Below are 55561 nucleotides of genomic sequence, written 5' to 3' on the forward strand. Positions count from 1 at the left end.
CGACTTCACCGTCCCTGCCGTACTGGGCAATGGCGAAATCGTTGACAGCTTCACCCTGTCCTCGGCCATCAAAGGCAAATACGGCCTGGTGTTCTTCTACCCGCTGGACTTCACCTTCGTCTGCCCGTCCGAGCTGATCGCCCTGGACCACCGCATGGACGATTTCAAGGCGCGCAACGTTGAAGTCGTGGCCGTCTCCATCGACTCGCACTTCACCCACAACGCCTGGCGCAACACCGCCATCAATGATGGCGGCATCGGCAAAGTCAAATACACCATGGCTGCCGACATGAAGCACGACATCGCCAAGGCCTACGACGTTGAGTCCGAAGGCGGCGTGGCGTTCCGTGGCGCGTTCCTGATCGACGACAAGGGCGTTGTCCGCTCGCAGATCATCAACGACCTGCCGTTGGGTCGTAACATGGAAGAGCTGATTCGTCTGGTCGACGCCCTGCAATTCCACGAAGAGCACGGCGAAGTCTGCCCGGCCAACTGGAAAAAAGGCGACAAGGGCATGGACGCTTCGCCAGCAGGCGTTGCCAAGTACCTGACCGAAAATGCTGCCCAGCTGTAATTAAGCGTCATCCATAAAAAAACCGGTCGTCATGACCGGTTTTTTTATGCACGGGGATTTTTCCGTCGACTGAAATCAGTCGTTGTAGTCTTCCCAGCCGCCCATTTGCTTCCAGCGGTTGACGATGCCGCAGAACAGCTCGGCGGTCTTCTCGGTGTCGTAGCGGGCCGAGTGGGCCTCGCGTCCGTCAAAGTCGATATCGGCCGCCTGGCAGGCCTTGGCCAATACGGTCTGACCGTAGGCGAGGCCGGCGAGAGTGGCGGTGTCGAAGCTGGAGAACGGGTGAAACGGGTTGCGTTTCATGTCCAGCCGCGCCACGGCGGCGTTGAGGAAGCCCAGGTCGAAGCTGCTGTTGTGACCGACCAGGATCGCGCGTTTGCAACCGTTGGCCTTCAGGGCCTTGCGCACACCACGGAAAATGTCGGTCAGCGCGGCTTCTTCGCTGACGGCCATGCGCAGTGGGTGATCGAGCTTGATCCCGGTGAACTCCAGGGCTGCGGCTTCGATATTGGCGCCTTCGAACGGCTCGACGCGGAAGAAGTAGGTGTGCTCCGGGAACACAAAGCCTTTTTCGTCCATGCCGATGGTGGTCGCGGCGATTTCCAGCAGGGCGTCGGTGGCGGCGTTGAAACCTCCGGTCTCGACATCGACGACAACCGGCAGGTAGCCACGAAAGCGTGCGGCCATCGGGTGCCGGGAACCGGTACCGCCGCCATTGCCTTCTTGTTCGTCGTCGAAATGCTCTTCACTCACAGCGTTTTCTCCAGCAGGCGCCAGCGCAGTTTTTCACCGGCGCGCAGCGGAATGACTGACAGCTCGCCGAATGGCAGGCTGGTCGGGGCGGTCCATTCTTCACGGACCAGGGTGATCTGTTCGGTGTTCGCCGGCAGGCCGTAGAAACGCGGGCCATGCAGGCTGGCGAAACCTTCGAGCTTGTCCAGCGCGTTGCGCTGTTCGAAGGCTTCGGCATACAACTCGATCGCGGCATAGGCGGTGTAGCAGCCGGCGCAACCGCAGGCGGCTTCCTTGGCGTGCTGGGCGTGGGGCGCCGAGTCGGTGCCGAGGAAAAACTTCGGATTGCCGCTGGTCGCCGCCGTCAGCAGGGCTTCCTGGTGCGTGCCGCGCTTGAGGATCGGCAGGCAGTAGAAGTGCGGGCGGATCCCGCCCACCAGCATGTGGTTGCGGTTATACAGCAGGTGATGGGCGGTGATGGTCGCGCCGACGTTGGCCGAGGCCTCGCTGACAAACTGCACCGCATCCGTCGTGGTGATGTGTTCGAACACCACCTTCAGGCTCGGGAAACGCTCGACGACACGGCGCATATGCTCGTCGATGAAAAGTTTCTCGCGGTCGAACACATCGACCTCGCCACGGGTGACTTCACCATGGATCAGCAATGGCATGCCGACTTCGGCCATGGTTTCCAGGGCCGGGAAAATCTTGTCGATGCTGGTGACGCCGGAGTCCGAGTTGGTGGTCGCGCCGGCCGGGTAGAGCTTGGCGGCGTGGACAAAACCGCTGGCCTTGGCGGCGCGGATTTCCTCGGGCTGGGTCCGGTCGGTGAGGTAGAGCACCATCAACGGTTCGAAGCGGCTGCCGGCCGGACGCGCAGCGAGAATGCGCTGGCGATAGGCGTCGGCTTCCTCGGCGTTGCGCACCGGTGGCACCAGGTTGGGCATGATGATGGCGCGGCCGAAGGTGCGCGCAACATCCGCGACAGTGTGAGGTAACGCAGCACCATCGCGAAGATGAATATGCCAGTCGTCGGGACGCAGCAGGGTCAGGCGGTCGGACATTGGGGATTCCAGGCGGGTCGAACTGAAGGGAATGCTACCGGAAAAGACAGCCTCAGGCACTCGCTATCAAGTTTTGCCACGGCCAACCGATACCACAGGGGTAGGGCGTGGAATCGGCATGCCTGTCTTGACGATGTAGACATTCAGTGGAGCCTCCCGTGCGCCAGCGTTATTTAGCCTTGCTCAGTATGTTCGCCAGCCTGCCCGCCATGGCCATGACTTTCCAGACCCGTCTGGAGAGCATCGAGTGGAAGGTGGAAGGGGACAAGTTCGAGTGTCGGCTGAGCCAGCCGATCACCGACTTCGGGGCCGGTGAGTTCGTGCGCCGGGCCGGCGAGCAGGTGACCTTTCGCCTGAAAGCCTACAACCACGTGCTCGGTGGCGGTTCAGCGACCTTGCTGGCGGCGGCGGCGCCGTGGCAGCCGGGGCGTGGTGATATCAACCTGGGCTCGGTGCAGATCGGCAGTGGCGATGTGCTGTTCAACAGCTCCCAGGGCCAGGCCGGACGCCTGGTCAGTGGCCTGATGGAAGGCCGCAGCCCGCTGGTCCGGCATTATTCACGCGACGGCGGTATTTCCGAAATACGCCTGCTGCCGGTGAAGTTCAGCAAGGCCTACAGCGACTACCAGGCGTGCACCGCGAAACTGCTGCCGAAGAATTTCGAGCAAGTGAAACAGGCGCAGATCGGCTTTCCCGGCACCGGTGTCGACCTCGATGCCCAGGCCAAGGCCGAGTTGCAGGTGATGCTCGAGTTCATGAAGGCCGATCCGACCGTCAACCATATCGAACTCGATGGGCATTCCGACAATGCCGGCAATCGCCTGGCCAACCGCGACCTGTCGCGGCGCCGGGCGCTGGCGGTGATGGATTTCTTCAAGGCCAACGGCATCCCCGAATCGGCCATCGTCATGCGTTTCCACGGTGAGCGTTATCCGCTGGTGCCGAACAACAGTGCGGCCAACCGGGCGAAGAATCGCCGGGTCAATATCCATCTGGAGCGTGTCCCGGTCGCCGAGGCGTCCGCGCCGGCTCCCGCGGCTCCTGCTCCCGCGCCCACGGCCAGCGCGGGGAATGCCGCGAAGACCTCCTGAAGCGGCTGTTTTCGTCGCCGCGTCGACATTATCTGTCGCTTTGCCGTCCTAAGCTGTCGCGCCTCTGTAAATTCACCGGTTTGAGCGGTAGAATCGACGGCTTTCCGTACAACCCGGTGGAGTGATGGCATGGCGGACGTAAACAAGGTCGTTCTGGCGTATTCCGGCGGCCTGGACACTTCGGTGATCCTCAAGTGGCTGCAGGATACTTATAACTGTGAAGTGGTGACCTTCACCGCGGACCTGGGTCAGGGTGAAGAGGTCGAGCCAGCACGTGCCAAGGCGCAAGCCATGGGCGTGAAAGAGATCTATATCGACGACCTGCGCGAAGAATTCGTGCGCGATTTCGTGTTCCCGATGTTCCGCGCCAATACCGTCTACGAAGGCGAGTACCTGCTGGGCACTTCCATCGCCCGTCCGCTGATCGCCAAGCGCCTGATCGAAATCGCCAACGAAACCGGTGCCGACGCCATTTCCCACGGCGCTACCGGCAAAGGTAACGACCAGGTGCGTTTCGAGCTGGGTGCCTATGCCCTCAAGCCAGGCGTGAAAGTGATTGCGCCATGGCGTGAATGGGACCTGCTGTCCCGTGAAAAACTGATGGATTACGCTGAAAAGCACAACATCCCGATCGAACGTCACGGCAAGAAAAAATCCCCGTATTCGATGGATGCCAACCTGCTGCACATCTCCTATGAAGGCGGCGTGCTGGAAGACACCTGGACCGAGCACGAAGAAGACATGTGGCGTTGGACCGTCTCCCCGGAGAACGCGCCTGACAAGGCTCAGTATCTGGAGCTGACCTACCGCAACGGCGATATCGTCGCACTGGACGGCGTCGAAATGACCCCAGCCACCGTGCTGGCGACCCTGAACCGTATCGGCGGCGAACACGGCATCGGCCGTCTGGACATCGTCGAGAACCGCTATGTGGGCATGAAGTCCCGCGGTTGCTACGAAACCCCAGGCGGCACCATCATGCTGCGTGCGCACCGGGCCATCGAGTCGATCACCCTGGACCGCGAAGTCGCTCACCTGAAAGACGAGCTGATGCCCAAGTACGCCAGCCTGATCTACACCGGCTACTGGTGGAGCCCTGAGCGTCTGATGCTGCAACAGATGATCGATGCGTCCCAGGCCCACGTGAATGGCGTGGTTCGCCTGAAACTGTACAAGGGCAACGTGATCGTCACCGGGCGCAAGTCCGACGAGTCGTTGTTCGATGCCAACATCGCCACCTTCGAAGAAGACGGCGGCGCCTACAACCAGGCCGACGCGGCCGGCTTCATCAAGCTCAATGCACTGCGCATGCGCATTGCGGCGAACAAGGGTCGCAAGTTGTTCTGATCGGTTGTTTGTCTGAAAAGCCCTGGCCTGTTGGCCGGGGCTTTTTTTTGGCGCCGGGACGGCATTATTCATCCTGGTGGTCGGTGCGGTGATTGAGTTCGAAGCGGTAGTTTTTTCCCAGTTCGCAGACCTGGCGCACGGTCAAGTCGAGTTTTTGCGCAATCTCGATGGCGGTGTAACCGAGCGCGCAATAGTGCATGGCATGTCCGGCAATGGCATCTTGCGCGAACTCCGCGCTGGTCGAGTGCGCCGTCCGGTATTTCCGAGTGATGTGCAGCGAACGGCTTTGAACGATCTTCAGGCCGTTTTCCCGCGCCATGCGTTTTATCTCGTTCTTGTTCATCTTGAGCGAGTACTGCAGGGCGCAGATGCCCGCCCCCTTGGTGATCAGCTCGCGCAGCAGTTCGGTTTTGCGTGTTCGTTCCTGCTCCTCTTCTTCCGCCGCCATGGCTTGGTCGCCAGTGTCCGGCGGAACCTGGTCGCAGACGCCGCCTTGCACGCGATCAATGGTGCCGCCGCGTTTGAGAAAGTCGTCAATGGCCAGATCGAGGTCAAGATCCAGAGGTTTGTGCGGGATCAGATGCTTTTTGAAAGTGTGGTCGTTCATTATATATGACCTGCTCGTCCGAGTCGTAGGATAGACCTTTGCTAATGTCATTCGGTGTTGGGAGATGAATAAACGATTGAGTGGTGTTCGAAGGTCTTGAAGTGAGTCAGCAAGTATCGAGTTTGCAGCCTGGAAAGAAAGGATCAAGTCGGAGGGTTTAACTGTAGGGCGGTGATTGTAGAGTTGAAGGTAAGCGTTCTTGGCGGGGCGTAGTCCGTTTCCTGTTCTTTTTATCGGTCGCGGCTTGGCATTTTAAAGTGAGCGGTGCCGCAGCTGTTAATGTTGCCGTTCAGGGTTTATCGAAAGGGCACAACTCAGCACCGACTGTGTATTCACTGGCGGAGGGTGCGTGCAAGTTGTCAAACGTTTCCGCTGACCTGGCATTAGCATAAACAGCTTTTTGATAATACCGTCCTTACTTATGTGTATGCCGTCGGTTTTATGGCCAATTTCTTCGGCGTTTTTCGCGGCAACCAGTGGGCGCCTTGGCGCCCGTCCGCGAGCGCCGCCAGGCCCTGTGTCATGGCGTCCGGGCGCGGGTGGCGGCCCGCGGGCGGGCCCATTATTTCTTGTTGCAGAAATCCATTAGACAGGCCATTACCTGGCGTTCTAATGTTTGAACCTGGCAAAGCGAAGCAAGGTGATGTCGTTGTGCCGGATGCCAAGATGAAATTCCCTGGGAGTGGGATGTTTATCATGGACGGTATGGCTCCCGGACGGTTGGCGATCCGCCAGGGAGTTGCACTTTTTATGATGGTGCTTTTTTTGTAGGGCGAATCTCTGTTGTTTGTAGGGAATGTCTTTGGCTGGTACTGCCCGGTGGAGGCGCTATGCCCAGGAGGGTATGACTAGGCTATTGTGCTGACTCTGAAAATTCGAACAGCGAAAATTGGACTTGCCCATGAATAAAGTGCTGATCGTGGATGATCATCCCGTCATTCGTCTTGCTGTACGTATGCTGATGGAACGTCATGGCTACGAAGTCATTGCGGAGACGGATAACGGTGTAGATGCTTTACAGTTGGCGCGGGAACATGCGCCGGACATTGTTATACTCGATATCGGGATTCCCAAGCTGGACGGGCTGGAAGTCATTGCCCGTTTAACGTCTATGGGACTTTCTTTCAAAGTTCTGGTGCTGACCTCGCAGGCCCCCGGGCATTTTTCCATGCGTTGCATGCAGGCTGGTGCCGCGGGTTACGTGTGCAAGCAGCAGGACCTGACTGAAATGCTCAGTGCCATCAAGGCGGTGCTTTCCGGCTACAGCTATTTCCCCAACCAGGCGTTGCACACGGTGCGCTCCAGCCTGGGGAATGCCAGTGAGGCCGATATGGTCAATCGGCTCTCCGGCCGCGAAATGATGGTGTTGCAGCAATTGGCGAGGGGCAAGAGCAACAAGGAAATTGCCGATGGCATGTTTTTGAGCAACAAGACCGTCAGTACCTACAAAACGCGGTTATTGCTCAAGCTCAACGCCCGCTCGCTGGTTGACCTGATCGAGTTGGCGCAGCGCAACGGCCTGGTCTGAAACAACCTTTAGCGACAGCTACCTGGCAACGGACGGAAGGGGGAAGGAAGCGGGGACGACGAGGAAACCCCCTGGTATTCAGCCGGCAGGAGAGGGCCGGCGGTATGGCATCGACGATGCTCTGCATAACAACGACACCTCTACAAACCAAAAAGCCTCCGCAAAGGAGGCTTTTGAGTGGGCGTGTATTAATTACAAATCAAAATCATAGTCTGCCAGTTGCTTTTGCAGGCGACGCTCTTCCAGCAGGTTATCGATGGTGCGGCGCTTGCTGAGGTTGGTTTTTGCGACCTCAACCACGGGCTCGCTGTCCTCTGTTTCGGCAGCGATGAAGTCGTCTTCTACGTCCAATTGCTCTTTGTCGGTGCTCATAAACATAACTCCGGGCTAAGACTGCCGTTGGCGCCCCTTATATCGATAATTTCCGGCCCGGTAAAAAAGATTTTTTCAATCGCTTTATCAATAAAACCAATAGTGGCTCAATCGTCCGAGGTCTTGTCCTTGTATTCGCACAAGTCTTCGATCCGACAACTGCCACAACGCGGTTTGCGCGCCTGACAGACGTAACGTCCGTGCAGGATCAACCAGTGGTGGGCGTCGAGCAGGTAAGGCTTGGGCACGAATTTCATCAACTGCTTCTCGACCGCGACCACATCCTTGCCCGGCGCCAGGCCGGTGCGGTTGCTGACCCGGAAAATATGCGTGTCGACGGCCATGGTCAGTTGTCGGAACGCGGTGTTGAGCACCACGTTGGCGGTCTTGCGACCGACGCCGGGCAGGGCCTCCAGGGCTTCGCGGGTTTGCGGTACCTCGCCGCCGTGGTTTTCCACCAGCAAGCGACAAGTCTCGATCACGTTCTTGGCCTTGCTGTTGAACAGGCCGATGGTCTTGATATACGCCGACAGCCCTTCGACCCCGAGGGCGTGAATGGCTTGTGGGGTGTTGGCCACGGGGTAGAGCTTGGCAGTCGCCTTGTTCACGCTGACGTCGGTGGCCTGGGCGGAGAGAATCACCGCGATCAACAGCTCAAAGGGCGTCGAGTAGGCCAGTTCGGTCTTGGGGTCCGGATTGTCTTCGTGGAATCTGCGAAAGATCTCCAGGCGTTTGGCGGCATTCATGGCAGGGTGGATTCCTTTGAAAATGAGGTCGAGCCCAGTCTGGCTAAGCGCTGCTGGCTCCAGGCCTGTCTGGCGGCCAACAGCAGGCCCAGAAGGATAAAGGCGCCCGGCGTCAGGCTGGCCAGGTGCAGTCCGTCTTGCGCGGCCCACAAGCGCGGCAGCTCGCTAGCGCTCGGGTTTAGCCAGCGCAGGTGATCGAGCAACGTGCCGTTACCCAGCAGTTCTCGCAGCGTCCCCATGAGCAACAGGCCCACCCCGAGGCTGGCGAGCAGGGCGGTGCTGGTCCCCAGGTGACGGCGCTCGAACGCTCCCAGGTGCTCCAATAGCAGGCATTGCAGGCTGATCAGGGCCGGGTAGATACCCAGGGCCTGGTGCAACTCCCAGGCCCAGGCCTGAAGACCGAGGGAAAGGCAACTGACCAGGGTGGCGGCGAGCAGGATGCCGCTCAGCCCGGCCAGCCTCGGGTGAATCCAGGGTTTGAGAGTCCGACTCAGCAGGCCATAGGCGCTGATCGCGATCAGGCTCAGCACCCCGATCGAGAGTGCCTTGAGCAACGAATCGCTGGCACCGAGGAGTGGCGTCAGGAGCATGGTTTTCTGGAGCGTCGCGGACCTATTCATGTGCGGCTGTTCCCATGAGTGGCGCCAGATGTTCATCGAAGTAGCGCAGGGCATCATGAATGGCGTTGACGGCGGCGCGGGAGGTGATCGTCGCGCCGGCTATCTGGTCGAACTGCCCGCCATCCTTTTTCAGGCGCCAGTCGCTATCGGCGGTATCCGCCCGGGACTTACCCAGCCAGTGTTGCAGCCAGAGATTACCCTGGTCGGCGATTTTTGCTCCCAGCCCGGGTGTTTCCGCGTGCGACAGGGTCTTGACCCCGAGCAGCCTGCCGTTCACGCCAATCCCGATCATCAGATCCAGCGGCCCGCCATAGCCCTGGGTCCGACTTTGCAGGACAACCGCGCTCGGTTGGCCGTCCTTGAACATCAAGCTGCCGCTGATCAGCAGGCTGTGAGCTTGCTGCACCGCCTCCAGTTGTAGCGGGCGGCTCTGGTATTGCCCTGGCGGCAGGACATCGAGCAGCTTGCGGTTCTCGATCACCTCCTGTTGTTCCTGGATCAGCGGTCGCGCCTGTTGCTGCGCCAGCCAGGTCAGGCCGATTCCCAGTCCGGCCAGGGTCAGCAGGATAAGTGCCGAGGCGGTTCTGTTCATGCTGGCGGTTCCTCCTGCGTGGCGGCGCCCAGGCGTTCCAGGGACGGTACCGCGAGGTTCATCAGCAGCACGGCAAAGGCCACGCCATCGGGGTAGCTGCCCCAGGTGCGGATCACGTAGGTCAGGGTGCCGACGCCGATGCCGAACAGCAGGCGCGCCCTGGGGCTTCTGGCGCCGGAGACCGGCTCGGTGACGATGAAAAAGGCACCGAGCATCGTCGCGCCAGTCAGCAGGTGAAACAGTGGCGAGCCGTGGGAGTCCGAGCCGGAGCCATTCCAGAACAGCAAGCTGAGGATAAACAGGCTGCCGAGCATGCCCGCCGGCGCGTGCCAGCTGAAGACTTTTTGCCTGAGCAGAAAGGCGCCGCCGGCGAGAAAGGCCAGATTGACCCATTCGCTGCCCTTGCCGCCGAAATGCCCGAATGCGGGGTTGCTGGCGAAAAGCTCGTCCATGGTCAGGCTTTTGTTGATCCGTAGTGTGTCCAGCGCGGTGGCCTGGACCCAGGCGTCCGGTTGCCCGTCGAGATGCAGGCCGAACACGGTTTGCAGGCCGCCGAGCAGGTTCAGGCCATGGTTGATCGACCAATGGGTCATGGCGCCAGGGAAGCTGACCAGGACCAGGGCATAACCGAGCATGGCCGGGTTGAACGGATTTTTACCCAGGCCGCCATACAGATGCTTGCCCAGCAGCAAGGCGCTGGTCGAGGCGCTGACGGTCAGCCACCAGGGGCAATAGGGCGGCAGGGCGACGGCCAGCAGGGTGGCGCTGACCAGGGCGCTGCCGTCCATCAACGCGGAGCCTATCGGGCGGCGGCGTAAACCGAGGGCCAGCGCTTCGGCCGCCAGCGCGCTGCAGGCGGCCAGCAGCAGGTTGATCAGGATGGCCCAACCATTGAGCCAGAGTAGCACCGCGATCCCTGGCAGCGTGGCGAGCAACACCCATTGCATGGCCCGGCGGGTGCGCTCGTCCGGCGTTTCAAGGCGCCGCATGGGACGCATCCAAGTGGCGCAGGGCCTGTTCCGCTGCTTCGAATTGCTGTTGCAGCAGCACCAGTTGTGCGGCCTGTTCGGCAATCGGCGGATGGCCGAAGGCTTTCAGCGATTTGTTCAATTGCGCCCGGCTCATGGCCAGATTGATCTTGGCTTTTTTCAGCGCCGCGTCGGCGGCCTCGGCTTTCTGCGCCTTGATCCGCGCAATGGCGTCCTGCACCGGGTTGGTCGCGACGGCTTCGGGTTGTGCCGCGCGCTGCGTACGGGCCAGGCGTTCCGCCTGCTTGCGCTGTTCTTCGGCGTGCAGCCGGGCGTTGCGGTTTTCGAAGCGCCGGCGCGCGCGATTGCGTTTCTCCGTGCGCGCGCGGAGTTCCGCGACGCTGTTGGCCAAGCCGCCGACCACCGGCACGATCTGGGTCAAGGGCAGTGGATGCATCTCGATGCAATCCACCGGGCAGGGCGCGACACACAGGTCGCAGCCGGTGCACTCGTCGACGATCACGCTGTGCATCCACTTGGCCGCGCCGACAATGGCATCCACCGGGCAGGCCTGGATGCATTTGGTGCAGCCGATGCACTCGGCCTCGCGGATAAACGCGACCTGGGCCGGGGCGCTGCCGCGTTCGGGGTCCAGCAGCAGGACGGGCACGTGCAGCAGTTCGGCCAGGGCGGCAATGGTTTCACCACCGCCCGGCGGGCACTTGTTGATCGCCTCGCCCTGGGCGATGCCTTCGGCGTAAGGCTTGCAGCCCGGGTGCCCGCATTTACCGCATTGGGTCTGCGGCAGCAGGGCATCGATACGTTGAATCAGGCTCATGGTTTGACCAATGCAGTGAAACCGAGGAAGGCCACGCCTATCAAACCGGCGCCAATCAGATCGATCGGCAGACCGCGAAAGGGCAGCGGAACCTCCTCGTGGAAAGTACGCTGGCGCAGGTCGCTGAACAGGCTCAGGACCAGCCAGAAACCCAGTCCGGCCCCCAGGCTGGTGACGAGCGCCCGGATCAGTCCCAGGTCATCGGCGGCGTTGAGCAGGCTCAGGCCGAGGATGCCGGCATTGCCCAGCAGCCAGGGCGCAAGCCCGGCAAAGGGCAGGCGTGGCAGGCAGCGCGCAAGCAGTGTCAGGAGTGGGCCAATCAGCAACACGCTGGTGGGCAGGAAGACGAACAGCTTGAAGGCCTCCAGGCCCAGTGGCAGCAGCAGGTAGTGGTAGAGGCTGTGGCTGATCAGCGTGCTGAGCAGCAGCAGTGCGCTGGTGGCAATGCCCAGGGCGTGGAGGGTCAGGCGTTTTCCGGAGACGGCCGGTTTGGCTTGCAGCAGCGGATCGACGCCCAGCGGCCAGTGCAACACGAGGTTGTTGAGCAGGGCTGCACTGACGAGAGGAAATACAAAATCGATCATGGTCATGCCGGATTAGCGAACAACGCTGATTATCCGGCAAGGAGGGACTGCGTACCAGTTTTGCAACGTCGCGGGCCATGATTGCACATGACCCGCGAGTTGGCGTGAGCGGTTACTTGATCCGCTGGCCTGGCTTGGCACCGGTGTCCGGGCTCAGCAGGTAGATGTCCTCGCCGCCAGGGCCGGCCGCCATCACCATGCCCTCGGAGATACCGAAACGCATTTTCCGTGGTTTGAGGTTGGCGATCATCATGGTCAGGCGACCTTCCAGCTCCGCGGGGTTCGGGTAGGCGCTCTTGATTCCGGAGAACACGTTGCGTTGCTCATCGCCGATATCCAGGGTCAGGCGCAGCAGCTTGTCCGCGCCTTCGACGGCTTCGGCCTTGAGAATCAGCGCGACGCGCAGGTCGACGGCGGCAAAGGCATCGAAGTCGATTTCCGCCGACAACGGGTCCTTGGCCAGTTCGCCGTTGCCTTGTGGGGCGGCGCTACCGGTGTCGGTCTGGCTGGCGGTGAGGTCTTCTTTCGAGGCGTCGCTCATGGCTTGCACTTTTACCGGGTCGATACGGGTCATCAATGGTTTGAACGCATTCAACTGATGGTTGGCGAGCAGGCTGGTGTGATCGTTCCAGGTCAGCGGCGCGACATTGAGGAATGCCTCGGCATCGGCGGCCAGCAGTGGCAGCACCGGCTTGAGGAAGATGATCAATTGGCGGAACAGGTTGATGCCCACGGCGCAGACGGCCTGGACTTCATCCTGCTTGCCTTCCTGTTTGGCCAGGGACCAGGGGGCCTTGTCGGCGATCCAGGCATTGGCGCGGTCGGCCAGCCCCATGATTTCACGCATGGCCCGGGCGAAATCCCGTGCCTCGTAGGCTTCGGCGATGCTCGGGGTGGCGGCCAGGAAGGCTTCGGTGAGTTCCGGCGCGGCGTTGCCGGCCACCAGTACACCGGCATTGCCCTTGTGGATAAAACCGGCACAACGGCTGGCGATGTTGACCACCTTGCCGACCAGGTCCGAGTTGACCTTCTGCACGAAGTCTTCCAGGTTCAGGTCGAGGTCGTCGACGCCTTTGCCCAGCTTGGCCGCGTAGTAGTAACGCAGGTATTCCGGGGACAGGTGGTCCAGGTAGGTCCGGGCCTTGATAAAGGTGCCGCGGGACTTGGACATCTTCTGACCGTTGACGGTCAGGTAGCCGTGCACGTTGATCCCGGTTGGCTTGCGGTAGCCGGCACCTTCGAGCATCGCTGGCCAGAACAGGGCGTGGAAGTTGACGATGTCCTTGCCGATGAAGTGGTACAGCTCGGCTGTCGAGTCCTTGCCCCAGAACGCATCGAAGTCCAGTTCCGGACGTCGCGCGCAGAGGTTCTTGAAGCTGGCCATGTAGCCGATGGGCGCATCCAGCCAGACGTAGAAGTACTTGCCCGGCTCATCCGGGATCTCGAAACCGAAATACGGCGCGTCGCGGGAGATGTCCCACTGTTGCAGGCCGGCATCCAGCCATTCGGCGATCTTGTTCGCCACGGCGTCCTGCAGGGTGCCGCTGCGGGTCCAGGTTTGCAGCATGGCCTGGAAGTCCGGCAGCTTGAAGAAGAAGTGCTGGGAATCCTTGAGCACCGGCGTGGCCCCGGAAATCGCCGATTTCGGGTCTTTCAGGTCGGTGGGTGCGTAGGTCGCGCCGCATTTCTCGCAGTTGTCGCCGTACTGGTCTTCGGTGCCGCATTTCGGGCAGGTGCCCTTGATGAAGCGGTCGGCCAGGAACATCTGCTTTTCCGGGTCGAAATACTGGGTGATCGAACGTGTGGCGATATGCCCGGCGTCGCGCAGGCGCAGGTAGATCTGGGTCGACAGCGCGCGGTTTTCTTCGGCGTGGGTCGAGTGGAAGTTGTCGAACTCCACCAGGAAGTCGGCGAAGTCGCTGCTGTGCTCGAGCTGGACGTTGGCGATCAACTGTTCCGGGGTGATGCCTTCCTTCTCGGCGCGCAACATGATGGCCGAGCCGTGGGCGTCGTCAGCGCAGACATAGATGCATTGGTTGCCGCGGTGCTTCTGGAAGCGCACCCACATGTCCGTCTGGACATACTCGACCATGTGGCCAAGGTGAATGGAACCATTGGCATAGGGCAGGGCGCTGGTGACGAGGATCTGGCGTGGCTCGGACATGGGGCTCGGCTACTTGAAGTGAAACGGAGATCGGCCACTATAAAGCCCCGGCGCACATAATTCACCCCTTGTGGCATGTCTCTGCTTCTCAGAACGGTTAGGATAGCTGTCTGTTTTACTCAGTCTTTTTCGGGAGTTGCCCATGAGCGCAGTCAATCGCGCAGCGGTGGAGGCCGTCCTTCGCCAGTACACCGACCCTTATCTGAACCAGGACCCGGTCAGCGCCGGCTGTGTGCGGGCCATCGATATCCAGGGTGATCACGTCACGGTCCGACTGGAGTTGGGTTATGCCGCCGGCCTGTTCAAAAGTGGCTGGGCGCAGATGTTGCAGATGGCCGTCGAAGGCCTGGACGGCGTGGCCGCGGCCAAGGTCGAGATCGACTGCGTGATTGCCGCGCACAAGGCCCAGGCGCAGATTCCGGGCCTGGCCAATGTGAAGAACGTGGTGGCGGTGGCCTCCGGCAAGGGCGGGGTGGGCAAGTCGACCACGGCGGCCAACCTGGCGCTGGCGCTGGCCCGCGAAGGGGCCCGGGTGGGGATTCTCGATGCGGATATCTACGGGCCGAGCCAGGGCATCATGTTCGGTGTCGCTGAAGGCACGCGGCCGAAGATCAAGGAGCAGAAATGGTTCGTGCCCATCGAGTCCCATGGCGTGGAAGTGATGTCCATGGCCTTCCTTACCGATGACAACACGCCGATGGTCTGGCGCGGTCCGATGGTTTCCGGGGCTTTGTTGCAACTGGTGACCCAGACCGACTGGGGCAACCTCGACTACCTGGTGATCGACATGCCGCCGGGCACCGGCGATATCCAGCTGACCCTGGCGCAGAAGGTCCCGGTGGCCGGCGCGGTGATTGTCACCACCCCGCAGGACCTGGCCCTGTTGGATGCCCGCAAGGGCGTGGAGATGTTCCGCAAGGTGAATATCCCGGTGCTGGGTGTCGTGGAAAACATGGCGGTGCATATCTGTTCGAACTGCGGCCATGCCGAGCATCTGTTCGGTGAAGGCGGCGGTGAGAAGCTGGCGAGCCAGTATGGCGTTGAGCTGCTGGCCTCGTTGCCGCTGTCGATGCTGATCCGTGAGCAGGCCGACGGTGGCAAGCCGACGGTGATCGCCGAGCCGGACAGCCAGATCGCCATGGTCTACCAGGAACTGGCACGGCACGTGGGCGCGCGGATCGTGTTGCAGGAAGCGGTCAGCCAGGCAATGCCGAATATCACCATCAGCGACGATTGATGTCGCTACGCCTCAAGCGAGCTGGAACGCTGTACCTGTAGGAGCCGGCTTGCTGGCGATGCGATCTGACAGTCGACATCGTTGTCGCCTGATAAGCCGCTATCGCCAGCAAGCCGGCTCCTGCAAGGTTTGTGTCGTACGGTTGATGGGCGTACGGGCCGATACCTGGCAGGCACCTGCAAAACACCCGGGCACAAAAAAGCCCCGCTTTTGAGGGCGGGGCTTTTTTACTGGATCAGTACAAGTTAGATAACTTGAACTTCTTCAGCTTGCATGCCTTTCTGACCGCGGGTAGCGATGAAAGAAACCTGTTGGCCTTCTTTCAGGCTTTTGAAGCCGTCGGATTGGATTGCTTTGAAGTGTACGAACAGGTCGTCACCGGATTGTGGAGTGATGAAGCCGAAGCCTTTTTCATCGTTGAACCACTTAACGGTACCGGTTTGGCGATTAGACATTTGATGTCTCCTTGGACAAAGTTAACTGCGACTCAGGAAAAGCCCTGGCCGAGACTGAGTGCAAAGAGCAGGAAAAATTCTTGGAGATGGTTGGATCGAAATTCAACATCGTGTAGAGATTCTCAGTGACACAAGCAGCACAGTGGCGCCACCATACCCCACTTTCCGAGACGTGCCAATGGTCTTCACAAAGGTTTCGTCTATTTCGTGACTGGCGGTGGCCGGGAAGGCTGGTAGTCCAGCGCAAATGGCCGATTTGTCAGGTCCGGGGAGCGCGTCATCGCGAGAAACGGCGTCGACGCTTTAACCCGACGGCGCGCCCCGGTAAGATGCCGGACAGAATTTTTCCACCTCGTTATATCAGGACACCCGCCATGAGCATCAAATCGGACAAGTGGATTCGCCGCATGGCGCAAGAGCACGGCATGATCGAACCCTTCGTCGAGCGCCAGGTGCGTGGCGAAGCCGACAACCGGGTGATCTCCTTCGGTGTCTCGAGCTATGGCTACGATGTGCGCTGCGCCGATGAGTTCAAGGTGTTCACCAACATCAATTCGGCGACTGTCGATCCGAAAAACTTCGACGCGGGCAGCTTCGTCGATGTGAAGAGCGACGTCTGCATCATTCCACCGAACTCCTTCGCCCTGGCCCGCACCGTCGAGTATTTCCGTATTCCACGCAACGTGCTGACCATCTGCCTGGGCAAGAGTACTTACGCCCGTTGCGGGATCATCGTCAACGTCACGCCGCTGGAGCCGGAATGGGAAGGCCACGTGACCCTGGAGTTCTCCAACACCACCACGTTGCCGGCGAAGATCTACGCCAATGAAGGCGTGGCGCAGATGTTGTTCCTCGAGTCCGATGAAGAGTGCGAAGTGTCCTATAAGGACCGTGGCGGCAAGTATCAGGGCCAGCGTGGCGTGACCCTGCCGCGTACCTGACAAAGGGCGCGTCGAAACAGGGAATTCCTCGGCGTACGGCTACTCTATTGAGTGCACCCTCCCGGTTTGTGCAAGACGAACCGGGCTTCAACGCTCAGGAGTACCCCATGAAGATCGATCCAAGTATCAGCGCCCAACTGGCGAAACTGGAACCCAATCAAGTGGGTTTGTTGGCTTGGTCGTTGCTGGCGCATCCCCAGAGCCTGTCCAGCGGCATTCCGGGTATCCCGGGGCAGCCTGATCCCGATACGCCGCAACCCAGCGAACCGCCCCACCCGAACGAGCCCAGCGAACCGTACATTCCCGATGAGACGCCATCACCCACGGGCTGATGTCGATTGTGTCGTTACGGATGTCTGTCCTGTAGGCGCAGCCGGTCGACGCTCGATTGCTCGCGATGGTCGTTAACGATGACTCTTCGTGCCTGATACCCCACGGTGCCGGGTACTCCATCGCGAGCAAGCTCGCTCCTACAGGGGGCTAGCGGTTAATCTGGAGAGGCGTGCCTGTCGCAGGCACCCATGGATCCAGATAAGAAAGGACCGCTTATGACGTTTGCCATTCCCGCGTATTTTTCCCGCTGCCTGTTCGCCGGGCTGTTGCTGACCGGCACGGTCACTGCCGCGCCGCAGCCGCCGAGCAGTAGCGCGGCTTCCCCGCAGGAAGCCAGCAACAGCCGACTCGACCACATCGTCCAGCAAGGCGTGCTGCGTGTCGGCACTACCGGTGACTACAAGCCGTTCAGCTACAAGAGTGCGGATGGCTTTATCGGCCTGGATATCGAACTGGCCGAAGGGCTGGCGACATCCCTGGGGGTCAAGCTGGAACTGGTGCCGACCACCTGGCCGACGCTGATGGGCGATCTGCAGGCTGACAAGTTCGACCTGGCGATCAGCGGGATCTCGGTGAACATGGAGCGCCAGAAACTGGCGTTTTTCTCGCAGCCTTACCAGCGTGACGGCAAGACGCCGATCACCCTCTGTTCCCGGCAGCAGGCGTTCCAGACCCTGGCTCAGATCGACCAGCCGAATGTCCGGGCGATCGTCAACCCTGGCGGCACCAATGAGAAGTTCGCCCGCGCCAACCTCAAGCAGGCGCAGATCCTCGTGCATCCGGACAATGTGACGATTTTCCAGCAGATCGTCGACGGCAAGGCCGACCTGATGATGACCGACGCGGTGGAAACCCGGGTCCAGCAGAAGCTGCATCCGCAGCTGTGCGCGGTGCACCCGGAGCAGCCGTTCGACTTCTCCGAGAAGGCCGTGTTGCTGCCCCGTGACATCGTGCTCAAGCAGTATGTCGACCAGTGGCTGCATCAGGATATGGAAAGCGGCCGCTTCGCCAAGCGCCTGGAAACGTGGCTGGCCTATCCATGGCCTGCGGCGCACGGCTGAAGAACCGTGATCTTGAAGCCGGATGAAGCTCGTGTGGGCGCAGATCGCCCTTGTGGGAGCGGAGCTTGCCCGCGAAGCTTTTAGCGATTTCAAGGACGCCTTCGCGGGCAAGCTCCGCTCCCACAAAAGCAGTCCCCGCGAGGCCGGTTTTACTTACTTGAGGTTACCGCTGAGGAACTGACGCAGCCGCTCGCTCTGCGGATTGCCCAACACATCGTCCGGCGCGCCTTGTTCTTCCACCAACCCCTGGTGCAGGAACAGCACCTGGCTGGAGACCTTGCGCGCGAAGCTCATCTCGTGGGTCACCATGATCATGGTCCGGCCTTCTTCGGCCAGCCCCTGGATCACCTTGAGCACTTCACCCACCAGTTCCGGGTCCAGTGCCGAGGTCGGTTCGTCGAACAGCATCACTTCCGGTTCCATCGCCAGCGCCCGGGCAATCGCCACGCGCTGCTGCTGGCCGCCGGACAGAAACGCCGGATACTGACTGGCCACCCGGGCCGGCAGGCCGACTTTTTCCAGGTAACGGTGGGCACGCTCCTCGGCGTCTTTCTTGCTCACCCCCAGTACCCGCCGCGGGGCCATGGTGATGTTTTCCAGCACGCTCATGTGGCTCCACAGGTTGAAGTGTTGGAACACCATGGCCAGGCGGGTGCGCAGACGCTGCAATTCGGCGTCGTCGGCGACGCGCATGCCGTGCTTGTCGCTGACCATGCGGATCGCCTGGCCGTCGAGGCTCATGGCACCGTCATTGGGCGTTTCGAGGAAGTTGATGCAGCGCAGGAAGGTACTCTTGCCCGAGCCGCTGGCGCCGATCAGGCTGATCACATCGCCAGTCTTGGCCTTGAGCGAGACGCCCTTGAGCACCTGGTGTTCGCCATAGCTCTTGTGCAGGCCTTCAATGGTCAGTTTGTACATGGGCACCTCAAGGAGAAAGTAGATAGCCGCTGCGATAGGCTTCGCGGCCGGCGACATGGGCAATCACCATGCCGGCGGTGGCCATGCGGCGCAACGAACGGGCGTAGAGCAGGCCCGCCGCATTGCAATGAATAGGGGTGACGCTGTCGCTGAGCGGGTCGATGATCTCGGCGATCAGTTGCCCGGCTTCCAGGTATTGCCCCGGCACCGCGCAGAACACCAGCAGGCCACCCACCGGCGTGCTCACCGGTTCGACAGCGGCCAGCGGCGTTGCCGGGTACGGCAGCTCCGGCAAGGGCGCGGACTCGCCGACGATGGCGCCGAAGTGCGTCAGGTAGTCGAGGATCGCCTGGCAGTCGAGACGCGCCTGCGGGTGATTCACATCGCCCTGGCCGCGCAGCTCCACGGTCACCGAGAAACTGCCCTGGGGAATCGCGAAACGCTCGCCAAAGCGCTGGCGCAGGTCCCACCAGAGCAGGGTGAAGCATTCGTCGAACGACTGGCCGCCGGAGTCGGTGGCCAACAGGCTGGCTTGCGAACCGATATAGCGGGCCAGCGGTTCAACCTGCGGCCAGGCTTCGGGCGTGGTGTACAGATGGGCCACGGCTTCGAAGTCGCAGTGCAGGTCCAGCACCATGTCCGCGTCGCAAGCCAGTCGTTGCAAGGTCAGGCGCTGGGATTGCAACTGGGTCGCGGGCACCTCCGCCGCCAGGGCGGCCTTGAGGTGAGCGCGGATCAACTGCAGGTTGTGCACCGGATCGTCCGTGAGCTGGTCTTCGATCTGCTGGCCGATCTCGTCGCTGAGGTCGATGAACCAGCGATTGAAGTTCTGCCCGCTTTCCAGCTCGTAGCGACCCAGCGGCACGTCCATCAGCACCTGTTCCAGGCCGATTGGGTTGGCCACTGGCACCAGCACGATTTCGTAGCGCAGGGCGCCGACCTGTTCCAGCTCGGCCAGGCGCTGCTTGAGGTGCCAGGCCACCAGCATGCCGGGCAGTTCGTCGGCGTGCAGGGACGACTGGATGTAGATCTTCCCCGTGGCCTGTTCCGGCCCGAAATGAAAGCTGTGGATCTGCCGGGCGGTACCCGGCAGGGGAGCCAGCAGCTCGTGAGTCAGATGACGCATGCTCTGGAGTCCTAGTGTGCCGGGCCAAGAAAGGCCAGCCAGCGGCGCTCGGCCAGACGGAACAGACCGACCAGGGTGAAGGTGATCGTCAGGTAGATGATCGCGGCGATACCGAACGACTGGAAGGTCATGTAGGTCGCCGAGTTGGCGTCCCGGGCGATTTTCAGGATGTCCGGGATGGTCGCGGTGAACGCCACGGTGGTGGAGTGCAGCATCAGGATCACTTCGTTGCTGTAATAGGGCAACGAGCGGCGCAGGGCCGAGGGCATGATCACATAGGCGTAGAGTTTCCAGCCGCTCAGGCCATAGGCCTTGGCCGCCTCGACTTCACCGTGGTTCATGCTGCGGATTGCCCCGGAGAAGATCTCCGTGGTGTAGGCGCAGGTGTTCAGGGCGAAGGCCAGGATGGTGCAGTTCATCGCATCGCGGAAGAACGAGTTCAGCAACGGTTGTTCGCGCACCGCTTCCAGGCTGTAGATCCCGGTGTAGCAGATCAGCAGTTGGATATACAGCGGCGTGCCGCGAAACAGGTAGGTGTAGAACTCCACCGGCCAGCGGATACGGCGCTTGGGCGAAACCCGGGCGATGGACAGCGGGATCGACACCAGGAAACCGATGAAGATCGAGGCGCTGAGCAGCCACAGGGTCATGGCCAGGCCGGTGATGTGCTGGCCGTCGCTGTAGAGGAACGGCCGCCAGTATTGCTGCAGGAGTTCGATCATCGCACGGCCTCCCGGGCGCCCGCGGCATAGCGGCGTTCCAGCCAGCGCAGGACATAGTTCGAAGCGCTGGTAATGAGCAGGTAGATCAAGGCGGCGAGTACCAGGAAGTAGAACAGTTGATAAGTGCTCTTGCCCGCGTCCTGAGCAGCCTTGACCAGGTCGGCCAGGCCGATGATCGAGACCAGTGCGGTGGCCTTGAGGATCACCATCCAGTTGTTGCCGATCCCCGGCAGGGCGAAGCGCATCATTTGTGGAAAGGTCACGAAGCGGAACCGCTGGGCCCGGGTCAGGCCATAGGCGGTGGCGGCTTCGAGCTGTCCGCGCGGCACGGCGAGAATCGCACCACGGAAGGTTTCGGTGAAATAGGCACCGTAGATAAAGCCCAGGGTGATGACCCCGGCGGCAAACGGGTCAATCTCGATGTAGTCCCAATCCATGGCGTCGGTCAGGGTCGAGAGCCAGGTTTGCAGACTGTAGAAAATCAGCAGCATCAGCACCAGGTCGGGGACCCCGCGAATCAGCGTGGTGTAGAGCTGGGCCGGAATGCGCAACAGGCTGATGCTGGATAATTTGGCGCTGGCGCCGAGCAGGCCCAGTAACACGCTGACCAGCAGCGAGAGGATGGAGAGCTGGACGGTCATCCAGGTGCCTTGCAGCAGGATCGGGCCAAAGCCCTTCAGGCTGAAGGCCGAAAGCCCCAGAATTTGCAGGAGGTTGTCGAACATGAAAAATCAGACCTTTGGCAGTCGAAAAGGCGCCCCTCGGACGAGGGGCGCCAAGGGATCACTTCCCGCTGTACAGGTTCAGATCACCAAAGTGTTTTTTCTGGATTTCAGTGTACTTGCCATCTTTGTGTAACGCTGCGATACCTTTATCCAACAGGGCTTTCAGCTCTTTGTTACCTTGTTTGATACCCACCGCGGTTTTAGCCGGCAGCAGCGGATCGTTGATCGGCTTGCTGACTTCGTAGCCGGCGCCCGCTGGCGACTTCAGGAAGCCCAGCTCGGCTTGCAGCATATCCTGCACCGAGGCGTCGAGGCGGCCGGAGGTCAGGTCAGCGTACACCTGGTCCTGGTTGGCGTAGGCCTTGGTGGTTACACCCGCCTTGTCCAGTACGGCCTTGGCGTAGGCTTCCTGGATGGTGCCTTGCTCGTAGCCCACGGTTTTGCCCTTGAGGGACTCAGGCGTGGAGAAGTTTGCACCCTTTTTGAACACCAGGGACGTCGGGCCGGAGAACAGCTCGCTGGAGAAGTCGATGGCCTTCTGGCGGGCTTCGGTCACGGTCATCGACGAAATCACGCCGTCGAACTTGTTGGCGTTGAGGCCTGGAATCATGCCGTCGAAGTCACTTTCGACCCATTTGCACTTGACCTTCAGCTCGGCACAGATGGCGTTGCCCAGATCAATGTCGAAGCCGACCAGGCTGCCGTCTGCGGCCTTGGATTCGAATGGCGCGTAGGAAGGATCGACGCCGAAGCGCAGTTCCTTGTATTCCTTGGCCATAGCGGAACCGGCGGCCATGCAGAGAGCCAGTGCAGAAAGGGTCAGCAATGCTTTTTTCATTATTTATTCCCTAAAAACCAATATGAGCGCTTGTGGCGCACTGAGTACTGTTACTGGAACGCGTATGACCTGATAAAAGTAGCAATTTCCGAACCAGAGTCACGAACAAGTGTTTTAAAAGGCAGGAATATGGCTACGAGCCAGCTAATGATGCCCGAAATTGGGCATTGAAAAATAAATGCACAATATTGGTGCGCTCGTAGGTGAGAAAAGGGTGCAATTACAGGCTGAAGGGGTAACACAGATGCGGAAACCTGTGGGCGCTGGCTTGTCAGCGATGAGGCGGTGTGGCGAATGGTGCCATCGCCAGCCGGTGTTTCACCATGCCCTATCGTCGCGCCAGGACTCTGTGCAAGCAGGCTTGCCAGCGATGGCGATTTATCTAGCGACAGGGATGCCGACTGTCAGATCGCGATCGCCGGCAAGCCGGCTCCAATGGGGTTATTTGCCGGGCACCAGGGTCAATCGCGTGGTGCCGTAGGCCTTGTCGAAGTTCTGTTGCTGCATCGGGAAGCTGACGTACTGGGCCTTCAACCAGCCATCGACACCGCTGGCATAGCTCGGGCTGGCCGGGTTGCCGGACTGTCCGGGGCTCTGCTGGCCGCTCATCGGTTCGATCTGGCCAAAGTCGATGATCATGCGCACGCCCGGCACCTGGATGACGTCGAAATTCGCGCTGCCCCAGGCGTAGGCCGAGGTGTTCAGAGTAGTGTGGTCGCCGCCAGCCTGGATCGGTCCGCGGATGACCTGGCCGGCGGCGTTTTTCCAGCTATAACGGTGCAGCGTGCCCCATTGCCAGGCTTTGTGATCGCTGCCCAGCAGGCTGTCACCGGCGCTGATCGCCGCGGCCAGGCTGCGGGCCAGGATCGCCGGCTTGTCTTCTTTCTGAGGTGTGCGGCTGTCGTCCCAGAATGGGCTGTCCTCGCGCCCCAGCAAGTGATCGGCCTGGGCCGAGTAGGACAGCTTGCCGTTGGCGACAAAGGCTTGCCACACCGGACCGTTCTCCGGGCCGAGCTTGTCGAGGAAGATCTGCTTCATGCTTTCCTGCAGGAACAGCTCATACAGCGCGGCATCGGCCGACGTCGCGCTGAGCTTGCCGTCGAACGCCAGCAACCGGCTCAGGGCCTCGCGGGCCTTGCTGCGTTCGGCTTCCGGCAGGGCCTCGATGGCCTGCTTGAGCGGCGTGGCCATGCCCGGCGCCTGGAACATTTTCTTCAGCTTGTTGGCGAATGTGGTGCTCTGGTCGTACTGCATGGCGATGGTGCTGCGGCTGTCCTGCTTGCCGGCCGCGGCCAGTTCCGCCAGGCGTTCGCCGCGTTCCGGGTAGTACCAGGCGTTGGACAGCTGCATGCCGTAGCCGCGCGCCGCGCTGCGCTGGTTGGCGGTGCCCAGCCAACCCTGGCCCGGGTCCTGGTCATACGGGTGGAGCATCGCGTCGGCGTAGCCGTCCCAGTCGAAGCGGCTGTCCCAGCCCGGCGATGGCAGCAGGCCTTCGCCTTCGCGGCGGTTGGGGAAGCGTCCGGTGACCTGCCAGCCGATATGGCTGGCATCGGCGAAGACCATGTTCAGGGCGATGGCGCGGATTTCCCGGCTGGCATCCGAGGCCCTCTCGGCGCTCTGGGCGCGGGACAGGTCGAAGAACGCATCCAGGCTCTTGTCGTCCTTGAACGATGAGCTCTGCAGGGCCAGGCCGTAGCCGCCGGTCAAGGGGGTGTTGTCCAGTGCACTGTTAAGCAGCGGGCCATGGCGGGTTTCGAACACCGTCTCGCGGATCGAACGCTGGCCTTTGATGAAGTAGGTTTCGTTGCGCACGATCACTGGCAGCCATTTGCCGTCGGCTTCGTAATAGAGCGCATTGCCCTGGCGCTTGAGTTTTTCCAGGAACAGATCCTGGTTGTCCCCCGGTACGGCGGCCATGCTCCAGGCCACCTTGCCGTTGAAGCCGGACAGCAGCATCGGCAGGCCGGCGATCGAGGTCCCGGCGGCCTGGTACTTCGGCGCGTGGATCTGCACGTAGTTCCAGGCCGCGGGGGCGCTGGTTGGCTGTTGCAGGTCGGCGGCCAGCAAGCTCTTGCCGCTGCGGCTGCGCTGCGGGCCAATGGCCCAGTTGGTCGAGGTGCCGGCGCCGAGGATATTCAGTGCCGCCACTTGCTCGGCGGCCTTGTTCAGCGCACCCAGGCCCGAAACCTGGCTCAGGGCGATGCCCTTGAGTTTCTCGGCTTCGGCCAGGGGCAGCGGTTCGTCCGGGGCGGCCGGGGTCAGCCAGGCGAGTTTGTCGACGCCGACTTTCTGCGCCAGGACCAGGCTGGCAATCTCTTGCTGCAAGTTGGCCGACAGGTTGAAGTTGAGCAGGCAGAAGATCAGCGCCGAATCTTCCGGTTTCCAGTATTCCGGGCTGTAGCCGCTGCTGACCAGGTCCGGCGGCAGCTTGTCGCGGTAGCGGAACAGGTAGGCGTTGACACCACGCGCGTAGACTTCGAAGAAGCGCTTGAGCCGTGGCGACGCGGCGTTGTACAACTCGCCGGCGCTTTTCTTCAGGTTGACGGCGCGCATGAAGCGGTCGCTGTCGAGGGCGTCGGGGCCGTTGATTTCGGCCAGTCGGCCCTGGGCGAGCAGGCGCAGGGTGACCATCTGGGTGATGCGGTCGCTGGCGTGGACGTAACCGAGGGTGAACAGCGCGTCGTGAAAGGTGTTGCTTTCGATCAGCGGCATGCCGAGGCTGTTGCGGCGCACCGAGACGTTCTGTGCCAGGCCCTTGAGCGGCTGGACGCCGGCGGTCGGTGGCAGGCTGTCCTGGGCGTTCCAGGTCTGGCAACCCGTCAGGCCGAGCAGGCCCGCCATGGCGGCGGCAACGCCACATTGCTTGAGAGAGAAGGAAGAGGCTGGCGAGGCCATGGCAAAGCTCCTGCGGGGGTAGCGTCAGTAAAGGCGCTACGTTAGTGAGCAGGAGGAAGGCGCGCAAGACGGCGGGCGGGCTTATTTCGAGTTTTGAGCGATAAATCGGAAGGAAAAAGCAATGAACAGGGATATCCAGGTAAACGCGGCGTTGATCCTGATCGACCAGCAGCAGGGCATCCTCCATCCCAGGCTGGGGCCACGCAACAATCCCGAGGCCGAGGCGCGGATGCTTGAGTTGTTGCAGCACTGGCGTGAGAGTGCGCGGCCGGTGGTGCATGTCCAGCATCTGTCGCATTCACCGGAGTCGGTATTCTGGCCCGGGCAGTCCGGAGTCGAGTTCCAACCGCGCTTTAGGCCGGGGGAGGGCGAACGGCTGGTGCAGAAGCGGGTGCCGGATGCGTTTTGTGCGACCGGTTTGGCAGATTGGCTGCGCCAGGAGGGGATTGAACAGTTGGTGATCGTCGGTGTGGCAACCCATAACTCCGTGGAGGCGACCGCGCGTACAGCCGGTAACCTCGGGTTTGACACCTGGGTGGTGGAAGACGCTTGCTACACCTTCGACAAGACGGATTATTTCGGTGCGCCGCACAGTGCCCAGGAGGTCCATGCCATGTCCCTGGGCAATTTGCATGGCGAGTATGCGACGGTGGTGTCCAGCCGTTTGCTGCTTGGGGTGTGATCCATCAGACCAGATGCAGATGGTTGTCCCACAGCCCCGCCGGCAGTTCCAGCGGTTGGGCTGTCAGTTCCTTCTGGCGGCAATCGTAGAAACGGCAGCGGCCCTGGCCGGAAGTGACGACGAAGCCATCCGCCACCGCGCCGACACCCGCGCAGTCCGGTAATGGCGCATCCAGGCGCACGGCGCCGCTGTCCAGGTCCCAGATAAAGAAACGGTTACCCCGTGGCGCGGTCAACGCCACCAGGCGCAATTCGCTGTGCAGCGCGACGCTGGCGGTGTAATGCGCCATGACCTGCAATTGCGGCTCGGCCACCGGGAAGGCGACAAAGGGTTGACCGGGACGCTTGATCGCCAGCAACTCGGCCGACTCGTGGGACGCGCCCATGAATTGCTGGCCGGCGACGATGGTGCCGTCGCTGGCCACGCCCAGGTGGCGCACGCTGTTCATTGGCTGGGACAGGGTTTCCTTGCTCAGCAGGGTGCCGTCGCGCCGCATCAGTACCAGGCTCGGCTCCATCGCGTCGAGGTTCATTTCCACCCGGCTTTCGGCTTCGGTGCGAATGCCGCCGTTGGCGACGACCAGGGTCTCGCCATCGGGCATCCACGACACCTGGTGCGGGCCGATGCCATGGGTCGAAGTCTCGCCGGCATGGACCCATCGCTCACCTTCGAAACGATACACACCCAACAGGCCACGGCCCGGATCGCTGGTGTCGTTCTCGGTGGCGTACAGCCAGTCGCCGCTCTTGTGGATCACCGCATGGCCATAGAAATGCCGGTGCGGTTGCGAGGCAATGGTCTGCCGCAGGCGGCCGTCACGCAGGTCGACCAGGTAACTTTCGGTGCCCGGACGTCGCGCGACGAACAGCGCCAGGGGCTGGGACGGGTGGTTGATGATGTCGTGGCAACGCTGGCCGACCTGAGTGGCGAAAACCTCGGTGCCGTCCAGCCGATAGCCCACGGCATAGTGTTTGCCGTCAGCGTCGTCACGGGCGGAGAGCAGCAGCGGGCTTTGGCCTTTTTGCCGGAACAGGCTCCAGCCGCCCAGCGTCAAGGCGCTGAGCAGCAGGCTGCCGAGGGTCAGGGCCTGGCGTCGCAACATCATCAGTCCCCGTCGTTGGCGTTGAAGCCCAGTTGGATGCCCAGCGCCTTGGCCAGTTCGCCTTCGTGCAGGCGGTGGATGACATTGAGGCTGTCATAGAGGTCGTTGAGTTGCTGGCGCCCGGCGTCATCGCCGAGCAGGTCGGTCAGCGAACGCTGGGTGCTGTCGAACAGCTTCAGGGACGCCGCGTAGGCGGCGTCGATCTTGTCCACCAAGGGTTTCTGTTGTGCCGGCAGCAGGTTGCGCAGGCCCTTGTTGTCGACACCGACCCAGACGGTCCGGGCGGCGGTCAGGCTGGCGCGCATGCCTTGCAGGGACGACTGGCTGCGCCAGGCATCGGCCTGGAACGGTTGGGGGATGCCCTTGGTCTGGCGGCCCATGGGCGTGCCGAGTTTTTTCTTCAGGGTGTCCAGGGCGGTGACCTGGACCCGCAGCAGATCGGCGATGGCTTCGTGGGCGTCGGCGTAGCGCGGGTTGGGGAACTTGCTCATCTGCGCGAGCATGCCGTCGCTGGTTTCCCAACGCGAGAGGATCTCTTCGGCGAGGACTTTCTGGCGTTTGCCGATGGCGCTCAGCAGTGGGCAATAGCGGGCTTTCCGGGCGCTGTCGGCGAGGTCGATCTTGCTGTCGTAGAGGATGTATTCGTAGGCCGAGAGGCCCTGGACCACGACACTGGACTTGGCCAGGGCGTCGGCATCGATCTGCGGCTGGGCCGTGACCAGTTGCTCGACCTGACGACCCACCAGATTTTTCTTGTCCGGCCAGAACTGCACCTGCCAGGAACGATTGCCTTCGGCCAATGGCCCGATCAATAGCGGCTGCAATTCGGCCCAGGCGTTCTGCGCGTGAAGGAAGTCGGCGCGGGCGGTTTCCAGACTCTCCTGGCCTTCGCAGAAGGCCAGGGCGCTGATCGCCAGCTGGCGGTCGGCGTCGACCCAGCGGCTGTAGGTTGGCAGGATCACCTGCTGGGCGATCGCGGCCGAGGTCACTGCTTGCGGGTCCTGGGGCGAGCAGGCGCCGAGGGCGAGCGCGGCCAGGCTGGTGAACAATAGTTTGGGGCGGAACATGCCCGTCTCCTCTTATAAAGAATTCAGGAAGGCCAGTAACGCAGCGCGTTGTTCGGCATTGAAAGACAGCACCTGCTGCTGCGCCGGCAAGGCCTCGCCGCCATGCCAGAGTACGGCTTCGAGCAGGTTGCGGGCGCGGCCGTCATGCAGCAACTGGGTGTGGCCGCTGACGGTTTGCGTCAGGCCGATGCCCCACAGCGGCGGGGTGCGCCAGTCATTGCCATCGGCCAGGAACTCGCTGCGTTGGTCGGCGAGGCCGGGGCCCATGTCATGCAGCAGCAGGTCGCTGTAGGGCCGGATCAACTGGTTGGCCAGCTCGGGTTCGGCGGCCGTGGCCGAGGTGGTGAACTGCGGGGTATGACAGGCCTGGCAACCGACCTGGTAGAACAGGCTCTTGCCGGCCAGCACTTGCACGGAACCGACGTCGCGCCGCGCTGGCACCGCGAGGTTGCGCGTGTAGAAGGTCACCAGGCGCAGGATGTTGTCGCTGACTTCCGGCTCGCCGTCCGCGCCGCCACCGTGGGGCGCTTGCAGGCAGTCGGTCTGGGTCGGGGTGCAGTCGTCGAAGGGCCGAAGGCTGCTGGTCAGGCCCATGTCGCTGGAAAACGCGTGGACGTTCTGTTGATTGATATTCGGTTGTCCGGCCTTCCAGCCAAAGCGGCCCAGTACGGTCTTGCGCTGGGCATCGTCCCAGACCCGGTTGGGTCGCCCATTCACCCCCAGGCGTTGCTGCAGACGAGCGTTGGCCAGGATTGCCTCCTCGGGAATCGCTTCGAGCAGACCGAGGCCGATCATCGGCGGGGCGATGCGCGCGGAAAACAGCGTCTGCGGGTGCGTCGGGCCATAGCCCAGCTGGGTGATGCGCAGCGTCGGGCGGCGCAGTTCGATTTCCGTGCCGTCCTTGAAGCGCACCGGTACCGCTTCATAGTCGACCCGTACCTTGCCCTCCGGGGCTACGCCGGGGATGGCCATGTCCTGCAACTGCCCGCCATAGACCGGTTCCGGCACCACGCCCTGGCGCTCGATCAGTTTGGCGTACATCGGGCTGTTGGGAATCGACAGGCGCACCAGCATCGACACCGCGTTATCCGCACCCGCTGCCGGCGGATGGCCGCGCCCGTCCTTGATATGGCAGTTCTGACAGGCGTTGGTATTGAACAGCGGGCCGAGGCCGTCGCGGGCGGTGGTGGTCGAAGGGGCGATGACCCAGGGACTGCGGAAGAAACTGTTGCCGACGCTGAAGTCCAGGCGCCGCTCTGGGGAGAGGCTGGCCGAGGGCTGCGAGAAGGCGTTGCGATCCTGTTTGCCCACTGTGGTGCTGCCGCCGGATCGGGCTTCGCCGGGTTCGGGCTGGGTAAAGTGCGGAGCGTCGTCGCAGGCGGTCAGGCCAAGGGCCAGGAGCAGTGTCGACAGGCGAAGGGGCGGCGAGGGCATCGGTGTCCAAGGCGTGAGAAAGACCGGGCGCGAGTTTATCAGTCTCGATACATTTGAATAAGAGGGATTAGCATTTACTTGATTTATGACACTGCGCGGCTTTGTGGGGGCTGGCTTGCCCTCATGTAGGAGCGAGCAAGCTCGCTCCTACATGAGGGGGGACAAGGGCCGATCAGAAATCGTGATCGGCGTTATCCGGGTTCAGGTCGCTGATGCCGAGCTTGGCCGCCGCCTGCTCGATGGAGCCGGTTTGCTTGACCAGCGCCGAGATGGCGTCACGCACGATCTTGTTACCGGATTGGTTGCCGGCCGCGATCAGTTGGTCGTAGTGCTCACCCTTGTTGGCGTGGTCGACCATGATCTGGATCTTCGTTTCGGTGGCTTGCAGGTCGTTCTTCAGCGCTTCGTCGGTCGCCGGATCGACCTTGGCCACCAGGGCGGACAGGCTCGGGCCGCTCAGCTGAGTGCCGTCGACACGGGTGTATTCACCCAGGTAGACGTTGCGAATGCCCTTGGCATCGTAGAAGTGCGAGTTGTGGGTGTTGTCGCTGAAGCAATCCTGCTCGTCTTCCGGCGAGTTGGCTTCCAGTGAAACTTTCATGCGCTCGCCCGCCAGCTCGCCGAGGGACAGGCTGCCCATGCCGAAGAGCATTTTGCGCAGGCCACTTTCCGCCGGCTCGGCTTCCAGGCTGGCGCGATAGTTGTCGGCCACATCCGGCTTCCAGTTACCGACCATTTCCTCCAGGTCGTTGACCAGCAGTTGGGTCACGGCCTTGAGGTAGGCGCGCCGACGGTCATTGTGACCGCCGGTGGCGCCGGCACCTTCCAGATAGTCCGAGGCCGGACGGTTGCCGGCGCCAGGGCCGGTGCCGTTCAGGTCCTGGCCCCAGAGCAGGAATTCGATGGCATGGTAGCCGGTGGCGACATTGGCTTCGGAACCGCCCAGCTCGTTCAGGCTGGCGAGTTTTTCCGGGGTGATCTCGCTGACATCGACCTTGTCTTCGCCGATCTGGATTTGCGGGTTGGCGATGATGTTGGCGCTTGCGGCCGGGTTGCCGAGGGCATGTTCGTAGGAGGCGTCGACGTAGTCGATCAGGCCTTCGTCCAGTGGCCAGGCGTTCACTTGACCTTCCCAGTCGTCGATGATGGTGTTGCCGAAGCGGAACACTTCGCTTTGCAGGTACGGCACGCGCGCGGCGATCCAGGCGGTGCGGGCGGCCTTGAGGGTCTCTTCGTTCGGCTTGGCGAGGAAGGCGTCGACAGCGGCCTGCAGGTTCTTCGCGGTGGATTCGGCATCGCTGAATACAGCGAAGACAATCTCGGTGTAGTGGGCGACCACGGCTTTGGCGGCGGCTTCGTCGACCTTGGCGCTGGCATCGTCGGCGGCTGCCTGGGCCGCGGCAGCTGGGGCCTGGGTGGCCGCTGCGGATTTTTCCTTGTCCTTGTCGCCACAACCGGCGAGGGCGATGGCGATAGCCAACAGACTGGCGGTGGCCAGAGGCATGCGAATCATGGCGAACATCCTGCTTCGAGAGGGTGGATGGGGGCGCAGGGCCCCGCAAAGCCGACACATAATGCGAAGGATTTGCATTCGGTGTAAAGGGCTTAGTGATTGAAATATTTGGTATTAAATCAATAGTCGATCCCGGCGGATTTTGTCGCGGCGAGCGGCTTGGCGCCGGGCCTCACAAGATCGCCGCATTGCTGCGCTGCGCCTGCTTGAGATAGGCGCCCAACTCGCGGGCTGGCAGGGGTTTGCTGTAGTGGTAGCCCTGGCCCTCGTGACAACCCTCGGAAATGATGTAGGCCTCCTGCTCGACGGTTTCCACGCCTTCGGCGATGACCTGCATGCCGAGGCTCTTGCCCAACTGGATGATCGCCCGGACGATGGTCGCATCGTCGTCGTCATCGAGCAGGTCCTGGACGAAGCTCTTGTCGATCTTGATCTTGTCCAGTGGCAGGCTCTTGAGGTAGCTCAGCGAAGAGTAGCCGGTGCCGAAGTCATCGATGGCGATCAGCGCGCCGGAGCGGCGCAGGCTCAACAAGTGCTGGGCGGCGGTGCTGATGTCTTCCATCAGGCCGGTTTCGGTGACTTCCAGCTCCAGGCTGCGCGGCGGCAGGCGGTACATCTGCAGGAGGTTGTTGACCACTCGCGGCAGCTCGGCGTGGTGCAATTGTACGGTGGACAGGTTGACCGCCATGCGCAGGTCACTGAAGCCCTGGTCGTGCCATTCGCGCAACTGGCGGCAGGCTTGGTCCAGTACCCACTCGCCGATGGCGATGATGGTGCCGTTTTGCTCGGCCAGGGGAATGAACAGGTCCGGCGGTACCAGGCCGTGTTCCGGGTGTTGCCAGCGCAGCAGCGCCTCGACGCCCACCACCCGGTGGTCGCGGTAGCTGATCTGCGGTTGGTAGACCAGGTAGAACTGATTGCGGTTGAGGGCTTCGCGCAGGTCTTTTTCCAGTTCGCGACGGCGGCGCATTTCGCTGTCGACGCTGGCGATATAGAACTGGTAGCGGTTGCGCGAGCGGGTCTTGGCCAGGGTCATGGTCTGTTCGGCTTTCTGCAACAGCTTCTCGGTGCTGTCGCCGTCTTCCGGGAACAAGGTGATGCCGATGGTGGCACGCAGGCGGATTTCCTGGTGATCGAGGGCAAACGCCGCTTCCAGATCGTCGAGGATGCTCTGGGCCAACTCCGCGGCTTCATAGGGTTGTTCGATATCGGCCTGGACCAGGGCGAACTGGTCGCCGCCCAGCCGGGCCAGGGCGCCGAGGCGACCGCTGTGGGCGCGCAGGCGGTCGGCCAGGGCCAGCAACAGCTGGTCGCCGACCTGGTAACTGAACTGTTCGTTGATGCCCTTGAAGTCGTCCAGGCCGACACACAGTACCGCCACCCGGCGTTGCAGGCGGCCGGCGTCGACCAGGATCTTGTCCAACTGCTGCTGCAACTGCTGGCGATTGGGCAGACCGGTGAGGAAGTCGTACTGGGCCATGCGCAGCAAGCTGTTTTCCGCTTCGTGGCGCAGGTGGGTATTGCGCTCGATGGACGCCAGCAACTGGTTGGCGGTGTTGACCCAGATGCCCAGCTCGTTCTTCTCATGGCCCTTGAGCTGGGGCAACTGGTGTTCGCTGGGACGATCCGGATTGACGTTGCTCAGGTGCTCGATGATTCGCGACAGCGGTTTGGTCAGCAGCCAGTGATAGACCAGGTAGAGCACCAGGCCGAGGAACAGTGCCCGCAGCACGCCGGAGATGAAGATGATCACCGAGTTGATCAGGAAACCCTGGCCGTAGGTGGCCGTGTCGAGGGTGATGCTCAGGTCGCCGTAATACTCGCTGTAGGGGCCGCGACCGACCAGTTGCGTGCTGAAGGTGCTTTCCTGGCCGAGGATCGGGTCGGTCAGCCAGCGGCTGGCGGTTTTTTGCAGGTCGCGGGATTTTTCCGCGAGCATGGCCTCGTTGGGATGGCCGATGGAGGCCATGCGCACGGCGTCGTCCTGGAACAGGCCCTCGATGACTTGCATGCCCATCTCGCGGTCGAGGCTGTAGACGGCCTGGGTCGAGGGGTCGCGGAACATGTCGAGAATACGCTGGGCATCGCCGGCTACGGCCTGGCGAGTCTTGTAGGCATCAAAGACAATCTGCGCACAACTCAGTACAACGCCGACGATCAGCGCCGACAGCAGTACGACCCGGAGCAACTTCACCGACAAGCTGTTCTTGAATTCCAGCTTCAAAGGGCTATTCCTTGTTCCGTTCGGATGGCATCAAGTTGCCATGAGTATTGGCAATCCGGCCCGGTCAGTCAAAGGGACAATGCAAGCGGCGAGAACCCGTGCTCATGCTTGGCCGATCAGGTTGATCCCGGACCCTTTCAGGCCATGGCTACTGTGTCGGTCGCACGAGCCCTCTACTTGAGGGGTGGCGCTTCATTTTCCAGGATTATTCAGGTTAGTTCCTGTCGGCGCGGCAGGTATAAAAAAACCCGGCGAGGCCGGGTTTTTTTGCGAAGCGGGTTCAATCTCAAGCGGTGAAGGCTTTGCCTTCGAACTGCTCGGCGACGAATTTCCAGTTCACCAGGTTCCAGAACGCCTCGACATACTTCGGACGGACGTTGCGGTAGTCGATGTAGTAGGCGTGTTCCCAGACGTCGCAGGTCAGCAGCGGGGTGTCGCCGCCGGTCAGCGGGTTACCGGCACCGATGGTGCTGGCCAGGGCCAGGGAGCCATCAGCCTTTTTCACCAGCCAGCCCCAACCGGAACCGAAGGTGCCGACGGAAGTCTTGGTGAACTCTTCCTTGAACTTGTCGAAGGAACCGAAGGCGGCGTTGATGGCTTCAGCCAGCTTGCCGGTCGGTTGACCGCCGGCGTTTGGCGCCAGGCAGTTCCAGTAGAAGGTGTGGTTCCAGACCTGAGCGGCGTTGTTGAAGATGCCGCCGGAGGAAGACTTGACGATTTCTTCCAGGGTCTTGCCTTCGAACTCGGTGCCTGGCACCAGGTTGTTCAGGTTCACGACGTAGGTGTTGTGGTGCTTGTCGTGGTGGTACTCCAGGGTTTCCTTGGAGATGTGCGGCTGCAGGGCATCATGTGCATAAGGCAGCGGAGGCAATTCGAAAGCCATGGTGATTCTCCTAATCAGGTCAGTTGCGGTGAGCGCAAGGCCGATCACGGCGGCCATACAGGCGTGCGCCGGGGAGTTTGTACTCTTTGCGGCGCAAGACTCGGATCATAGCACCGGGGGGACGGCTTAACCACGCAACAACTGTGTGGAATAGAGGTTCCAGAGCCTTTTGGAATAAGTCAGTCAGCGCCGATCAACTGGGCGGCGACGCTGAACATCATCACGGCCACCAGCAGGTCGAGCAGGCGCCAGGTGGCTGGGCGCGCCAGCCACGGGGCCAGCCACGCGGCGCCGAGGGCGAGGCTGAAGAACCACAGCAGCGACGCGCTGGCCGCGCCCACCACGTAGGCAGCGGGCTCGGTCTGCTGGGCGCCGAGGGAGCCGATCAGCAGCACGGTGTCGAGGTATACGTGGGGGTTGAGCAGGGTGACTGCCAGGCTGCTGAGCAGCACCACGCGCAGTGAACGCGCGGTCTGCCCTTCGCCTTGTTGCAGGCTCTGGCGGGAAAAGGCCCGGCGTAGCGCCAGGCTGCCGTACCAGAGCAGAAAGGCCGCGCCACCCCAGCGCGCGAACGCCAGCAGTGTCGGGTTATGCGCCAGGACGCTGGCCAGACCGAAGACCCCCGCCGCCATCAGGAGCGCATCGCAGAGCACGCACAAAGCCGCTACCGGCAGGTGGTGTTCGCGGCGCAGGCTCTGGGCCAGGACAAAGGCGTTCTGCGTGCCGATCGCCATGATCAGGCCGGCGGCCACCAGCATGCCATTCAGATAGCTCTGCCACATGACTACGACTCCCCGTGTTCGGCCAGTTGCCGCAACACTTGCATGGCGCGCTCGGCGTCATCGCGGCCGACGAACAGGTGGTCGTGATAATAGCCGGCGATCACGTTGCAACTGATCCCGGCCTGGCCCAGGGCACCGGCGAAAGCTGCGGTGAGGCCGACCGCTTGCAGGGCCGAGTGCACGTCGAGGGTGATCCAGGCCGCCAGGTAGTCGAACGCCAGGTCCAGGGCCTGGGCGTCTTCGCGGCGCAGGATCACGCTCAGGCCTTCGCGTTCGCGAAAGCTGCCGATGGGCTCGCGGCCGTTGAGCTGGCTCGCATCGGTCAGGGAGCAGAAGACGTAGTCGCCCTCGTGGAGTTCGGGGCTCATGCTGCGCAGCAGCACGCTCAGGGAAGTTTCTCCGGCCATGTCGGTGTCCTCGGGTAATCAGTGAATACGGGCATTCTGCGGGGTGATGTTGTATAAGAAAAACCAATAATGCTGATCGCTCATTAGGAAAACTGATGTTCGACTATAAATTGCTCTCCGCCCTGGCGGCCGTGGTCGAGCAGGCCGGCTTCGAACGGGCGGCCCAGGTACTGGGGTTGTCGCAGTCGGCGATTTCCCAGCGCATCAAGTTGCTCGAAGCCCGGGTCGGCCAGCCGGTGCTGGTGCGGACCACGCCACCGAGCCCGACCGAGATTGGTCGGCGCCTGCTCAACCACGTGCAGCAGGTCCGCCTGCTCGAACGCGACCTGCAGAGCCAGGTGCCGGCGCTGGATGAGGAGGGCTTGCCGGAACGCCTGCGCATCGCCCTGAATGCCGATAGCCTGGCAACGTGGTGGGGCGAGGCGGTGGGGGATTTCTGTGCTCGCCAGCACCTGCTGCTGGACCTGGTGGTGGAGGACCAGACCGTGAGCCTCAAGCGCATGCGCGCCGGCGAGGTCGCCGCCTGTGTCTGCGCCAGCGAACGCCCGGTGGCTGGCGCGCGCAGCATGTTGCTGGGGGCGATGCGTTATCGGGCGCTGGCCAGCCCGGCGTTTATCGCCCGACACTTTCCCCACGGGATCGACGCGCAAACGCTGGCCCGGACACCGGCGCTGGTGTTCGGCCCGGACGACTTCCTGCAACACCGTTACCTCGCGGCACTGGGCGTGGAGGGTGGTTTCGAACATCATCTGTGCCCGTCATCGGAAGGTTTCATTCGCCTGACCGAGGCCGGCCTGGGTTGGGGGCTGGTGCCTGAACTGCAGGTGCGCGGGCAGCTTGCTCGGGGTTCTCTGGTGGAATTGATCGCGGATAAAACCATCGATGTGCCGTTGTACTGGCATCATTGGCGCAACGGCGGGCAATTGCTCGGCCAGTTGACCGAACAACTGGCGCATTCGGCGGCGCAGTGGCTGGTGCCTTTGGCGTGATCGGCGGCGTTCAAGTAGCAGGTAGGACGAATCAAGGTATGTGGAGCAAGCGATGAAAATTCTGGTCACCGGCGCAAGCGGCTTTATCGGCGGGCGCTTTGCCCGTTGCGCCCTGGAGCAGGGCCATGAGGTGCGGGTCAATGGGCGCCGGGCCGAGAGCGTCGAACATCTGGTGCGGCGTGGCGCCGAGTTCGTTCAGGGCGACCTGACTGACCCGCGGTTGGTGCGCGAGCTGTGCCGCGATGTCGAGGCCGTGGTGCATTGCGCCGGCGCGGTGGGCCTGTGGGGGCGTTACCAGGATTTCCACCTGGGCAATGTGCTGGTCACCGAAAATGTCGTCGAGGCCTGTCTCAAGCAGCAGGTCCGGCGCCTGGTGCACCTGTCGTCACCATCGATCTATTTCGACGGCCGCTCGCACCTGGGCTTGACCGAGGAGCAGGTGCCCAAGCGTTTCAAGCACCCTTACGCGGCCACCAAGTACCAGGCTGAACAGAAAGTCTTCGGCGCCCAGGAATTCGGGCTTGAAGTGCTGGCGCTACGTCCGCGCTTCGTTACCGGCGCCGGCGACATGAGCCTCTTCCCACGCCTGCTGAGGATGCAGCGCAAGGGGCGCTTATCGATTGTCGGCAATGGCCTGAACAAGGTCGATTTCACCAGCGTGCACAACCTCAACGAAGCCTTGCTGAGCAGCCTGCAGGTTGGCGACTCGGCCCTGGGCAAGGCCTACAATATCAGCAACGGCAGCCCCATTCCGTTGTGGGATGTGGTGAACTACGTGATGCGTCAGATGCAGGTGCCGCCAGTGACCCGCTACCGCTCCTTCGGCCTGGCCTACAGCGTCGCGGCCTTGAACGAAAGTGCCTGTGCCCTCTGGCCGGGACGCCCGGAGCCGACCCTGTCGCGCCTGGGCATGCAGGTGATGAACAAGGATTTCACCCTGGACATCAGCCGCGCACGGCATTATCTCGGTTACGACCCCAAGGTCAGCCTGTGGGCGGCCCTCGACGAGTTTTGTGCCTGGTGGAAAGCCCAGGAGCCGGCGGTCGGTTAAATATTCGGTTACCACGACTGAACCCGGTTCCGGGTTCAGGGTCGATCAGAGCGGCGGGTTGGGCGGTTATACTCGCTGCATTTCGCTCTCACTGCGGTTCAGAAAGGTTCCTTCATGCGTAACGATGCCAACGACGATTTCGATGATGTGCCCAGCCTGCGCGCCGATGCGGACGACCATGAGGAGCATGTGGGCACCGCGCCTGTGCGTGAGCGCGCGCGTAACCAGGTCGCGGCCACGCCACGGCTCAAGGTCAAGGTGCCGAGCACCGGGCCGTTGTGGGCGCTGGTTGGGGCCTTGTTCATTGCCTTCGCCGGCCTGGCCTGGTGGAGTTTCCAGCAGATCAGCCTGATGGAGCAGCAACTGGTGGCGACCCAGGAAAGCTTCGCGCGCATCAGCGAGGAAGCGGCGGGGCGCTTGCAGGCGATTTCCGGCAAGGTGGTCGCCAGCGAGTCAAGCGTCAACAGTGACAGCGAAGCGCTGAAATTGCAGATCCGCCAGCTTGAAGGCAAGTTGCTCGAGCAGGGCCGCCAGCAACAGGGCGTGGCCGGGCAGGCCACTGGCCTGGAGCAGCGGTTGCAGCAGATGAGCGCGCAGACGGCGGAGCAGCAGACGGCCAACACCCAGTTGCAGGCCCAGGTCAAAAGCCTGACGGCGGAGCTGGCCAGCCTGAAAGGCGCCCAGGGTGATGGTGGCAAGCTCGACGCGCAAGTGAAGAGCAATGCCGCCGATATCGCGGCCTTGAAAAAGCAGGGCAACTCCAGCGCCGCGGTCGAGCGTATCGAGCAAGAGCTGGTCGTGCTCAAGAGTGAGCAGGACAACCGTCAGGCCGCGGGTGGGCAGGCGGGTGCCAACACGGCGGAGTTCGATGCCTTCCGTGGGCAGGTCACGCGCAATATCAACACCCTGCAGAGCCAGATCCAGAACCTGCAGGAGCAGATCAGCGCCAAGCCCTGATCGCGCGCAATCAACTGTGTGGAGCCGGCTTGTCGGCGATGGCGTCCATAAGATCGCCAAAAGCTTCGCGGCAGTGCGACGATCCGACAAGCATCGCTCCCACATAGATCTTCGGTGGTATGAGGCGTCTCGGTTCGGCACAGGTTTTGTGGTGTAGGTGCTGACTGCAGCGGCGCGGAATTTTCGCCGCCTGGGCACTCAGCGAGGGTTTCGCGGTCTGATCTGGTGTAGGCGGGCAATTGGCCCACCTACGTCGGTCAGCGTCGCTGTCCGGCGCCCTTTAGCGGTCCAGGAGGCCGCCATGCACCCTCGAACCCTTCTCGCTGCAAGCCTGTCCCTGGCGCTGTCCGCGTGCGTGCCCTACTACGATGGCGAAGCCAGCTACTACCGCTCCGATGTCTACACCGCCCCGGCACCGGCCTATTACTACGGCGGCGGTTCCTACTACCGGCGTGACTACTATGTGCCTGCGCCACGCTATTACGCCCCGGCACCGACCTACCGCCCTTATCCGCACCGGGGTTGGGGCTGGGATCGGCATCAATGGCGCGGTGACGACAACGACGGCGGTCACGGTCGCCGTGGCGGCGATGGCCGTGGTCATGGCGACCGGGAGGATTAGCCAGGAGCGCTCGAGACGCCGTTCAGTAGTCTGACAAGTCCGCCAATGGGTGGCGTCCCTCCCAGGCCTTGTGGAAATGCGCCTCGACCACCGCGTCCGGCACGGCGGCGATATCCGGCCAATGCCAGCGCGGTTCGCCGTCCTTGTCGATCAGCCGGGCCCGCACGCCTTCGCTGAACTCCGGATGACGGCAGCAGTTGAGGCTCAGGGTGTATTCCATCTGGAACACCTGCGCCAGTGACAAGTGCCGGGCCCGGGCGATCTGTTCCCAGACCAGGTGTGCGGTCAGCGGACAGCCTTCCTTGAGTTGCCGGGCCGCCCGGGCCAGGCGTTTGTCGGCGTCTTCGGTCAACAGCGCAATGGCCTTCCAGGCACAGCGTACATCGCTGACGTCCAGCAGCTCATCAATGCGCTCGCGCAGCGGCAGCCATTGCGCTTGCGGTTGTGCTTGCTGATCGCGGGCCTGACGCTCCAGCGCTTTGAGCAGGCTGTTGAGTTGCATCGCCGTTTGCTCCTGCCAATTGAGTCGCAACAGTCCCTCGATCAGTTCTTCCTGTTGCTCATCGCCCAGTAGCCGGTCGGCCAGGCCCAGGTCGATGGCGTCGCGCGCGTTCATCTGCGCGCCGGTCAGACCGAGGAACAGCCCCAACTTGCCCGGTAGCCGCGACAGGAACCAACTGGCGCCGACATCCGGGTACAAACCGATACCGATCTCCGGCATCGCCAGGCGGCTGCTCGGGGTGACGATGCGAATGGCCGCGCCTTGCAGCAGGCCCATGCCGCCGCCGAGAACATAGCCATGGGCCCAGCACAGCACGGGCTTGGGGTAGGTGTGCAGACGGTAGTCGAGGCGGTACTCCGAGGCAAAGAACACGCTGGCCAGCGGTGGTACCGCGCCCGGATGTGCCTGACAGGCCTGGGCCAGGCTACGCACCTCGCCGCCGGCGCAGAAAGCCCTGGTACCGTTGCCGCGCAGCAGCACACAAGCGATGTTCGGATCCCGCGCCCAGGTCTCCAGGCGTTCGTCCAGGTCCTGGATCATCGGCAGTGACAGCGCATTGAGGGTGTGTTCGGCATCCAGCGTGGCGATACCCAGGCGGGCACCGTTGATACCGGTGAGTTCTTCGAAATGCAGGTTCATCGTGACCTCGCTACTCGTTGAATGCACAGTATGATCCTTGTGTGGGAAAGTGCCGGTTCTGTCGCGGATCAATTGACAAGCGTGATGGGCTTTCCTAGTGTCCGCCCCATTGTTATTTCCGGACACGATCATGACCGACGACGACCGCATCAAACTCGAGCCCAGCTGGAAGCAGGCGCTACGTGAAGAGTTCGACAAGCCCTACATGAGCGAGTTGCGAGAATTTCTGCGCCAGGAGCGCTCCGCCGGCAAGGAGATCTACCCGCCGGGCCCGTTGATCTTCAATGCCATGAACAGCACGCCGCTGGATCAGGTGAAAGTGGTGATCATCGGCCAGGACCCCTATCACGGTCCCGGCCAGGCCCATGGCCTGTGCTTTTCGGTGCAGCCGGGCGTCCCGGCGCCGCCGTCGCTGGTCAATATCTACAAAGAGTTGCAGCGCGACCTGAATATCGACATCCCCCAGCACGGCTACCTGCAAAGCTGGGCCGAGCAGGGCGTGTTGCTGCTCAACACCACCATGACCGTGGAGCGCGGCATTGCCGCCTCACACGCCAATCGCGGCTGGCAGTTCTTTACCGATCGGATTATCGAGGTGGTCAGCGAACGCCAGGACAAACTGGTGTTCCTGCTGTGGGGCGCCCATGCCCAGGGCAAGCAGAAGTTGATCGATGCGACCAAGCACCTGGTGTTGAAGTCGGTGCATCCATCGCCGCTGTCGGCCTATCGCGGCTTCATCGGCTGTGGGCATTTCAGCCGGACCAACAAGTTTCTCGAACAGAATGGCCTGACGCCGATTCAGTGGGCGTTGCCGCCGCTCTGACGGCCTTGGCCACCCCCTGTAGGCGCGAGCTTGCTCGCGATGGACGACCAGACACCACGGGGCATCAGACTACCCGCGTTATCGTTGACCACCATCGCGAGCAAGCTCGCTCCTACAGGGAGAAGTGACAGTTCGTCAGTTCTCAAGCATTCTTGGCCGAACGTACCACCGGCACCCGCCAGGCGCTTTTCGGTCATATAGGCCACGGCACTGGCCAGTGTCGCCCCGGCACCCGGCAGCACGCCCATGATGAACCCCAGCAGGCCGCAACGGATGTTCACCACGAACACCGAGGCGGCTTCCTTGCAGTTGAGCATCATCCGCTCGCCGGCCATGCCGCCGAGGCAGACAATGGCGAACTCCTGTGGCGCGCCCCTTTGCAGGGGCACGAACGCTAGGCGCAGGTGATCACTGGATCAGGCCGAATTCCTTGGCCAGCACCTTGTAGTCGGCGACCTGCTGCTTCACGTAGGTGTCGAGCTCGGGGCCGGTCATGGCGAAGGGGAACAGCGCGCGCTGGTCGCGCAGCTTGGCGAACTCTTCCGAGGCCAGGAGTTTGTCGAAGGCGGCTTTCCACCAGGCGTAGTCTTCGTCGCTGACCTTGGGCCCCAGGTAGAAGCCGCGCACCACCGGCCAGACGATGTCGTAGCCTTGCTCCTTGGCGGTGGGGATGTTCTTCATTTCCGGCTTGTCCAGGCGTTGTTCGGCTAACACCGCCAGCAGGCGCATGTCGCCGCTCTGGATGTACGGCATGGAGTCGGCAGTGTCGGTACTGCCGACCTGGGTTTGCCCGCCCAGCAAGGCCGTGATGATTTCGCCACCCCCTTCGAGGGCCACGTAACGCAGGTTGCGCGGGTTGATCCCGGCAATCTTGGCGATCAGCGCGGCCTGCATCCAGTCTTGGCCACCAACGGTGCCGCTGAAACCGATGACCACCTTGCTCGGGTCGGCCTTCAGTGCCTTGACCAGGTCGGCGAGGGTTTTATACGGTGAGTCGCGTTTCACCGCGATGGCGCCGTAGCTGGTACCAACGGTGGCCAGCCAGCGCACGGCGCCTTCATCGAAACGGCCGAACTTGCCTTGCGCCAGGTTCAGCAGCGAACCGCTGGACCAGGCCACCAGGGTGTTGGCATCGGCCGGGTGCTGGGTGATCACGGCGTTGTAGGCCACGGCTCCGACGCCACCGGGCATATAGGTGACGCGCATGGGCGTGCTGAGGATTTGTTCGTTGAGGAGCGCGCTTTGCGCCAGCTTGCAGCTCAGGTCGAACCCACCGCCGGGGGCGGCCGGGGCGATGCATTCGGGGTGTTCGGGTTCGCCGGCGAAGAGCTGTCCGGCAAGCAGTAAACACCCGGCGGCGAGGGCGAAGGTGCGTAATGGCGGCATGGTGGAGTACTCCGTTATTGTTCTTGTGCGGGCGCCACCACGTTGAAGTGCTTTCGGCTTCAGGGGTGGTGGTGGGCAGTGCTCGTAACTTCCCGTTAAGGGATTATAACGGATCAATCTTTCACTATGCTTTCAGTGTGATAGGCCCTGCAAACAGAGGCGGTGATGACTAGCGGTGGTTTGTTTATCCGGTAGACTCCGGCCCCGGAAGGGCGTTTGACGTCACCCTTGTCGAGGTAGGAAAACCATGCGTGTGCTTCTGGTCGAAGACCATCCCCAATTGGCTGAAAGTGTGGCCCAGGCGCTCAAGAGCGCGGGGTTGACCGTGGATGTGCTGCACGATGGGGTGGCCGCTGACCTGGCATTGAGCAGTCAGGAATACGCCGTGGCGATTCTTGACGTGGGCCTGCCGCGCCTGGACGGGTTCGAGGTGCTGGCCCGTTTGCGTGCACGGGGCAAGAACCTGCCGGTACTGATGCTGACCGCGCGCAGTGATGTGAAGGACCGCGTCCATGGGCTGAACCTGGGGGCGGACGATTACCTGGCCAAGCCGTTCGAGCTCAGCGAGCTGGAGGCGCGGGTCAAGGCGTTGTTACGGCGCAGCGTTCTGGGCGGTGAGCGTCAGCAGCGTTGCGGTGCGTTGGTCTACGACCTGGACACCCGGCGTTTTACCCTCGGCGACGAACTGTTGACCCTAACGTCTCGTGAACAGGCGGTGCTCGAAGCGTTGGTTGCCCGACCCGGTCGGGTGATGAGCAAGGAGCAGTTGGCCGCGCAGGTCTTCGGACTGGACGAGGAGGCCAGCACCGATGCCATCGAAATCTACGTGCATCGTCTGCGCAAGAAGCTCGACGGCCAGGCGGTGGCCATCGTCACCTTTCGCGGTCTCGGCTATCTGCTCGAGCATCGCGATGCATAAGGCCGGCAGCCTGCGCTGGCGGCTGCTGCGCGACCTGGCGCTGTTGCTGGTGGTGTTGATGCTCGCCAGCGGTTGGAGTGCCTACAACAATGGTCGCGAGGCCGCGGACACGGCTTATGACCGCACCCTGCTGGCCTCGGCGCGAACCATTGCCGCGGGCCTGTCGCAACACGACGGCAGCCTGAGCGTCAATGTACCGTATGTCGCTCTGGACACTTTTGCCTATGACAGCGCCGGGCGGATCTACTATCAGGTCAACGACATCCACCGGCAGTTGATTTCCGGTTACGAAAACCTCCCTGCACCACCGCCCGGAACGCCGCGCACCGATGACTATCCGGCGCTGGCGCGGTTCTACAATGGCCAATATCGGGGGCAGAAGGTGCGGGTGGTGAGCCTGCTCAAGGTGGTCAGCGAGCCGAATATGAACGGCACGGCGGAAATTCGCGTGGCCGAGACCGTTGAGGTCCGGGAGAACATGGCCCGCAGCCTGATGGCCGACACGCTGTTGCGCGTGGGGATGCTGGCGCTGGGGGCGCTATTGCTGGTGGGGTTTGCCGTGAGCGCGGCGTTGCGTCCGCTGGAACGTTTGCGCGCGGCTGTGGAGGAGCGTCAGCCGGATGATCTGCGGCCCTTGCCGCTGGTGGAGGTGCAGCATGAGCTCCAGCCGTTGGTGCGCTCGCTCAATCACTTCACCGAGCGCCTGCGTCGACAGTTCGAGCGCCAGGGGCAGTTTATCGCCGATGCCGCCCATGAGCTGCGCACGCCTCTGGCGGCGCTCAAGGCGCGTCTCGAACTGGGCTTGCGGGCGACGGAGTCGGCGACCTGGCGCGAGACCCTGGAGGCCGCGGCCCAGGGCACGGACCGCCTGACCCACCTGGCCAACCAGTTGTTGTCGCTGGCGCGGATCGAAAATGGCGCACGGGCGATTGCCGAGGGCGGCGCGCAGTTGCTCGACCTCAGTCAGCTGGCGCGGGAGCTGGGCATGGCGATGGCGCCGTTGGCCCATGCGCGGGGCGTGGCCTTGGCACTGGAGGCCGATGAACCGGTGTGGCTGCGGGGCGAGCCGACCTTGCTCAACGAGCTGTTGAGTAATTTGGTGGACAACGCCCTGGCCCATACGCCGTCCGGGGGCAATGTGATCCTGCGGGTTGGTTTGCCGGCGGTGCTCGAGGTGGAGGACGACGGGCCGGGGATTCCGTGGGAAGAGCGGGGGCGGGTCTTCGAGCGCTTTTACCGGCGCCATCAGCAGGGCGTCGGCGCCGGGCTGGGACTGGCGATTGTCGGCGAGATCTGTCGGGCGCACCTGGCGCAGATCACTTTGCATGATGCGCAGCCCCACGGCCTGAAGGTCCGCGTGAGCTTTATCGCCACTTCCTGAAAACACCACAAAACTTTGTCGCTGGCTTGCCAGCGATGAGGCCCGTGGGCCTTGCATCGTCTGATCGGCGGTCATCGCCAGCAAGCCGGCTCCCACAATAATCCGTCATCGGACACAGATTTTGTGTAGGGGGCCCGTTTCTAGCGGAACATCTCCCGTGCCTCGTTGAGCTGATCACTGAGGGTGCTGCTCTCCGCGTCCAGCCCCAACTTGATAAAGGCTTTCAAGTCGCCCAGGGCAATCTGCCCGAAAGGATGCTCCGTGCCCTGATGGCAAAACACACTGGCAATCTGCACCAGACCGATATAGTCGATGTTTTTGCTGTCACGTTCCAGGTTCAGGTATTGCCCGGGCAGCTTGGCGAGCATTTCCGGAAACTCCCAGACCTTCAGCAACTCATCCCCGAGCAGCGGATGAATGCTATCGATCACGTGATCCAGGCTCAGCGGATCGGCGAGCAACTCGTAGTGATCCTCGGCATAGGTCAGGATCGGCAGGACGCCGATCTGGTGCACCAAACCGCCCAACGCCGCCTGGTCCGGCTTGAGCAAGGTGAAGTTGCGGCACAGCACGTAGCAGACCCCGGCGATCTCCAGGCTCTTGCGCCAGACCTCACGCATCTTCTGCTCCACCACTTCGGAGCGGGCATGGAAAATCTGCTCCATGACCAGGCCGATGGCCAGGTTGCTGCTGTAGTTGACCCCCAGCCGGGTGATGGCGGTGTGCAGGTCGGTGACTTCATGGCTGGCCCGCAGCAACGGACTGTTGACCACCTTGATCAGGCGTGCCGACAACGCGGTATCGCCACCGATCACTTTGCTCAAGGTGCTGACGCTGATCTCCGGATCTTCGGCTGCCTTGCGAATCTTCAGGGCCACTTCCGGCAGGGTCGGCAGAACCAGATCATCGTTGTCGATGGCCTTGACCAAATCCTGTTGGACCTTTTCCGCCAGCTTGTTCATTTCAATTCTCTAGGGCGGTGCGGTTAACGCTGGATTTCGCTGTCGCGATCCAGTTGATAGGGCAGGTCCAGCAGTGTCAGGGCCGGACCTTGCAAATCACCCAGATGGACATGACCTGCTTCTGCAGCTTCGGCCTGCAGAACGGCCAGTAGTTCAATGCCATTTTCCGCCTGGGCGGCAATCACCACTTCACCGATGGCACTGCCATGGGAGGGGGCGAACAGCGCGCTACCCGGCTCCGGCAGTTGCTCGGCGACCAGCGCCAGACGATAGAGGCGGCGTTTGAGCTTGCCCAGGTACTGCATGCGGGCGACGATTTCCTGCCCTGTATAACAGCCTTTTTTGAAGCTTACGCCACCGACGGCCTGCAAATTGAGCATTTGCGGGATAAACAGTTCGCGGGTCTGTGGCATGACCTGGCCGATCCCGGCCCGCACCTGACCCAGCAGCCAGGTGTTCAGATCGGCTTCGCGCAACGCTCCGGCCAGTTGCTCGCGGACCCGAGCGGCCTGGTCCGCCGGGACCCAGAGTTCGCTGCGCGCCGGGGAAACCCGCAGGGCGATCAGGCCGTCCGCGCGGACCACCGCATCGGTCTCGCTCGGCAGCTCAAGGCCCAGGCCACGCAAGGCGGCGTCGGCGTCGCCGAGCCCGAAGCGGACCCAGCCGGCGCTTTCGTCGGTGAGTTTGGATTTGGAGAACACGGCGTATTTTTTCAGGTCCGCCAGTTGCGCTTCCAGCAGCTCGCTCGCCATTGCCAGCAGCACGCCGTCGCCTTCGAGCAGGATACGAAAACTCGACTGCATGCGGCCTTTTTGCGTGCAGCGCGCACCGAGGCTGGCCCGGGCGTCACTCAGGTAGTTGAGGTTGCAGGTCAGTTGGCCCTGGAGGAACTTGGCGGCGTCGGTGCCGCGAACGGCAAGAACGCCTTCGTGGGTCAGCGTGCAGAAAAAAGCGGAATCGGCCATGGGTCATCGCAGCGGCAAAAGGATGGGAGACATCATAGAGGGGCGCCTGGCAAATGGGTAGTTCACAACGCTGCCGGCGCCCCCGACCAAAGCCGACTGTCGGCGCGCGCGCGGGGCTGTATACTTGCGCTCAAATTTGAGGAGCGCTCCATGGTCGAAGATGTAGAACTCAATCGCCTCTATTGGCACAGCCGCCGCGGTATGCTGGAGCTGGATGTGTTGCTGGTACCGTTCGTCAGGGAGGTGTACCCGCATCTGAGCCAGGCCGACCGAGACTGCTATCGCAACCTGCTCGAATGCGAAGATCAGGACATGTTCGGCTGGTTCATGGAGCGCTCCGAGTCGGAAGATCCTGAGTTGCAGCGAATGGTTCGCATGATCCTGGATCGTGTCCAGCCCAAGTAATCTGTTCGAATGTCGCTGGCAGGCCTCACGGCTGTTGCCGGCGGCCTATCTCGGGGCTCTCGGCCTGGCCCTGGTTTCGCTTTGTCTGCTGGATATTCCGCTCTGGGCAAGTCTGTCCGGGGCTTTGCTGTGCCTGGCCCATGGCGCCTGGGTGCTGCCACGGCAGTTGTTGCTGAGTCATCCGTCGGCTTTTACCGGTTTGCGCCGCGACGAGCAGGGCTGGCAACTGTGGAGTCAGGCCACGGGCTGGCAGTCGGTGCAGTTGTGCCGCGACAGCCTGGCCTTGCCGTGGCTGGTGGTGCTGCGTTTTCGTTTGCCGGGTGAGCGCCGGGTCCGTGCGCTGTGTGTGCCCTGGGATGCACAGGCGCCGGACATGCATCGGCGCCTGCGCGTACGCTTGAAATTCAGTCGGCGTAGGTGGGCGGCACCAGGATAGTGTCCAGCGCTTCGGGCAACAGGTCCGGATAGTCGAGGGTGTAATGCAGGCCCCGGCTTTCCTTGCGTTCCATCGCCGAACGAATCATCAGTTCGGCGACCTGGGCCAGGTTGCGCAACTCGATCAGGTCGCGGCTGACTTTGTAGTTGCTATAAAACTCATCGATCTCGTCCAGCAGCAGGCGCACCCGGTGTTGTGCCCGTTGCAGGCGCTTGTTGGTGCGCACGATGCCGACATAGTCCCACATGAAACGCCGCAGCTCGTCCCAGTTGTGCGCGATGATCACGTCCTCGTCCGAGTCGGTTACCTGGCTCGCATCCCAGCTCGGCAGCGCGGCCGGTACGGCGACCTGCGGCAGCTGCTGGAGAATGTCGGCCGCCGCCGAGCGGGCGTAGACGAAGCATTCGAGTAGCGAGTTGCTGGCCATGCGATTGGCGCCGTGGAGGCCGGTGAAGCTGGTCTCGCCGATGGCGTACAGGCCGGGGACATCGGTGCGGCCCTGTTGGTCCACCAGCACCCCGCCGCAGGTGTAGTGCGCGGCCGGGACCACCGGGATCGGGCCTTTGGTGATGTCGATGGAGAATTCCAGGCAGCGCTCGTACACCGTCGGGAAGTGCGCCTTGATAAAGGCTTCAGGCTTGTGGCTGATATCCAGGTAGACGCAGTCGATCCCCAGGCGCTTCATTTCATGGTCGATGGCCCGGGCCACGATGTCCCGTGGCGCCAGCTCGGCCCGTGGGTCGAAACGCGGCATGAAACGTTCGCCGTTGGGCAGCTTCAGGTGCGCGCCTTCGCCACGCAGCGCCTCGGTGATCAGGAAACTCTTGGCCTGCGGGTGATACAGACAGGTGGGGTGGAACTGGTTGAACTCCAGGTTCGCCACCCGGCAGCCTGAACGCCAGGCCATGGCGATGCCGTCGCCGCAGGCGCCGTCGGGGTTGCTGGTGTAGAGGTAGACCTTGGCTGCGCCACCCGAGGCGAGCACGGTGAAGCGCGCGCCATAGGTGTCGACCTCACCGGTGCCGCGATCGAGTACGTAGGCGCCCAGGCAGCGGTCGCCGGCCAGGCCCAGGCGTTTTTCGGTGATCAGGTCGACGGCGACCCGTTGTTCCAGCAGCTCGATATTGGGGCGCTGGCGGGCTTGCTCCAGCAGGGTCTTGAAGATCGCCGCGCCGGTGGCATCGGCGGCATGGATGATGCGCCGATGGCTGTGGCCGCCCTCGCGGGTCAGGTGGAACTCGAAACCGCCGTCATCGGCGCTGGCTGCTTCGTCGCGGGTAAACGGCACGCCCTGGTCGATCAACCACTGGATGGCCTCGCGGCTGTGCTCGACGGTGAAGCGCACGGCGTCTTCGTGGCACAGGCCGCCGCCGGCGTTGAGGGTGTCCTCGACGTGGGACTGCACGGTGTCGGTGTCGTCGAGCACCGCGGCGACCCCGCCCTGGGCCCAGAAGGTCGAACCATTGGCCAGGTTGCCCTTGCTCAGTACGGCAATGCGCAGATGGCTGGGCAGGGTGAGCGCCAGGCTCAGGCCGGCGGCACCACTGCCAATCACCAGCACATCGTGTTGAAAATGTCGGCTCATCTGAAACATCCGAAAAAAGCGCCCGGGGGCAGTTACCGGGCCCCGCCCGACAGCCCACTAGTATATGGCTGGGGGGAGCGGCACAATAGCCGGGCCTTTGTGGCATTGTGAAAGGGCTGTGGGCGTTGAGTGTGCGCCAGTCCATGCCGCCATGCATGCGCTTTTGCAGGGTAAGGCGATGATTTTTCAGCTATAACCAAGGCTCAGGCAGCCGTGGTCAGCATAACCATCACAATGCCATCACCCGCTGGGGGTTCCGGGAACTTTTACGGGGCTCCGGGCTCCCATGCGGGGTGCCTGAAAGAAGGGGACAGCGTCGGCTTTGTGCGAGGTGCCTGAGACGGCCCGCGCAAGCAGATTCGACGACCAGATTATTCACGCAGTCGGCGCTGGCCGTGCTGCGTTTTTCGTGTGTGTCCGTTCGGCGGATCACAGGAAACTTGCTTGAAGGGGGAGAACTTTTGCCAGAAGCCCGAGTCTATGTTTGCAAGCCTGGTCAATTAGCGATGCGCGCCTCCTTCAGGTCCTATGAGGAGTGTTCATGCTAACCCAGGAAGAGGATCAGCAGCTGGTCGAGCGCGTTCAACGCGGCGACAAGCGGGCATTTGATCTGCTGGTGCTGAAGTATCAGCACAAAATTCTCGGGTTGATCGTGCGATTCGTGCACGACACCCATGAAGCCCAGGACGTTGCACAAGAAGCCTTTATCAAAGCCTACCGTGCGTTGGGCAATTTTCGCGGTGACAGTGCCTTTTACACCTGGCTCTACCGCATCGCCATCAACACGGCGAAGAACTATCTGGTGTCCCGCGGTCGCAGGCCACCAGACAGCGATGTGAGTTCAGAGGACGCGGAGTTCTACGACGGCGATCATGGCCTCAAGGACCTCGAGTCGCCGGAGCGTGCATTGCTGCGGGATGAGATCGAAGGCACTGTCCATCGGACCATCCAGCAGCTGCCAGAAGATTTGCGTACGGCTTTAACTTTACGTGAATTCGACGGTCTGAGTTATGAGGACATTGCAGCGGTCATGCAGTGTCCGGTGGGCACCGTGCGCTCCCGGATTTTCCGCGCTCGGGAGGCCATCGATAAAGCCCTGCAGCCGTTGTTGCAGGAAACCTGAGACAGCGGCGACAGCCAAGAGAGGAACCGCCATGAGTCGTGAAGCCCTGCAGGAATCGCTGTCCGCGGTGATGGATAACGAAGCGGATGAACTGGAATTGCGTCGGGTGCTCAATGCCCTTGACGATGCCGAGACCCGTGCCACCTGGTCTCGTTACCAAATCGCCCGGGCAGTGATGCACAAAGAACTGTTGGACCCGCGCCTGGATCTCGCCTCGGCTGTTTCCGCGGCCCTGGCCGGTGAGGAAGTCCCGGCGAAAACTACTCGTGGTCCCTGGCGTACCCTCGGGCGTCTGGCCGTGGCGGCTTCGGTCACCTTGGCCGTGCTGGCCGGTGTACGTCTGTACAACCAGGATGACATCGTCGGTGCCCAACTGGCCCAGCAGTCGAACCAGCCAGGTCTGGTTGCGCCGACGGCCAAAGGCCCTGCGGTGCTGGCCGGCTACACTGAAAGCCGCGACCAGGCGACTGGCCCGATGGCCAATGGCGTGTTGCAACAAGGCCAGTCCGGCTGGCACGACCAGCGTCTACCAGGCTACCTGCGCCAGCATGCGCAACAGGCCGCACTCAAGGGCACTGAAAGCGCTCTGCCTTATGCCCGTGCCGCCAGCCTGGAAAACCGTTAAGGAGGATCATGCGCGCGCTACCTCTTCTAACGCTGGTGCTCAGTGGCTGGTGGGTTCTTCCAGCCCAGGCCGATGAGGCCCAGGACTGGTTGAACCGTCTTGGGCAAGCCGAGCAGCAGCAAAGCTTTCAGGGCACTTTCGTCTACGAACGCAACGGTAGTTTTTCTACCCATGGCATCTGGCACCTGGTGCGCGATGGCAAGGTTCGTGAACGTCTGATCCAGCTCGATGGCTCGGCACAAGAGGTTGTTCGCGTCGATGGTCACACCCAGTGCGTCAGTGGTGCATTGGTGGCGGGGCTCGGCGATATGCCCGATTCCCATACCCGCCCGCTGGATCCGCAAACACTCAAGACCTGGTATGACATCGCTGTCGTCGGCAAGTCGCGCGTGGCCGGTCGTCCGGCCGTGGTGGTTTCGCTGACGCCGCGTGACCAGCACCGTTATGGTTTTGAACTGCATCTGGACCGTGAGACCGGTTTGCCCTTGAAGTCATTGTTGCTCAATGACAAGGGGCAGTTGCTCGAACGCTTCCAGTTCACTGAATTGAATACCACCCAGCCTCCCGAGGAGAGCCAGGTGCAGCCAAGTGCCGAGTGCAAGCCGGTGGTCCTGTTGACCAACCAGGCCCAGCCCAAGGCGCAGGCACTGGGGGCTGCGGCAGCCCAGTTGTGGCATTCGGACTGGCTGCCAGCGGGTTTTGAACTGGTCAGCAGCACGGCGCGGGTCGACCCGGCGACCAAGGTCCAGGTCAGCAGCTTGATGTATGACGACGGTCTTTCACGGTTTTCGGTGTTCCTTGAACCCCTCAACGGTGCCTCGGTGACAGACGCCCGGGCCCAGTTGGGGCCGACGGTCGCGGTGTCTCGACGCCTGACCACGCCGGGCGGCGATATCATGGTCACGGTGGTGGGGGAGATTCCGATCGGTACCGCCGAACGGATTGCGCTGTCCATGCGTTCCGGTGACGCTCAGGCCAAGCAATGAGCAGCTGAATCATGAGGCTTGCTGGGGGCTGGTGCGGAAATGTCTGGTGATCAAATTCATTTGCAAATATCCCTGAATTTTCCTATAGGTCAGAGCTTCTCGGCTCTGGCCTTGTTTGCTGTTTCCGGTCCAGAAGTCCCGGCGTGTCATGCCCGGGGTTTGCTGGGGCCTATCGCTTAATCATGCTCGTTGTTCACGGGAGCCATATGTCGATGCCACGCTTGAAGTCTTATCTGTCCATTGTCGCCACCGTCCTGGTGCTCGGCCAGGCGTTGACCGCCCAGGCCGCTGACTTGCCCGACTTCACCCAACTGGTGGAGCAGGCTTCGCCTGCGGTGGTCAACATCAGCACCACCCAGAAACTGCCGGATCGCAAGGTCTCCGACATACAGGGCCTGGAAGGCCTGCCGCCGGAAATCCAGCAATTTTTCCGTGGTTTCCCGCAGCCGCGCAGTCCAAAAGGCGGTGGCAGTGGCGGTGGTCGCCAGCGTGAAGCCCAGTCCCTGGGCTCGGGGTTCATCATCTCCAAGGACGGCTACATCCTGACCAACAACCACGTGGTCGCCGACGCGGACGAGATCGTGGTACGCCTGGCTGATCGCAGTGAGCTCAAGGCCAAGCTGGTAGGCACCGATCCGCGTTCCGACGTGGCGCTGCTGAAGATCGACGGCAAGGACCTGCCGACCCTCACGTTGGGCAAGTCCAAGGACCTGAAGGCCGGCCAGTGGGTCGTGGCCATCGGTTCGCCATTTGGCTTTGACCATACCGTGACCCAGGGCATCGTCAGCGCCGTGGGACGCAGCCTGCCGAACGAGAACTATGTCCCGTTCATCCAGACCGACGTGCCGATCAACCCGGGTAACTCCGGTGGTCCGCTGTTCAACCTCAAGGGTGAAGTGGTCGGGATCAACTCGCAGATCTACACCCGTTCCGGTGGCTTCATGGGGGTTTCCTTCGCGATCCCGATCGATGTGGCCATGGACGTATCCAATCAACTGAAGGCCGGCGGCAAGGTCAGCCGTGGCTGGTTGGGGGTGGTGATCCAGGAGGTCAACAAGGACCTGGCCGAGTCGTTTGGCCTGGACAAACCGGCCGGAGCCCTGGTCGCCCAGGTGCAGGACGGTGGCCCGGCCGCCAAGGGTGGCTTGCAGGTCGGTGACGTGATCCTCAGCATGAACGGCCAGCCGATCGAGCTGTCGGCCGATCTGCCGCATCTGGTCGGCGCGTTGAAAGCCGGTGAGAAAGCCTCCCTGGAAGTGATTCGTGAAGGCAAACGCAAGACCGTGGACCTGACGGTCGGTGCGATTCCGGACGAAGGCAAGGAAATGGATATCGCCAAGGCCAACGGCGCCGAGCGCAGCAGCAACCGCCTGGGGATTTCCGTGGTCGAGCTGAGCGATGACCAGAAGAAAGACAATGACCTCAAGGGTGGCGTGGTCATCAAGGACGTCCAGGACGGTCCCGCGGCCTTGATCGGCCTGCAGCCAGGCGATGTGATCACCCACCTGAACAACCAGGCGATCACCAGCGCGGCGCAGTTCACCGAGATTGCCAAGGCTCTGCCGAAGAATCGTTCGGTGTCCATGCGCGTGCTGCGTCAGGGACGTGCCAGCTTCATTACCTTCAAGCTGGCTGAATAAGCCCGACTGAAGTCGCCGTATGAAAAAGCCCGCCTCGGAACAGGTGGGCTTTTTTTTGCCTGCTCACCTGGCTGGCTTGGGCAGCCGGACCAACTGGCTATTGGAGTAGATGTCGTGCCAGCTGCGTTTTTGCTTGTCGACCAGCGACCAGAGGAAACCCAGGCCGAACAGCCAGGAGGCAATGGACACGATAAACCGCAGCAGCGCCTGCCAGAGACTGATGGCCGTACCGTCGGCGTTCTGTACGCGAATCCCCCAGACCTGCATGCCCAGGGTCTGGCCCTTGTAGGTCCAGAACTTGGCGAAAAAGCCGAACAGCACGAACACCAGGATCGTCGACAGCAGCGGGTCGCCGTCCAGTGCCCCGGCATCGGATAGCTTGCGCAGTTGCTGCTCGCCGACAATCGCCATCTGCACCAGCTTGTAGACAAAGCCGGTGACGATCAGCAGCGCCGTACACAGCAAGAAGTCATAGAACATCGCGGCCAGGCGACGGCCCAGGCCGGCGGCGGGAAAATCGCCCTGGGGGCTCAGCGCGTGTTTCGACATGGCGGCTCTCTCTGTGGGGGCTGAAAAAAGCCATTTTACGAAATTGCGTCAATAAAAAAGCCCCTGATATCAATATCAGGGGCTTTTCATTGCAAGAAGGTTGGTTCCCGGGGGATCAGGCTTCCGCTTGCACTTCATCCGCCTGCATGCCTTTCTGGCCCTGCACGGCGATGAAGGTCACTTTTTGGCCTTCTTTCAGGCTCTTGAAACCGTTGCCCTGAATAGCGCGGAAATGGACGAACAGATCCGGACCGCTTTCTGGAGTGATAAAACCAAAACCTTTCTCGTCGTTAAACCACTTGACGATACCCTTCTGACGATCAGCCATTTTCTTATTTCCTTGACGCTAAAATTAATGACAGTCCCTTTCATATGAAAGAGTACTGGGCTGGGTTGCAGGAAAGTAAGAGACGTCGAACGGGTTGTAGCAAACTTCAGGCTACTGCCCAGGTCACGATTCCAAGCGACCCATGCAAACACAGTAGAGAAACTCTACGCCAACTCCGGGAGAAAAAACAAGCCCTGCGCAAACCCGGGTTTACGCCTGTTTACAGGGGGTGTCTGGCCTTGCAGATTGTCGCTGTGCCCCAGCTGGGGGGGGCTTATTGTCGACTGTTATAAAACAAGTTCATGAATGAATATATGCACTGTTTTGTGGCGGTTGCGTGACAAGGTAGTGCGTTGTTTCGTCTAAGGCTTAGTTGTTACTGTAAGTATCAACAGGGGGTATCAACCCCTGTTGATAGCGGTGTATCAGCCCCTGTAGTAACGCTGTGGCACAAACGGCATTTTGCTCACCTTGAGGGGGACGCGCTTGCCGCGCACGATGGCCCAGACTTCACTCTCCAGGGCGGCCTGCGAGCTGTCTACATAGCCCATGGCCAGAGGGGCACCGAGGGTCGGACCGAAGCCGCCGCTGCAGACGTTGCCGATCACCTTGCCGTCCTGATCGACGATTTCCGCGCCTTCACGCACCGGTGTGCGTTCTTGCGGTAACAGGCCCACACGTTTGCGTGACACACCCTGTTGCTGCTGGGCAAAGATCGCCTCGGCGCCAGGGAAGCCGCCGGCCCGCGCACCGTCGGCGCGCCGCACTTTGGAGATTGCCCAGAGCAGGCTGGCCTCTACCGGGGAGGTGTCGGTATTCATGTCGTGCCCGTATAGGCACAGACCGGCTTCGAGGCGCAGCGAGTCACGGGCCCCCAGGCCGATGGCCTCGACCTCGGCTTCGGCCAGCAGGCTGCGGGCCAGGGCCTCGGCGCTGGCCGCCGGTACGGAAATCTCGAAACCGTCTTCGCCGGTGTAGCCGGAGCGGCTGACGTAGCAGTCGACCCCCAGCAGGCGCACGGCGGCGAACTGCATGAAGGTCATTTTTGTCACTTCCGGGGCCAGGCGCGCCAGCACGCTGACCGCGGCCGGGCCTTGCAGGGCGAGCAGGGCGCGCTCCTCGAACAGGGGCAGGACCTGGCACAGATGGCCCAGGTGTTTTTGCAGGTGCGCCAGATCCTGTTCCTTGCAGGCGGCATTGACCACCAGGAACAGTTCGTCGTTGCCCAGGTTGGCGACCATCAGGTCATCGAGGATGCCACCGGATTCGTTGGTGAACATCGCATAACGCTGCATGCCCACCGGCAGGTCGACGATGTCCACCGGCACCAGGGCTTCCAGGGCCTTGGCGGCAGCGGCGCCGACCAGGCGGATCTGGCCCATGTGCGAGACATCGAACAGCCCGGCTTTTTCACGGGTGTGCTGGTGTTCTTTCATCACACCCAGAGGGTATTGCACCGGCATGTCATAGCCGGCAAATGGCACCATGCGCGCGCCGAGTTGCAGGTGCAGGGCGT

Annotated in this window: 55 protein-coding genes and 2 pseudogenes (2 of these 57 running past the window's edge); 22 read left to right on the plus strand and 35 right to left on the minus strand. The window is 62.1% G+C overall.

The genetic code is table 11. The annotated features are described in order from the left end of the window. Positions 1–574, plus strand: the 3' portion of a protein-coding gene (locus AC07VG_RS05220) for a peroxiredoxin (RefSeq protein ID WP_495004411.1). It extends 29 nt beyond the left edge of the window; the window shows 574 of its 603 coding nt (coding positions 30–603); its start codon lies beyond the left edge, outside the window; the stop codon is at positions 572–574. A gap of 75 nt (positions 575–649) precedes the next feature. On the opposite strand, the gene rnt is transcribed toward AC07VG_RS05220, so the two are convergent. Both rnt and pyrC read right to left on the minus strand, forming a co-directional pair. Further along, on the minus strand, positions 650–1327 hold the full coding sequence (gene rnt / locus AC07VG_RS05225; RefSeq protein ID WP_495004412.1) for a ribonuclease T: 678 nt from the start codon (positions 1325–1327) through the stop codon (positions 650–652). Then, the gene (gene pyrC, locus AC07VG_RS05230) at positions 1324–2370 is read right to left on the minus strand and encodes a dihydroorotase (RefSeq protein ID WP_495004413.1); all 1047 of its coding nucleotides are present in this window, start codon (positions 2368–2370) and stop codon (positions 1324–1326) included. Before pyrC ends, rnt begins: the two co-directional genes overlap by 4 nt. A 158-nt stretch (positions 2371–2528) precedes the next feature. On the opposite strand from pyrC, the gene AC07VG_RS05235 reads away from it, so the two are divergent. Both AC07VG_RS05235 and AC07VG_RS05240 read left to right on the plus strand, forming a co-directional pair. Then, positions 2529–3461, plus strand: coding sequence for a flagellar protein MotY (locus AC07VG_RS05235; RefSeq protein WP_495004414.1), 933 nt, complete (start codon positions 2529–2531; stop codon positions 3459–3461). A gap of 129 nt (positions 3462–3590) precedes the next feature. Next, positions 3591–4808: an argininosuccinate synthase gene (locus AC07VG_RS05240; RefSeq protein ID WP_427631954.1), complete on the plus strand. Its 1218-nt coding sequence runs from the start codon at positions 3591–3593 to the stop codon at positions 4806–4808. Positions 4809–4872: 64 nt separating this feature from the next. Here the strand turns inward: AC07VG_RS05240 and AC07VG_RS05245 are convergent, their stop codons facing one another. Continuing rightward, the gene (locus AC07VG_RS05245) at positions 4873–5415 is read right to left on the minus strand and encodes a hypothetical protein (RefSeq protein ID WP_495004415.1); all 543 of its coding nucleotides are present in this window, start codon (positions 5413–5415) and stop codon (positions 4873–4875) included. A 901-nt stretch (positions 5416–6316) separates the two neighbouring features. On the opposite strand from AC07VG_RS05245, the gene AC07VG_RS05250 reads away from it, so the two are divergent. Then, positions 6317–6943, plus strand: a complete 627-nt coding sequence (locus tag AC07VG_RS05250) for a response regulator transcription factor (RefSeq protein ID WP_040070340.1) — start codon at positions 6317–6319, stop codon at positions 6941–6943. 192 nt (positions 6944–7135) lie between these two features. Here AC07VG_RS05250 and AC07VG_RS05255 read toward each other — a convergent pair whose 3' ends face one another. From AC07VG_RS05255 to metG, 8 genes and pseudogenes are all read right to left on the minus strand, one after another. Next, positions 7136–7315, minus strand: a complete 180-nt coding sequence (locus AC07VG_RS05255) for a PA3496 family putative envelope integrity protein (protein WP_040070339.1) — start codon at positions 7313–7315, stop codon at positions 7136–7138. 107 nt (positions 7316–7422) lie between these two features. Beyond that, a complete protein-coding gene (gene nth / locus AC07VG_RS05260) occupies positions 7423–8061 on the minus strand; it encodes an endonuclease III (protein ID WP_495004416.1) in 639 nt (212 codons plus the stop codon). Continuing rightward, complete coding sequence (locus AC07VG_RS05265; RefSeq protein WP_495004417.1) at positions 8058–8681, minus strand: Rnf-Nqr domain containing protein; 624 nt, start codon at positions 8679–8681, stop codon at positions 8058–8060. Before AC07VG_RS05265 ends, nth begins: the two co-directional genes overlap by 4 nt. After that, the gene (locus tag AC07VG_RS05270) at positions 8674–9273 is read right to left on the minus strand and encodes an RnfABCDGE type electron transport complex subunit G (protein WP_495004418.1); all 600 of its coding nucleotides are present in this window, start codon (positions 9271–9273) and stop codon (positions 8674–8676) included. The genes AC07VG_RS05265 and AC07VG_RS05270 overlap by 8 nt, the downstream gene beginning before the upstream one ends. Beyond that, the gene (locus AC07VG_RS05275; RefSeq protein ID WP_495004419.1) at positions 9270–10262 is read right to left on the minus strand and encodes an RnfABCDGE type electron transport complex subunit D; all 993 of its coding nucleotides are present in this window, start codon (positions 10260–10262) and stop codon (positions 9270–9272) included. The genes AC07VG_RS05270 and AC07VG_RS05275 overlap by 4 nt, the downstream gene beginning before the upstream one ends. Position 10263: 1 nt before the next feature. Further along, positions 10264–11079, minus strand: a pseudogene (rsxB, locus tag AC07VG_RS05280) (electron transport complex subunit RsxB); the annotation flags it as partial. Continuing rightward, on the minus strand, positions 11076–11663 hold the full coding sequence (locus AC07VG_RS05285) for an Rnf-Nqr domain containing protein (protein WP_495020610.1): 588 nt from the start codon (positions 11661–11663) through the stop codon (positions 11076–11078). The gene AC07VG_RS05285 and the pseudogene rsxB, both read right to left, overlap by 4 nt. A 112-nt stretch (positions 11664–11775) precedes the next feature. Next, entirely contained in the window at positions 11776–13827 is a 2052-nt protein-coding gene (gene metG, locus AC07VG_RS05290) for a methionine--tRNA ligase (RefSeq protein ID WP_495020611.1), read from the minus strand. Between the two features lie 142 nt (positions 13828–13969). Here metG and apbC point away from each other — a divergent pair, with 142 nt between their 5' ends. Further along, positions 13970–15064: an iron-sulfur cluster carrier protein ApbC gene (apbC, locus tag AC07VG_RS05295; protein ID WP_495004422.1), complete on the plus strand. Its 1095-nt coding sequence runs from the start codon at positions 13970–13972 to the stop codon at positions 15062–15064. Positions 15065–15309: 245 nt separating this feature from the next. Here apbC and AC07VG_RS05300 read toward each other — a convergent pair whose 3' ends face one another. After that, a complete protein-coding gene (locus tag AC07VG_RS05300) occupies positions 15310–15519 on the minus strand; it encodes a cold-shock protein (RefSeq protein WP_002554837.1) in 210 nt (69 codons plus the stop codon). A 374-nt stretch (positions 15520–15893) separates the two neighbouring features. Between AC07VG_RS05300 and dcd the strand changes: the two genes are divergently transcribed. The 3 genes from dcd (at position 15894) to AC07VG_RS05315 (ending at position 17854) form a co-directional block, all read left to right on the plus strand. Beyond that, positions 15894–16460: a dCTP deaminase gene (dcd, locus tag AC07VG_RS05305; RefSeq protein ID WP_100944471.1), complete on the plus strand. Its 567-nt coding sequence runs from the start codon at positions 15894–15896 to the stop codon at positions 16458–16460. Positions 16461–16567: 107 nt separating this feature from the next. Next, positions 16568–16792, plus strand: a complete 225-nt coding sequence (locus tag AC07VG_RS05310) for a hypothetical protein (protein ID WP_495004423.1) — start codon at positions 16568–16570, stop codon at positions 16790–16792. A 216-nt stretch (positions 16793–17008) separates the two neighbouring features. Beyond that, the gene (locus AC07VG_RS05315) at positions 17009–17854 is read left to right on the plus strand and encodes a transporter substrate-binding domain-containing protein (protein WP_495020612.1); all 846 of its coding nucleotides are present in this window, start codon (positions 17009–17011) and stop codon (positions 17852–17854) included. Between the two features lie 153 nt (positions 17855–18007). On the opposite strand, the gene AC07VG_RS05320 is transcribed toward AC07VG_RS05315, so the two are convergent. The 6 genes from AC07VG_RS05320 to AC07VG_RS05345 form a co-directional block, all read right to left on the minus strand. Continuing rightward, entirely contained in the window at positions 18008–18772 is a 765-nt protein-coding gene (locus AC07VG_RS05320) for an ABC transporter ATP-binding protein (protein WP_495002382.1), read from the minus strand. A 7-nt stretch (positions 18773–18779) separates the two neighbouring features. Beyond that, complete coding sequence (locus tag AC07VG_RS05325; RefSeq protein ID WP_495002383.1) at positions 18780–19898, minus strand: succinylglutamate desuccinylase/aspartoacylase family protein; 1119 nt, start codon at positions 19896–19898, stop codon at positions 18780–18782. Between the two features lie 11 nt (positions 19899–19909). Continuing rightward, complete coding sequence (locus AC07VG_RS05330; protein ID WP_121134229.1) at positions 19910–20620, minus strand: ABC transporter permease; 711 nt, start codon at positions 20618–20620, stop codon at positions 19910–19912. Beyond that, positions 20617–21345, minus strand: a complete 729-nt coding sequence (locus AC07VG_RS05335; RefSeq protein ID WP_495002384.1) for an ABC transporter permease — start codon at positions 21343–21345, stop codon at positions 20617–20619. Before AC07VG_RS05335 ends, AC07VG_RS05330 begins: the two co-directional genes overlap by 4 nt. A 58-nt stretch (positions 21346–21403) precedes the next feature. Beyond that, positions 21404–22183: a transporter substrate-binding domain-containing protein gene (locus tag AC07VG_RS05340; protein ID WP_495002385.1), complete on the minus strand. Its 780-nt coding sequence runs from the start codon at positions 22181–22183 to the stop codon at positions 21404–21406. Between the two features lie 441 nt (positions 22184–22624). Continuing rightward, complete coding sequence (locus tag AC07VG_RS05345; RefSeq protein WP_495002386.1) at positions 22625–25078, minus strand: penicillin acylase family protein; 2454 nt, start codon at positions 25076–25078, stop codon at positions 22625–22627. A 121-nt stretch (positions 25079–25199) separates the two neighbouring features. Here AC07VG_RS05345 and AC07VG_RS05350 point away from each other — a divergent pair, with 121 nt between their 5' ends. After that, complete coding sequence (locus tag AC07VG_RS05350) at positions 25200–25760, plus strand: cysteine hydrolase family protein (RefSeq protein ID WP_495002387.1); 561 nt, start codon at positions 25200–25202, stop codon at positions 25758–25760. A 4-nt stretch (positions 25761–25764) separates the two neighbouring features. On the opposite strand, the gene AC07VG_RS05355 is transcribed toward AC07VG_RS05350, so the two are convergent. The 8 genes from AC07VG_RS05355 to AC07VG_RS05390 all read right to left on the minus strand — a co-directional run bounded on the left by AC07VG_RS05355 (position 25765) and on the right by AC07VG_RS05390 (position 35172). Then, positions 25765–26862, minus strand: coding sequence for a DUF1513 domain-containing protein (locus AC07VG_RS05355; RefSeq protein WP_495020655.1), 1098 nt, complete (start codon positions 26860–26862; stop codon positions 25765–25767). Positions 26863–26864: 2 nt separating this feature from the next. After that, the gene (locus tag AC07VG_RS05360) at positions 26865–27929 is read right to left on the minus strand and encodes an imelysin family protein (RefSeq protein WP_495002388.1); all 1065 of its coding nucleotides are present in this window, start codon (positions 27927–27929) and stop codon (positions 26865–26867) included. A 12-nt stretch (positions 27930–27941) separates the two neighbouring features. Continuing rightward, positions 27942–29363: a di-heme oxidoreductase family protein gene (locus AC07VG_RS05365; protein WP_495020613.1), complete on the minus strand. Its 1422-nt coding sequence runs from the start codon at positions 29361–29363 to the stop codon at positions 27942–27944. 172 nt (positions 29364–29535) lie between these two features. Next, positions 29536–30876, minus strand: coding sequence for an imelysin family protein (locus tag AC07VG_RS05370; RefSeq protein WP_495002390.1), 1341 nt, complete (start codon positions 30874–30876; stop codon positions 29536–29538). A gap of 172 nt (positions 30877–31048) precedes the next feature. Further along, positions 31049–33100, minus strand: a complete 2052-nt coding sequence (locus AC07VG_RS05375) for a putative bifunctional diguanylate cyclase/phosphodiesterase (protein ID WP_495002391.1) — start codon at positions 33098–33100, stop codon at positions 31049–31051. Between the two features lie 286 nt (positions 33101–33386). After that, positions 33387–33983, minus strand: a complete 597-nt coding sequence (sodB, locus tag AC07VG_RS05380; protein ID WP_495002392.1) for a superoxide dismutase [Fe] — start codon at positions 33981–33983, stop codon at positions 33387–33389. Positions 33984–34162: 179 nt separating this feature from the next. Beyond that, positions 34163–34765, minus strand: coding sequence for a LysE/ArgO family amino acid transporter (locus tag AC07VG_RS05385; protein WP_495020614.1), 603 nt, complete (start codon positions 34763–34765; stop codon positions 34163–34165). Positions 34766–34767: 2 nt separating this feature from the next. After that, a complete protein-coding gene (locus AC07VG_RS05390; RefSeq protein WP_495002394.1) occupies positions 34768–35172 on the minus strand; it encodes an ACT domain-containing protein in 405 nt (134 codons plus the stop codon). Positions 35173–35267: 95 nt separating this feature from the next. On the opposite strand from AC07VG_RS05390, the gene AC07VG_RS05395 reads away from it, so the two are divergent. From AC07VG_RS05395 to AC07VG_RS05410, 4 genes are all read left to right on the plus strand, one after another. Continuing rightward, positions 35268–36161: a LysR family transcriptional regulator ArgP gene (locus tag AC07VG_RS05395; RefSeq protein WP_495020615.1), complete on the plus strand. Its 894-nt coding sequence runs from the start codon at positions 35268–35270 to the stop codon at positions 36159–36161. Between the two features lie 52 nt (positions 36162–36213). Continuing rightward, positions 36214–37212, plus strand: coding sequence for an NAD-dependent epimerase/dehydratase family protein (locus tag AC07VG_RS05400; RefSeq protein ID WP_495002396.1), 999 nt, complete (start codon positions 36214–36216; stop codon positions 37210–37212). A 114-nt stretch (positions 37213–37326) separates the two neighbouring features. After that, positions 37327–38169: an ATPase gene (locus AC07VG_RS05405; RefSeq protein WP_495002397.1), complete on the plus strand. Its 843-nt coding sequence runs from the start codon at positions 37327–37329 to the stop codon at positions 38167–38169. A 301-nt stretch (positions 38170–38470) separates the two neighbouring features. After that, positions 38471–38791, plus strand: coding sequence for a hypothetical protein (locus tag AC07VG_RS05410; RefSeq protein ID WP_495020616.1), 321 nt, complete (start codon positions 38471–38473; stop codon positions 38789–38791). Positions 38792–38813: 22 nt separating this feature from the next. On the opposite strand, the gene dspII is transcribed toward AC07VG_RS05410, so the two are convergent. Beyond that, positions 38814–39932, minus strand: a complete 1119-nt coding sequence (dspII, locus tag AC07VG_RS05415) for an enoyl-CoA hydratase/isomerase DspII (protein ID WP_495002399.1) — start codon at positions 39930–39932, stop codon at positions 38814–38816. A gap of 130 nt (positions 39933–40062) precedes the next feature. Between dspII and ung the strand changes: the two genes are divergently transcribed. Further along, positions 40063–40755, plus strand: a complete 693-nt coding sequence (gene ung, locus AC07VG_RS05420) for a uracil-DNA glycosylase (protein WP_495002400.1) — start codon at positions 40063–40065, stop codon at positions 40753–40755. 154 nt (positions 40756–40909) lie between these two features. On the opposite strand, the pseudogene AC07VG_RS05425 reads toward ung, so the two are convergent. Both AC07VG_RS05425 and AC07VG_RS05430 read right to left on the minus strand, forming a co-directional pair. Next, a pseudogene (locus tag AC07VG_RS05425) lies at positions 40910–41078 on the minus strand (tripartite tricarboxylate transporter permease); the annotation flags it as partial. Between the two features lie 85 nt (positions 41079–41163). Then, the gene (locus AC07VG_RS05430; protein WP_495002401.1) at positions 41164–42141 is read right to left on the minus strand and encodes a Bug family tripartite tricarboxylate transporter substrate binding protein; all 978 of its coding nucleotides are present in this window, start codon (positions 42139–42141) and stop codon (positions 41164–41166) included. 247 nt (positions 42142–42388) lie between these two features. Here AC07VG_RS05430 and AC07VG_RS05435 point away from each other — a divergent pair, with 247 nt between their 5' ends. Beyond that, on the plus strand, positions 42389–43060 hold the full coding sequence (locus AC07VG_RS05435) for a response regulator (RefSeq protein ID WP_495002402.1): 672 nt from the start codon (positions 42389–42391) through the stop codon (positions 43058–43060). Continuing rightward, positions 43053–44441 (plus strand): sensor histidine kinase, encoded by a 1389-nt coding sequence (locus AC07VG_RS05440; protein ID WP_495020617.1) that lies wholly within the window; start codon positions 43053–43055, stop codon positions 44439–44441. The genes AC07VG_RS05435 and AC07VG_RS05440 overlap by 8 nt, the downstream gene beginning before the upstream one ends. A 140-nt stretch (positions 44442–44581) precedes the next feature. Here AC07VG_RS05440 and AC07VG_RS05445 read toward each other — a convergent pair whose 3' ends face one another. Further along, entirely contained in the window at positions 44582–45403 is an 822-nt protein-coding gene (locus AC07VG_RS05445; protein ID WP_495002404.1) for an HDOD domain-containing protein, read from the minus strand. 23 nt (positions 45404–45426) lie between these two features. After that, complete coding sequence (gene ygfZ / locus AC07VG_RS05450; protein ID WP_495002405.1) at positions 45427–46368, minus strand: CAF17-like 4Fe-4S cluster assembly/insertion protein YgfZ; 942 nt, start codon at positions 46366–46368, stop codon at positions 45427–45429. Positions 46369–46518: 150 nt separating this feature from the next. On the opposite strand from ygfZ, the gene AC07VG_RS05455 reads away from it, so the two are divergent. Together AC07VG_RS05455 and AC07VG_RS05460 are read left to right on the plus strand one after the other, a co-directional pair. Continuing rightward, a complete protein-coding gene (locus tag AC07VG_RS05455; protein ID WP_100944438.1) occupies positions 46519–46773 on the plus strand; it encodes an FAD assembly factor SdhE in 255 nt (84 codons plus the stop codon). Then, positions 46757–47209: a protein YgfX gene (locus AC07VG_RS05460; RefSeq protein WP_495020618.1), complete on the plus strand. Its 453-nt coding sequence runs from the start codon at positions 46757–46759 to the stop codon at positions 47207–47209. Before AC07VG_RS05455 ends, AC07VG_RS05460 begins: the two co-directional genes overlap by 17 nt. Here AC07VG_RS05460 and nadB read toward each other — a convergent pair. Next, complete coding sequence (nadB, locus tag AC07VG_RS05465) at positions 47178–48794, minus strand: L-aspartate oxidase (RefSeq protein ID WP_495002407.1); 1617 nt, start codon at positions 48792–48794, stop codon at positions 47178–47180. The genes AC07VG_RS05460 and nadB overlap by 32 nt on opposite strands. A 541-nt stretch (positions 48795–49335) precedes the next feature. On the opposite strand from nadB, the gene rpoE reads away from it, so the two are divergent. From rpoE to AC07VG_RS05485, 4 genes are all read left to right on the plus strand, one after another. Further along, positions 49336–49917, plus strand: a complete 582-nt coding sequence (gene rpoE / locus AC07VG_RS05470) for an RNA polymerase sigma factor RpoE/AlgU (RefSeq protein ID WP_017127586.1) — start codon at positions 49336–49338, stop codon at positions 49915–49917. A 31-nt stretch (positions 49918–49948) separates the two neighbouring features. Next, positions 49949–50542, plus strand: a complete 594-nt coding sequence (locus AC07VG_RS05475; RefSeq protein WP_495002408.1) for a sigma-E factor negative regulatory protein — start codon at positions 49949–49951, stop codon at positions 50540–50542. An 8-nt stretch (positions 50543–50550) separates the two neighbouring features. Further along, positions 50551–51528, plus strand: a complete 978-nt coding sequence (locus AC07VG_RS05480) for a MucB/RseB C-terminal domain-containing protein (protein ID WP_495002409.1) — start codon at positions 50551–50553, stop codon at positions 51526–51528. Between the two features lie 206 nt (positions 51529–51734). After that, positions 51735–53168: a DegQ family serine endoprotease gene (locus AC07VG_RS05485; protein WP_495002410.1), complete on the plus strand. Its 1434-nt coding sequence runs from the start codon at positions 51735–51737 to the stop codon at positions 53166–53168. A gap of 63 nt (positions 53169–53231) precedes the next feature. Here the strand turns inward: AC07VG_RS05485 and AC07VG_RS05490 are convergent, their stop codons facing one another. The 3 genes from AC07VG_RS05490 to gcvT all read right to left on the minus strand — a co-directional run. Then, positions 53232–53717 (minus strand): RDD family protein, encoded by a 486-nt coding sequence (locus AC07VG_RS05490; RefSeq protein WP_495002411.1) that lies wholly within the window; start codon positions 53715–53717, stop codon positions 53232–53234. Positions 53718–53832: 115 nt separating this feature from the next. Continuing rightward, complete coding sequence (locus tag AC07VG_RS05495) at positions 53833–54045, minus strand: cold-shock protein (protein ID WP_495002412.1); 213 nt, start codon at positions 54043–54045, stop codon at positions 53833–53835. A gap of 425 nt (positions 54046–54470) precedes the next feature. Then, a protein-coding gene (gene gcvT, locus AC07VG_RS05500; RefSeq protein WP_495002413.1) for a glycine cleavage system aminomethyltransferase GcvT crosses the window boundary here: on the minus strand, positions 54471–55561 show its 3' portion. 34 nt of this gene lie beyond the right edge of the window; 1091 of the gene's 1125 nt are visible here — the last part of the coding sequence; the start codon falls outside the window, past its right edge; it ends in the stop codon at positions 54471–54473.

Source organism: Pseudomonas sp. GW821-FHT03C07 (genome assembly GCF_059420925.1).

Coding starts and splice junctions, on each gene's coding strand:
- AC07VG_RS05365 (WP_495020613.1), bottom strand. CDS start 29,363: ATGCCCTCGCCGCCCCTTCGCCTGTCGACACTGCTCCTGGCCCTTGGC.
- ung (WP_495002400.1), top strand. CDS start 40,063: ATGACCGACGACGACCGCATCAAACTCGAGCCCAGCTGGAAGCAGGCG.
- dspII (WP_495002399.1), bottom strand. CDS start 39,932: ATGAACCTGCATTTCGAAGAACTCACCGGTATCAACGGTGCCCGCCTG.
- AC07VG_RS05490 (WP_495002411.1), bottom strand. CDS start 53,717: ATGTCGAAACACGCGCTGAGCCCCCAGGGCGATTTTCCCGCCGCCGGC.
- AC07VG_RS05300 (WP_002554837.1), bottom strand. CDS start 15,519: ATGTCTAATCGCCAAACCGGTACCGTTAAGTGGTTCAACGATGAAAAA.
- AC07VG_RS05410 (WP_495020616.1), top strand. CDS start 38,471: ATGCACCCTCGAACCCTTCTCGCTGCAAGCCTGTCCCTGGCGCTGTCC.
- AC07VG_RS05370 (WP_495002390.1), bottom strand. CDS start 30,876: ATGATTCGCATGCCTCTGGCCACCGCCAGTCTGTTGGCTATCGCCATC.
- nth (WP_495004416.1), bottom strand. CDS start 8,061: ATGAATGCCGCCAAACGCCTGGAGATCTTTCGCAGATTCCACGAAGAC.
- AC07VG_RS05285 (WP_495020610.1), bottom strand. CDS start 11,663: ATGATCGATTTTGTATTTCCTCTCGTCAGTGCAGCCCTGCTCAACAAC.
- AC07VG_RS05430 (WP_495002401.1), bottom strand. CDS start 42,141: ATGCCGCCATTACGCACCTTCGCCCTCGCCGCCGGGTGTTTACTGCTT.
- AC07VG_RS05245 (WP_495004415.1), bottom strand. CDS start 5,415: ATGAACGACCACACTTTCAAAAAGCATCTGATCCCGCACAAACCTCTG.
- AC07VG_RS05270 (WP_495004418.1), bottom strand. CDS start 9,273: ATGAACAGAACCGCCTCGGCACTTATCCTGCTGACCCTGGCCGGACTG.
- AC07VG_RS05495 (WP_495002412.1), bottom strand. CDS start 54,045: ATGGCTGATCGTCAGAAGGGTATCGTCAAGTGGTTTAACGACGAGAAA.
- AC07VG_RS05330 (WP_121134229.1), bottom strand. CDS start 20,620: ATGATCGAACTCCTGCAGCAATACTGGCGGCCGTTCCTCTACAGCGAC.
- AC07VG_RS05435 (WP_495002402.1), top strand. CDS start 42,389: ATGCGTGTGCTTCTGGTCGAAGACCATCCCCAATTGGCTGAAAGTGTG.
- AC07VG_RS05400 (WP_495002396.1), top strand. CDS start 36,214: ATGAAAATTCTGGTCACCGGCGCAAGCGGCTTTATCGGCGGGCGCTTT.
- AC07VG_RS05440 (WP_495020617.1), top strand. CDS start 43,053: ATGCATAAGGCCGGCAGCCTGCGCTGGCGGCTGCTGCGCGACCTGGCG.
- sodB (WP_495002392.1), bottom strand. CDS start 33,983: ATGGCTTTCGAATTGCCTCCGCTGCCTTATGCACATGATGCCCTGCAG.
- AC07VG_RS05240 (WP_427631954.1), top strand. CDS start 3,591: ATGGCGGACGTAAACAAGGTCGTTCTGGCGTATTCCGGCGGCCTGGAC.
- AC07VG_RS05360 (WP_495002388.1), bottom strand. CDS start 27,929: ATGTTCCGCCCCAAACTATTGTTCACCAGCCTGGCCGCGCTCGCCCTC.
- metG (WP_495020611.1), bottom strand. CDS start 13,827: ATGTCCGAGCCACGCCAGATCCTCGTCACCAGCGCCCTGCCCTATGCC.
- AC07VG_RS05385 (WP_495020614.1), bottom strand. CDS start 34,765: ATGTGGCAGAGCTATCTGAATGGCATGCTGGTGGCCGCCGGCCTGATC.
- AC07VG_RS05455 (WP_100944438.1), top strand. CDS start 46,519: ATGGTCGAAGATGTAGAACTCAATCGCCTCTATTGGCACAGCCGCCGC.
- AC07VG_RS05265 (WP_495004417.1), bottom strand. CDS start 8,681: ATGAATAGGTCCGCGACGCTCCAGAAAACCATGCTCCTGACGCCACTC.
- AC07VG_RS05395 (WP_495020615.1), top strand. CDS start 35,268: ATGTTCGACTATAAATTGCTCTCCGCCCTGGCGGCCGTGGTCGAGCAG.
- AC07VG_RS05320 (WP_495002382.1), bottom strand. CDS start 18,772: ATGTACAAACTGACCATTGAAGGCCTGCACAAGAGCTATGGCGAACAC.
- AC07VG_RS05345 (WP_495002386.1), bottom strand. CDS start 25,078: ATGGCCTCGCCAGCCTCTTCCTTCTCTCTCAAGCAATGTGGCGTTGCC.
- AC07VG_RS05485 (WP_495002410.1), top strand. CDS start 51,735: ATGTCGATGCCACGCTTGAAGTCTTATCTGTCCATTGTCGCCACCGTC.
- AC07VG_RS05255 (WP_040070339.1), bottom strand. CDS start 7,315: ATGAGCACCGACAAAGAGCAATTGGACGTAGAAGACGACTTCATCGCT.
- nadB (WP_495002407.1), bottom strand. CDS start 48,794: ATGAGCCGACATTTTCAACACGATGTGCTGGTGATTGGCAGTGGTGCC.
- AC07VG_RS05390 (WP_495002394.1), bottom strand. CDS start 35,172: ATGGCCGGAGAAACTTCCCTGAGCGTGCTGCTGCGCAGCATGAGCCCC.
- AC07VG_RS05325 (WP_495002383.1), bottom strand. CDS start 19,898: ATGCGTCATCTGACTCACGAGCTGCTGGCTCCCCTGCCGGGTACCGCC.
- AC07VG_RS05275 (WP_495004419.1), bottom strand. CDS start 10,262: ATGCGGCGCCTTGAAACGCCGGACGAGCGCACCCGCCGGGCCATGCAA.
- AC07VG_RS05340 (WP_495002385.1), bottom strand. CDS start 22,183: ATGAAAAAAGCATTGCTGACCCTTTCTGCACTGGCTCTCTGCATGGCC.
- AC07VG_RS05310 (WP_495004423.1), top strand. CDS start 16,568: ATGAAGATCGATCCAAGTATCAGCGCCCAACTGGCGAAACTGGAACCC.
- AC07VG_RS05475 (WP_495002408.1), top strand. CDS start 49,949: ATGAGTCGTGAAGCCCTGCAGGAATCGCTGTCCGCGGTGATGGATAAC.
- AC07VG_RS05355 (WP_495020655.1), bottom strand. CDS start 26,862: ATGTTGCGACGCCAGGCCCTGACCCTCGGCAGCCTGCTGCTCAGCGCC.
- apbC (WP_495004422.1), top strand. CDS start 13,970: ATGAGCGCAGTCAATCGCGCAGCGGTGGAGGCCGTCCTTCGCCAGTAC.
- dcd (WP_100944471.1), top strand. CDS start 15,894: ATGAGCATCAAATCGGACAAGTGGATTCGCCGCATGGCGCAAGAGCAC.
- AC07VG_RS05480 (WP_495002409.1), top strand. CDS start 50,551: ATGCGCGCGCTACCTCTTCTAACGCTGGTGCTCAGTGGCTGGTGGGTT.
- ygfZ (WP_495002405.1), bottom strand. CDS start 46,368: ATGGCCGATTCCGCTTTTTTCTGCACGCTGACCCACGAAGGCGTTCTT.
- pyrC (WP_495004413.1), bottom strand. CDS start 2,370: ATGTCCGACCGCCTGACCCTGCTGCGTCCCGACGACTGGCATATTCAT.
- AC07VG_RS05405 (WP_495002397.1), top strand. CDS start 37,327: ATGCGTAACGATGCCAACGACGATTTCGATGATGTGCCCAGCCTGCGC.
- AC07VG_RS05445 (WP_495002404.1), bottom strand. CDS start 45,403: ATGAACAAGCTGGCGGAAAAGGTCCAACAGGATTTGGTCAAGGCCATC.
- AC07VG_RS05315 (WP_495020612.1), top strand. CDS start 17,009: ATGACGTTTGCCATTCCCGCGTATTTTTCCCGCTGCCTGTTCGCCGGG.
- rpoE (WP_017127586.1), top strand. CDS start 49,336: ATGCTAACCCAGGAAGAGGATCAGCAGCTGGTCGAGCGCGTTCAACGC.
- AC07VG_RS05250 (WP_040070340.1), top strand. CDS start 6,317: ATGAATAAAGTGCTGATCGTGGATGATCATCCCGTCATTCGTCTTGCT.
- AC07VG_RS05350 (WP_495002387.1), top strand. CDS start 25,200: ATGAACAGGGATATCCAGGTAAACGCGGCGTTGATCCTGATCGACCAG.
- AC07VG_RS05335 (WP_495002384.1), bottom strand. CDS start 21,345: ATGTTCGACAACCTCCTGCAAATTCTGGGGCTTTCGGCCTTCAGCCTG.